At 73.8% G+C, this 57,671-nt stretch carries 39 protein-coding genes and 1 pseudogene (1 of these 40 only partly in view); 22 read left to right on the top strand and 18 right to left on the bottom strand.

Features of this window, described 5'->3' with window-relative positions; genetic code table 11:
• Positions 1 to 398: 398 nt before the first annotated feature.
• Positions 399 to 1,220, bottom strand: a pseudogene (locus ACIQR3_RS19940) (IS5 family transposase); the annotation flags it as partial.
• A 101-nt stretch (positions 1,221 to 1,321) separates the two neighbouring features.
• Here ACIQR3_RS19940 and ACIQR3_RS19935 point away from each other — a divergent pair.
• The gene (locus ACIQR3_RS19935) at positions 1,322 to 1,930 is read left to right on the top strand and encodes a flavin reductase family protein (protein ID WP_403540540.1); all 609 of its coding nucleotides are present in this window, start codon (positions 1,322 to 1,324) and stop codon (positions 1,928 to 1,930) included.
• 750 nt (positions 1,931 to 2,680) lie between these two features.
• Positions 2,681 to 3,808: an aminotransferase class V-fold PLP-dependent enzyme gene (locus ACIQR3_RS19930; protein WP_403540539.1), complete on the top strand. Its 1,128-nt coding sequence runs from the start codon at positions 2,681 to 2,683 to the stop codon at positions 3,806 to 3,808.
• Positions 3,809 to 3,854: 46 nt separating this feature from the next.
• On the opposite strand, the gene ACIQR3_RS19925 is transcribed toward ACIQR3_RS19930, so the two are convergent.
• Positions 3,855 to 4,568, bottom strand: coding sequence for a S1 family peptidase (locus tag ACIQR3_RS19925; RefSeq protein ID WP_403540536.1), 714 nt, complete (start codon positions 4,566 to 4,568; stop codon positions 3,855 to 3,857).
• A gap of 291 nt (positions 4,569 to 4,859) precedes the next feature.
• On the opposite strand from ACIQR3_RS19925, the gene uppS reads away from it, so the two are divergent.
• The 9 genes from uppS (at position 4,860) to abc-f (ending at position 27,505) form a co-directional block, all read left to right on the top strand.
• Positions 4,860 to 5,579: a polyprenyl diphosphate synthase gene (uppS, locus tag ACIQR3_RS19920; protein WP_403540574.1), complete on the top strand. Its 720-nt coding sequence runs from the start codon at positions 4,860 to 4,862 to the stop codon at positions 5,577 to 5,579.
• The gene (locus ACIQR3_RS19915) at positions 5,576 to 7,024 is read left to right on the top strand and encodes an oxygenase MpaB family protein (protein WP_403540533.1); all 1,449 of its coding nucleotides are present in this window, start codon (positions 5,576 to 5,578) and stop codon (positions 7,022 to 7,024) included. Before uppS ends, ACIQR3_RS19915 begins: the two co-directional genes overlap by 4 nt.
• A gap of 122 nt (positions 7,025 to 7,146) precedes the next feature.
• Entirely contained in the window at positions 7,147 to 8,292 is a 1,146-nt protein-coding gene (locus ACIQR3_RS19910) for an SDR family oxidoreductase (RefSeq protein WP_403540531.1), read from the top strand.
• 47 nt (positions 8,293 to 8,339) lie between these two features.
• On the top strand, positions 8,340 to 9,929 hold the full coding sequence (locus ACIQR3_RS19905; protein ID WP_403540571.1) for a PfaD family polyunsaturated fatty acid/polyketide biosynthesis protein: 1,590 nt from the start codon (positions 8,340 to 8,342) through the stop codon (positions 9,927 to 9,929).
• 54 nt (positions 9,930 to 9,983) lie between these two features.
• Entirely contained in the window at positions 9,984 to 15,791 is a 5,808-nt protein-coding gene (locus ACIQR3_RS19900) for an SDR family NAD(P)-dependent oxidoreductase (protein WP_403540530.1), read from the top strand.
• Positions 15,792 to 15,798: 7 nt separating this feature from the next.
• The gene (locus ACIQR3_RS19895) at positions 15,799 to 23,721 is read left to right on the top strand and encodes a beta-ketoacyl synthase N-terminal-like domain-containing protein (protein WP_403540527.1); all 7,923 of its coding nucleotides are present in this window, start codon (positions 15,799 to 15,801) and stop codon (positions 23,719 to 23,721) included.
• 395 nt (positions 23,722 to 24,116) lie between these two features.
• Positions 24,117 to 24,383 (top strand): Atu4866 domain-containing protein, encoded by a 267-nt coding sequence (locus tag ACIQR3_RS19890; RefSeq protein WP_403540524.1) that lies wholly within the window; start codon positions 24,117 to 24,119, stop codon positions 24,381 to 24,383.
• A gap of 258 nt (positions 24,384 to 24,641) precedes the next feature.
• The gene (locus ACIQR3_RS19885) at positions 24,642 to 25,499 is read left to right on the top strand and encodes a MerR family transcriptional regulator (RefSeq protein ID WP_403540522.1); all 858 of its coding nucleotides are present in this window, start codon (positions 24,642 to 24,644) and stop codon (positions 25,497 to 25,499) included.
• Positions 25,500 to 25,852: 353 nt separating this feature from the next.
• Complete coding sequence (gene abc-f / locus ACIQR3_RS19880; protein WP_403540521.1) at positions 25,853 to 27,505, top strand: ribosomal protection-like ABC-F family protein; 1,653 nt, start codon at positions 25,853 to 25,855, stop codon at positions 27,503 to 27,505.
• 167 nt (positions 27,506 to 27,672) lie between these two features.
• Here the strand turns inward: abc-f and ACIQR3_RS19875 are convergent, their stop codons facing one another.
• Positions 27,673 to 28,413 (bottom strand): nitroreductase, encoded by a 741-nt coding sequence (locus ACIQR3_RS19875; protein WP_403540518.1) that lies wholly within the window; start codon positions 28,411 to 28,413, stop codon positions 27,673 to 27,675.
• 101 nt (positions 28,414 to 28,514) lie between these two features.
• Between ACIQR3_RS19875 and ACIQR3_RS19870 the strand changes: the two genes are divergently transcribed.
• Positions 28,515 to 29,126: a helix-turn-helix domain-containing protein gene (locus ACIQR3_RS19870; protein ID WP_403540516.1), complete on the top strand. Its 612-nt coding sequence runs from the start codon at positions 28,515 to 28,517 to the stop codon at positions 29,124 to 29,126.
• Between the two features lie 403 nt (positions 29,127 to 29,529).
• Here the strand turns inward: ACIQR3_RS19870 and ACIQR3_RS19865 are convergent, their stop codons facing one another.
• Positions 29,530 to 30,393, bottom strand: coding sequence for a LysR family transcriptional regulator (locus ACIQR3_RS19865; RefSeq protein ID WP_403540513.1), 864 nt, complete (start codon positions 30,391 to 30,393; stop codon positions 29,530 to 29,532).
• 182 nt (positions 30,394 to 30,575) lie between these two features.
• Here ACIQR3_RS19865 and ACIQR3_RS19860 point away from each other — a divergent pair, with 182 nt between their 5' ends.
• Complete coding sequence (locus tag ACIQR3_RS19860) at positions 30,576 to 31,448, top strand: aldo/keto reductase family oxidoreductase (protein WP_403540511.1); 873 nt, start codon at positions 30,576 to 30,578, stop codon at positions 31,446 to 31,448.
• A 141-nt stretch (positions 31,449 to 31,589) separates the two neighbouring features.
• Here ACIQR3_RS19860 and ACIQR3_RS19855 read toward each other — a convergent pair whose 3' ends face one another.
• From ACIQR3_RS19855 to ACIQR3_RS19840, 4 genes are all read right to left on the bottom strand, one after another.
• Positions 31,590 to 32,213: a lytic transglycosylase domain-containing protein gene (locus tag ACIQR3_RS19855; protein ID WP_403540509.1), complete on the bottom strand. Its 624-nt coding sequence runs from the start codon at positions 32,211 to 32,213 to the stop codon at positions 31,590 to 31,592.
• Positions 32,214 to 32,234: 21 nt separating this feature from the next.
• Entirely contained in the window at positions 32,235 to 32,819 is a 585-nt protein-coding gene (locus ACIQR3_RS19850) for a TerD family protein (protein WP_403540507.1), read from the bottom strand.
• Complete coding sequence (locus ACIQR3_RS19845; RefSeq protein ID WP_403540506.1) at positions 32,800 to 33,432, bottom strand: hypothetical protein; 633 nt, start codon at positions 33,430 to 33,432, stop codon at positions 32,800 to 32,802. The genes ACIQR3_RS19850 and ACIQR3_RS19845 overlap by 20 nt, the downstream gene beginning before the upstream one ends.
• Before the next feature lie 444 nt (positions 33,433 to 33,876).
• A complete protein-coding gene (locus ACIQR3_RS19840) occupies positions 33,877 to 35,313 on the bottom strand; it encodes a DHA2 family efflux MFS transporter permease subunit (RefSeq protein ID WP_403540568.1) in 1,437 nt (478 codons plus the stop codon).
• 172 nt (positions 35,314 to 35,485) lie between these two features.
• On the opposite strand from ACIQR3_RS19840, the gene ACIQR3_RS19835 reads away from it, so the two are divergent.
• Positions 35,486 to 35,920, top strand: a complete 435-nt coding sequence (locus tag ACIQR3_RS19835) for a MarR family winged helix-turn-helix transcriptional regulator (protein WP_403540504.1) — start codon at positions 35,486 to 35,488, stop codon at positions 35,918 to 35,920.
• Positions 35,921 to 36,023: 103 nt separating this feature from the next.
• Here ACIQR3_RS19835 and ACIQR3_RS19830 read toward each other — a convergent pair whose 3' ends face one another.
• Entirely contained in the window at positions 36,024 to 37,475 is a 1,452-nt protein-coding gene (locus ACIQR3_RS19830) for an APC family permease (RefSeq protein ID WP_403540502.1), read from the bottom strand.
• Between the two features lie 65 nt (positions 37,476 to 37,540).
• On the bottom strand, positions 37,541 to 38,131 hold the full coding sequence (locus ACIQR3_RS19825; protein ID WP_403540500.1) for an isochorismatase family protein: 591 nt from the start codon (positions 38,129 to 38,131) through the stop codon (positions 37,541 to 37,543).
• A 177-nt stretch (positions 38,132 to 38,308) separates the two neighbouring features.
• On the opposite strand from ACIQR3_RS19825, the gene ACIQR3_RS19820 reads away from it, so the two are divergent.
• On the top strand, positions 38,309 to 39,292 hold the full coding sequence (locus ACIQR3_RS19820) for a GlxA family transcriptional regulator (RefSeq protein ID WP_403540498.1): 984 nt from the start codon (positions 38,309 to 38,311) through the stop codon (positions 39,290 to 39,292).
• Between the two features lie 114 nt (positions 39,293 to 39,406).
• Here the strand turns inward: ACIQR3_RS19820 and ACIQR3_RS19815 are convergent, their stop codons facing one another.
• Together ACIQR3_RS19815 and ACIQR3_RS19810 are read right to left on the bottom strand one after the other, a co-directional pair.
• Positions 39,407 to 39,973: a hypothetical protein gene (locus ACIQR3_RS19815; protein WP_403540496.1), complete on the bottom strand. Its 567-nt coding sequence runs from the start codon at positions 39,971 to 39,973 to the stop codon at positions 39,407 to 39,409.
• Positions 39,974 to 40,600: 627 nt separating this feature from the next.
• A complete protein-coding gene (locus ACIQR3_RS19810; RefSeq protein ID WP_403540494.1) occupies positions 40,601 to 41,812 on the bottom strand; it encodes a lactate 2-monooxygenase in 1,212 nt (403 codons plus the stop codon).
• 179 nt (positions 41,813 to 41,991) lie between these two features.
• Here ACIQR3_RS19810 and ACIQR3_RS19805 point away from each other — a divergent pair, with 179 nt between their 5' ends.
• The 3 genes from ACIQR3_RS19805 (at position 41,992) to ACIQR3_RS19795 (ending at position 45,463) form a co-directional block, all read left to right on the top strand.
• Complete coding sequence (locus ACIQR3_RS19805; protein ID WP_403540491.1) at positions 41,992 to 43,659, top strand: carboxylesterase/lipase family protein; 1,668 nt, start codon at positions 41,992 to 41,994, stop codon at positions 43,657 to 43,659.
• A 293-nt stretch (positions 43,660 to 43,952) separates the two neighbouring features.
• On the top strand, positions 43,953 to 44,723 hold the full coding sequence (locus ACIQR3_RS19800; RefSeq protein WP_403540490.1) for an oxidoreductase: 771 nt from the start codon (positions 43,953 to 43,955) through the stop codon (positions 44,721 to 44,723).
• Positions 44,720 to 45,463: an SDR family oxidoreductase gene (locus tag ACIQR3_RS19795; protein WP_403540489.1), complete on the top strand. Its 744-nt coding sequence runs from the start codon at positions 44,720 to 44,722 to the stop codon at positions 45,461 to 45,463. The genes ACIQR3_RS19800 and ACIQR3_RS19795 overlap by 4 nt, the downstream gene beginning before the upstream one ends.
• On the opposite strand, the gene ACIQR3_RS19790 is transcribed toward ACIQR3_RS19795, so the two are convergent.
• Entirely contained in the window at positions 45,412 to 46,368 is a 957-nt protein-coding gene (locus ACIQR3_RS19790) for a LysR family transcriptional regulator (protein WP_403540487.1), read from the bottom strand. The genes ACIQR3_RS19795 and ACIQR3_RS19790 overlap by 52 nt on opposite strands.
• Before the next feature lie 111 nt (positions 46,369 to 46,479).
• Positions 46,480 to 47,316 (bottom strand): prephenate dehydratase, encoded by an 837-nt coding sequence (locus ACIQR3_RS19785; RefSeq protein ID WP_403540485.1) that lies wholly within the window; start codon positions 47,314 to 47,316, stop codon positions 46,480 to 46,482.
• A 381-nt stretch (positions 47,317 to 47,697) separates the two neighbouring features.
• Here ACIQR3_RS19785 and ACIQR3_RS19780 point away from each other — a divergent pair, with 381 nt between their 5' ends.
• Entirely contained in the window at positions 47,698 to 48,417 is a 720-nt protein-coding gene (locus tag ACIQR3_RS19780) for an alpha/beta hydrolase (RefSeq protein WP_403540482.1), read from the top strand.
• Positions 48,418 to 48,572: 155 nt separating this feature from the next.
• Here ACIQR3_RS19780 and ACIQR3_RS19775 read toward each other — a convergent pair whose 3' ends face one another.
• Positions 48,573 to 49,541, bottom strand: coding sequence for an alpha/beta hydrolase (locus ACIQR3_RS19775; RefSeq protein WP_403540481.1), 969 nt, complete (start codon positions 49,539 to 49,541; stop codon positions 48,573 to 48,575).
• A 175-nt stretch (positions 49,542 to 49,716) separates the two neighbouring features.
• On the opposite strand from ACIQR3_RS19775, the gene ACIQR3_RS19770 reads away from it, so the two are divergent.
• Together ACIQR3_RS19770 and ACIQR3_RS19765 are read left to right on the top strand one after the other, a co-directional pair.
• Complete coding sequence (locus tag ACIQR3_RS19770; RefSeq protein WP_403540478.1) at positions 49,717 to 50,196, top strand: MarR family winged helix-turn-helix transcriptional regulator; 480 nt, start codon at positions 49,717 to 49,719, stop codon at positions 50,194 to 50,196.
• A gap of 379 nt (positions 50,197 to 50,575) precedes the next feature.
• Entirely contained in the window at positions 50,576 to 52,249 is a 1,674-nt protein-coding gene (locus ACIQR3_RS19765) for a PHP domain-containing protein (protein WP_403540476.1), read from the top strand.
• A gap of 495 nt (positions 52,250 to 52,744) precedes the next feature.
• On the opposite strand, the gene ACIQR3_RS19760 is transcribed toward ACIQR3_RS19765, so the two are convergent.
• A complete protein-coding gene (locus tag ACIQR3_RS19760; protein WP_403540473.1) occupies positions 52,745 to 53,794 on the bottom strand; it encodes an SPFH domain-containing protein in 1,050 nt (349 codons plus the stop codon).
• 4 nt (positions 53,795 to 53,798) lie between these two features.
• On the bottom strand, positions 53,799 to 54,230 hold the full coding sequence (locus ACIQR3_RS19755; RefSeq protein ID WP_403540471.1) for an NfeD family protein: 432 nt from the start codon (positions 54,228 to 54,230) through the stop codon (positions 53,799 to 53,801).
• Positions 54,231 to 54,715: 485 nt separating this feature from the next.
• Here ACIQR3_RS19755 and ACIQR3_RS19750 point away from each other — a divergent pair, with 485 nt between their 5' ends.
• Positions 54,716 to 56,779: a GAF domain-containing SpoIIE family protein phosphatase gene (locus ACIQR3_RS19750; RefSeq protein ID WP_403540468.1), complete on the top strand. Its 2,064-nt coding sequence runs from the start codon at positions 54,716 to 54,718 to the stop codon at positions 56,777 to 56,779.
• 142 nt (positions 56,780 to 56,921) lie between these two features.
• On the opposite strand, the gene ACIQR3_RS19745 is transcribed toward ACIQR3_RS19750, so the two are convergent.
• Positions 56,922 to 57,671, bottom strand: partial view of an MFS transporter gene (locus tag ACIQR3_RS19745; protein ID WP_403540466.1) — the 3' portion only. The gene runs 720 nt beyond the window's last position; only the last 750 of its 1,470 coding nucleotides appear in the window; its start codon lies off the right edge, out of view; it ends in the stop codon at positions 56,922 to 56,924.

Genomic DNA, 57,671 nt, shown 5'->3' with positions numbered 1-57,671 from the left:
TGGAGGTCATCTCATTTGGCATCGAGGGTGCCCGAAATGAGCAGGGCAAGTTGATGCAAGCGCTGGTAGTACCGATGGCCTGATGGGTCGCTGATCTGCGGGACCACTCGCTCCAAGCCCTCGACACAGGTGTGGAGGATGCGCCCGCGTCGTGGATCGAGGGTGCCGCCGTTGTTGATCCACGTGTAGGCGCATCCTGCGGTGTCCGCATCGAGCAACACCATGTCGATGTCATCGAACTCGACGCCTCGTAGGTTGGAGGGGAACTCGGCATCGCGGTGTTCCTGCCAGAGAAGAGCTGCAATGTGGATCTGCTCGTGTCTGATCACCTGGCCATGCTCCCGCACACGGCATGGTCTGCGGCGTGTGTTCAGGAGCTCGTGCGGCGGTAGCGGATGAAGGTGCAGGGCGAGGCTCGTGAAGGCGAGGAAGTGCTCGGCCTTGCGCTCGTGGCGGCGGTGGAGTCGGCGGCAGCCGGCGAGCCAGGCCATGGTCCGTTCGACAGTCCAACGGTGTCGCCCGAGTCGCTGTGAGGTCTCGGCGCCCTTGCGGGCACTGCGGTGCCGGATGCCGCGTCGAGACAGCCATCGCCACAGGTGGCAGTAGTCGTAGCCCTTGTGTGCGTGGAGCTTGGCCGGTCGCCGGCGGCGCGGGCGCCGGCGGCGCGGGCGCCGGCGGGACCGGGTGGGCGGTATGCCCTGCACGAGCGGGATCAGGGCCTGGCTGTCGGGCACGTTGACGCCGGAGATCCCGACGGACAGAGGCAGACCAGTCCGCTCGGTGATCAGGTGGATCTTCGAGCCGTACTTGCCCCGGTCCACAGGATTCGGACCCGTCAGGTCCCCCTTTTCCAGGGCCCGCATGTTCACCGAGTCGCTCGCGCGCCGCGACCAGTCCGGATCGCCTCGGGATCCCAGTTCGTCGAGGACCAGGCGGTGGAGCTTGGCCCAGACCCTCGCCTTCGTCCACTCGGTGAACCTGCGGTGGGCTGTCGTACCGGACGGTCCGAATGATGCCGCGGGCAGCTGCTGCCATGTGCAGCCCGACGTGGCCACGAACACGATCGCCACCAGGACCTCCCGGTCACCATGACGACGCCGACCACCACCCTGAGGCCGCGACGGCGCCGACAGCACCACCCGCTGGAACAGCTCCCACAGCTCGTCCGGCACCAGCCGCGCAGCAATCTCCACCACAACCAGCAGCCCGCCCAACCGCATGAGATGACCTTTGGTTGAGGACCCTCAGTGCGATCGGCTTCCCGACCACAAAGGCTCCTGGCGTTACGCCCTTCGTCCGATGTCTGCACCATACTGGCGCCATGCGCACCGAACTCGACCCCGACCAGCTCGACCGGACCGCGGTCTACCGTCTGCTCACCTCCACTGTCGTGCCGCGGCCGATCGCCTGGGTGTCGACCGTGTCCGCCGACGGCGTCGACAACCTCGCTCCGCACTCGTTCTTCACGATCTCGTCGGTCACGCCGCCCATCGTGCAGTTCACCTCGGTCGGGCGGAAGGACTCGCTGCGCAACGTCGAGACAACCGGGCAGTTCGTGATCAATTTCGCCCCGGAGCCGCTGCTCGAAGAGATCAACAAGACGGCTACGGACTTCCCGCAGCAGGTGAGCGAGTTCGACGCCGTAGGAGTCAGGCGTGAGGCGAGTGCCCGGGTGACGGCTCCCCGCGTGGCCGACTCCCCGGTGGCCCTGGAATGTGAGCTGCACAGCACCCTTCCGCTCGGCGACTGCACCGTCGTCTTCGGACGGGTGGTGCGTTTCGCCATCGATGACACCGTCCTGGACCGGGACCACCCCGAAGTGACCCGGCTGCGTCCTCTGACGCGTCTGGGCAAGGACGAGTGGGGCACCCTCGGGGACGTCCGCGAACTGCGTCGCATTCGGTACGCCGACTGGTCCGCATCGGGCTGAGTGCTTCGGACCGCACGGCTGCTCGGCGCTGGTGCATCGCCGCAGCCGGCGGCGTGTGGCGCGCATGATGCCGCCTGGGCCGATCCTCGCGGTCCGAACGTCAGCTGCGGGCGCGGGGGTCTGCTCCATGCGGACGGAGCCGGCGCAGCCGCCGAGCAGCGTCGGCGTCTGCGCCGCCCGTGCCTGCGGGGAGCGGCCGGTGATCGGGCCGGTGACCGTACGGATCGTCGAGGCCGGCGTGCCGGGCGCCGCGTCCGGCACGGTGGCGGAAGCCGGTGCGGCGGTGGTGCTCCACGGCTCCGCGTCCGCGGTGAACACCGCCCGCCACACCGTGTTCGCCCAGGTCACGGCCGGGGTCCCCGGCAGCACCTGGCCCTACCATCTGCCGGAGAACCGGCTGCCCGGACGGCGGCGTTGCAGGAGATCTCGGCGATCAGCGCCCCTCGCGGAGTACGTGGCCCTCGATGATGGCCAGCTTGGTGATGGTGCCGGCGGTGTCCGCCTCGACGGGGATCTCCATCTCCATGCGCCGGGCCGTGCGCTGTCGCGTACCAGGGTCTTCAGCACCGCGGGCACCGTCGCCGGATCGGCCACCACGGACGGGTCGAGCCAGGCCGCCAGAGCCGCCGGGACCTGCGCTCACCGCTGTGCGAGTGACGGACCGTCCGAGCGGCCGGTGAGCCCACCCGGAGCGCTCGGCAGACCTGGCGATAGGCTCGCACCCGTTTCGCACAGCCCGAAGGACACCTTGTGCTCACGCCGTACGCCGCGCATTTCGACGCCCCAGCCGGATACCTGGACTTCGCCCGTTTCGGCCCGCCGTCGCGTGACGCCGTGGCCGCCACCGCGCGGGCCGTGGAAGCCTCCGCGCGAGCGACCCATACGACTGTGGACGAACTCATGCGGGCGGAGGAAACGGCTCGGGACGCGGCAGCGCGGCTGGCGGGCGCGGACGCGGCGCACACCGTCCTGCTGCCGAACGCCTCGACCGGTCTGTTCCACGCGGCGCTCGGGCTGCAGCACGGGACCGTGCTGGCACCGCGCGGCGACTTCCCGTCGAACCAGTACCCGTGGCGGCGGGCGGCGGAGCTGGGCCGGGCGGTGCCCCGCTGGCTGGAGCCGGCCCCCGGCGGCGGTGTCACGCCCGGCCTGGTGCGGGCGGCGCTGACGGACGACGTCGTCGCGCTGTCGGTGAGCGCGGTGGACTTCCGCACCGGGTTCAGGGCCGACCTGGCCGCGCTGCGGGAGGTCATCGGCCCGGACCGGCTCCTGGTGGTGGACGCCATCCAGGCTTTCGGGGCGGCCGAGCTGCCCTGGCAGGCGGCCGATGTGGTGATCGCGGGCGGGCAGAAGTGGCTGCGGGCCGGCTGGTCGACCGGGTTCGCGACCCTGTCCGACCGGGCGCTGGAGTCGCTGCAGCCGGTGCTCACCGGGTGGACGGGGGTGGCGGACGCCGGTGTCTTCGACGGCGTCGAGCACCCGCCCGCCCCGGACGCGCGCCGCTGGTCCATCACCAACCTCAGTCCGGTCACGGCCGCCTCCTTCGCCGCCGCGCTGGACCTGGTGGAGCGGTACGGAGTCGAGGCGATCGAGAACGCGATCGGTGTGCGGGTCGCCGAACTCGCGGACACCGTGGAAGAGTTCGGCGGCAGAGTGCTGTCTCCGGCCGATCCCGCGCGGCGTGCGGGCATCCTTTCGTTCACCGTGCCGGGGCACGACCCGGCGGCGGTGGCGCGGGCGCTGCGCGGAGAAGGTGTGACACCGACCGTGCGGGCGGATTCGCTGCGCCTGTCACCGCACGCCTCGACGCCGGCGGAAGCGGTGGAGCGGGTGGCGGCAGCACTGGCATCGGTTCAGGGCGCCCGACGAGCGGGCTGACGCGGAAGGCAGCCGGCGAGGAGGCCGGTCGCCGGGTGCGGGGCGCTCAGTAGACGCTCAGGCCGTACGCGGAGAGCCACTCGACCACCGGCTGGTAGTAAGTGAAGCCCCCCACGGCGCAGTCGCCGCTGCTGCCGACGACGATGCCGAGGGCCGTGCCACCGGAGAACGCCGGGCCGCCGGCGTCCCCGGCCTCCGAGCAGACGTTCGACCGGAACAGACCGGACACGGCACCACCGCCGTAGTCGACGGTCATGTTGACCGCCTGGACGGTCCCGCAGCGGTATCCCGTGGTCCGTCCGACGTGGCAGACCGGCTGCCCGACGGCAGGACCGGCCGAGGCGGTGATGTCACGGATGCCGGCCCCGCCCAGCGAGACCTCGCCCGGGTAGGAACCACTCGTGTCGGTGTACCGGATGGTCCCGTGGTCGTTGCCGGGATAGCTCACCCCCGCGGTGACACCGACGGGCACGGTCAGGGCGGCGTCGGCGTACCAGGTGCCGTCGCCGTCCTGCGCGCAGCGGCCGGACACCAGGGCGTACAGCGTGGCGCCGGAACGGGCGTTGAAGCCCACCGTGCAGCGGGCGGTCGTGCTGTAGAGCGGGTCGCCGCCGCGCACCACGGCACCCGCCTGCGCCTCCCCCGGCTGCCCCGCTCGGGCGTCCGGGGCGAGGGCGGCGGACCAGCCGAGCAGCAGCGCGAGGACGAGTACGGCCCGCAGGGCACCCTTGAGCGGACCGACCGAACATGCGGGGTTCACGGCGACCTCCTACGGGCTGGGACCGCCATTGTGCGGCTCGGGGCCCACCGACGGTGAGCCCGGAACCCGCCAGTCACGGAGCCAGTCCCGCGTGGCGCCGGCCACCTTCGCACGTACGAGCCAAGGGTGACAGATGGTCATTTCGTCGGTCCGGTTCGCTTCCGCGCTGTCAGACTCCTGCCGGAGAACGCTCCGGTGGGGCGGTGAAGCGGGGTGGGTGTGACTGAGCAGCGGGCGGCCGATCATGCCGCTTCGGACAGGTCCGGCAGGGGGCGGCAGGACGGCGGGCCGGTGCGTGCGGTGCCGCGGCATGTGGCCTGTGTAATGGACGGCAACGGCCGTTGGGCCCAACGGCGTTCACTCCCCCGCACGGCCGGGCACCGAGCCGCCGAGACCACCGTCATCGATGTCATCGAGGCAGCCCGCGCCTCGGGAGTGAAGTGGCTCAGCCTGTACGCCTTCAGCACCGAGAACTGGAACCGTCCCGAGCCCGAGGTCGAGTTCCTGATGCGTCTGGTGCGCCGGGTCGTGCGCAAGCACGCGCCGTCACTGCTGGCCCGTGGCATCCGCTGCCGCTTCCTCGGCGTCGCCGATCCGCGCATTCCCCGCGAACTGGCCCAGGACTTCGACGACCTGACGACGCTGACCGCCGGCAACCGGGGGATGACGCTCACCGTCGCCTTCGACCACGGAGGGCGCCGGGACATCGTCGAGGCCGCGAGGTCGCTCATCCGCAGCCGTACCACCGCCGACGAGGTCACCGAGCAGCTCTTCGCGCAGCACCTGCCGTTCCCCGACACCCCCGATGTGGACCTGGTCATCCGCACCTCCGGCGAGCAGCGCATCTCCAACTTCATGCTCTGGCACGTCGCCTACGCCGAGTGGATCTTCCCCGAGGTGCTCTGGCCGGACTTCCGCGGCCCCGACTTCCTCGCCTGCCTGCACAGCTACCGGCGCCGCGACCGCCGCTTCGGCGGGGTGCCCCCCACGACCGACGGAGATCCATCATGACGTCCGCCACCACCGAGACGGCCGACGAGGCGCCCCTGTTCGGGCCGGCCTCGCAGTTCAGTGCCTTCTTCGACGACCCGCGCTGGGCGCTGGCCCTGATCCGCGCCACGGTGCTGGAAGCCGCTCACCCGCAGGTCGGCGCCGCCCTCCTCGACAACTCCACCTTCGTCGCCCACCCCTGGCGCCGGCTGCGCAACACGTTCTTCAGCCTGCGGCGCATGTTCGGCGCCGACCCGTCGGTACGGGAACGGGAAGCGGCGCGGCTCAACCGGCTGCACGCCCGGATCAGCGGGTCCGACGCCCGGGGCCGCGGCTACGACGCGAGGGACCGCGCGACCCGGGCCTGGGTGGTCGCCACGCTCTTCGAGAGCACCGTCACCATGTGCCGGCTGAGCGGCCAGCCGCTCGGCCAGGACACGATGGAACAGCTGTACGCCGAGTACCGCGCGTACCTCGCCGCGCTCGACGGTGACGCGGCCGAGCTGCCGGCGGAACTGAAGGACTTCTGGCGGTACTTCGACGGCGTCGTCGAGAACGAACTGGAGAACACCGAGGCGGCCCGCGTCATCCTCTACCGCCTCTTCGACCAGCTGCCCGCCCCGGCGCTGCTCACGGGTGTGCCGACCCTGTGGGCGGCCGGCCGGGCAGTGGCCGGCCCGGTCCTCGGCGCGATCACCGTCGCCTCGCTCCCGGAGGCGTACCGGCGCCGGGCCGGTCTGCCGGAGATGCCCGGCGCCCCGACCCTCATGCAGGGCGCCTACTTCGCCGCCGGACTGGTCCGCTTCCTGCCGCAGGGCTGGATCAACGCCGAGACCATCATCGAGACCCTCTCCCTCTCACCCGACAGCGACGACCCCCGCTCCCCGGCCGCGGCCGCCGTGCGTTCGCGGATGAAGCGTGCGTCGGCCCTGCTGCGCCTCCTCACACCGCTGTCGGCCGCGGCATCCTCGTCGGAGCGGGGAGACGGCCGGCGTTCGGCCGGCGAGTTCTTCCGGGAGGTACTGGACCAGACCGGTGACGGCCACCTCGACTGGCCCGACCTGGCCGCCATGGCACGCGAGCTGGCCACCCGCCTCGACCTGGACGAACCCGAGGAGACCCGGCTCTACGAGGCCTTCGCCGCCTGGTGGCGCGAACTCCAGGCCGCACTGGACACGGACGGTGACGGCCGGGTCAGCGCCGACGAGTACGCCGCCGCCGTCCCCTCGCTCGCCGGCCCCGCGCTGATCCGCGTCGCCGAGGTCCTCTTCGACGCCACCGACAAGGACGGCAACGGAAGCATCGACGCGGACGAGTACCGGACGCTGTTCCGCACCGCCTTCCACCGCGACCTCACCACGGCCGACGGCACCTGCGGCCGGGGCGCCTTCGTGGGCGGCTTCCTCTCCTTCATGGCAGGACGCCGTTCGGGCACGCCGTACGACCCCCTCCTCGCCGACGCCTGACGCGGAGCGGCCCGTCGCCGGGCGTCGCACACAGGAAAACCGGACAGCACAGGAGAACCGACAGCACAGGAGAAAGTGATCACCTCGTCGGAATCGGTCGGTTACGGCATCAAGGAGGCACGGTGCGGGTCGCGTTGACCGGGGCCACGGGTTTCCTCGGGCTCCGGCTCCTGGACCAACTGCTGCGCCGCCACCGGTCGGTCACGGTGCTCGCGCGCGGCGAGCCGGACCACGTGCTGGACCGGCTCACCAGGGGCCTCGGCCGGTTCGCCGCCGGCCACACCGCCGCCGGCCTCGCCGCCCGGGTGCGCGTGGTGCCTGTCCGGCTCGCCGAGGACAACCTCGGGCTGACCGGCGGCGCACACCGGGAACTGGGGGACTCACTGGACGTCGTCTGGCACTGCGCCGGCAACACCACGCTCGACGGCGACCCGGCCGTACTGCGCCGGGTGAACGTCGAGGGCACCCGGCAGGTGCTCGGCCTGGCCGCGGCGGGACGCCGGCTGCCCGCCGTGTTCCACATCTCCACCGCGTTCGTGGCCGGGGCGCGCCGCACCGGGACGGTGTTCGAGGACGAACTGACCGACGCCTACGGGTTCGAGGGCAGCTACGAGCGGTCCAAGTACGAGGCGGAGCGGCTGGTGCACGCCTGGGCCCGCGAGACCGGCCGGCCGGCGGTGATCTTCCGGCCCAGCGTCCTGACCACCGGCCTGCCGCCCCACCCGGACCTTCCGGAACACCCGCTGCTGAACATCGAGCGGGCACTGACCGGGATCGGGCGGGAGCACTTCGGGGCGGGCCGAAGGCCGGAACTGCTGCTGCCCGGCCAGCGCCGGTTCCGGCTCGTCGGCCGGCCGGACGGGCAGCTCAACCTGCTGCCGGTGGAGCGGGCCGCCGCCGTGATGACCCGGCTCGCCGAACTGCCGCAGGGCGAGGGAGTGCAGACGTATCACATCGTGCACGGGCGGGACACCCCCGTCGACGTCCTGCGGAGCCTGGCGGAGCGGCTCGCCGGGGTGCCGGTGACGATCGTGCCGGAGCTGACCGACCCCACACCGTACGAGTCGCTCACCGACTGCGTCGGCGGCGTGTTCCGCTATCTGCGCCAGCGCCGCCGCTATGACGACTCCCGGGTACGGGCCGCGCTCGGACCACCGGGCATACCCCAGGACATCGGCGTCGACTACCTGATGGCGGGGCTCCTGCCACGGGCCCTCGACCTCCCCGACCCCCGACCCGACCCCCGACCGGAAGGAACCGACCGGTGACCACGTTCCAGTCCGGGGCGCCCGGCGCCGCCGCGGACGCGCCCCCGGTGTGCTGGCGGCCCGGTGCGGAAGCGGCCGCGTTCGACCCGCCCGGCATCGCCGCGCTGACGGCCCGGGTCCGGGAGCCGGTGCACGTCGTACGCGGTGGGCCCGGCGACCGGGCGGCAGGTTACGGACTGGCCGTCGGCGGGTCCCTCGGCGCCGGCCCGGGTCATCCGCTGGTCGGACTGGTCCCGCTGCTCTACCCGGAGTGGCTCGGCGACCGCGGCTTCGCCGAGGCGCACGGCACCCGGTTCCCGTACGTGGCCGGGGAGATGGCGAACGGGATCGCGACCACCCGGATGGTGGTGGCGCTGGCCAGGGCCCGGCTGCTGGGGTTCTTCGGCGCGGCCGGACTGGGCGCCGACCGGGTGGAGCGGGCGGTGGTGGAGCTGACCTCGGCCCTGGGCACCGCGCCCAACTGGGGCGTCAACCTGATCCACTCCCCCGGTGAGCCCAGGCTGGAGTGGCAGGTCGCCGACCTGCTGCTGCGCCACCGGGTGCGCCGGATCTCCGCCTCCGCGTTCATGGAGCTGACGCCCGCCGTGGTCCGCTGCGCGGCCGCCGGACTGCGGCTGGACGGTGCCGGACGGGTGGTCCGCGACATCCATGTGTTCGCCAAGGTGTCCCGGCGCGAGGTCGCGGAGCGGTTCCTGTCACCGGCTCCGCAGGCGCTGGTGGACGCCCTGGTGCGGGACGGCGGGCTCACCGCCGAGCAGGGCCGGCTGGCCCGCCGGGTCCCGGTGGCCGAGGACGTGACCGTCGAGGCGGACAGCGGCGGCCACACCGACAACCGGCCCCTGTCGGTGGTCCTGCCCGAACTGCTCGCGCTGCGCGACACGCTGGCGGCCAGGTACGGGTACACCCGGCCGGTCCGGGTCGGTGCCGCCGGCGGGCTCGGCACCCCCGGCGCGGTGGCCGGCGCGTTCGCCCTCGGCGCGGCCTACGTGGTGACCGGGTCGGTCAACCAGCTGGCCGTGGAGTCCGGCGTCTCCGCGGACGCGCGACGACTGCTGGCCGCCGCCGGTGTCACCGACGTGGCGATGGCCCCGGCCGCCGACATGTTCGAACAGGGCGTCCGCGTACAGGTGCTGACCAGGAACACGCTGTTCGCGGCGCGCGCCGGGCGGCTGTACGACACCTACCGGCGCTACCGCTCCCTGGACGAGGTCCCCGACGACATCCGCCGACGGCTGGAACGCGAGGTGTTCGGCGCCGGCCTGGACGAGGTGTGGGCGGACACCGAACGGTTCTGGCGGCTGCGTGACCCCGGACAGCTGGACCGGGCCGCACGCGACCCCAGGCACCGGATGGCCCTGGTGTTCCGGTGGTACGTGGGCAACTCCAGCCGGTGGGCGATCGAGGGCCGCCCGGAGCGGCGCACCGACTACCAGCTGTGGGCCGGCCCCGCGCTCGGCGCGTTCAACGACTGGGCCCGGGGCAGCCTGCTGGCCGACCCGGCCCGGTGCACCGTCACCCAGATCGCGCTGAACCTGCTGGAGGGCGCGGCCGTGGTGACGCGCGCGCACCAGCTGCGCACCTTCGGCGTCCCCGTACCCGACGCCGCCCTGTCCTTCCGTCCCCGCGAACTGGCCTGACCGCCTGTGGAGTGTGCCGCGAAGATGAGTGCAGAACGTGTGAGTGCGGAACGTGTGAGTGCGGAACCTGTCGGTGCGGAACGTGTCCAGGTCCCGGTCGCGGTGGTCGGCCTCGCCGCCTACACCCCGGGCGCACGCGACGTCGCCGGGTTCTGGCGCAACGTCCTGGCCGGCCGGGACCTGATGACGGACGTCCCGCCGGAGCGCTGGTCGGCGGCCGACCACTACGACCCGGACATGTCCGCCCCGGACAAGACGTACGTCCGCAGGGGCGCGTTCCTGCCCGACCTCGCGTTCGACCCGATGGCGTACGGCGTCCCGCCGAGCGACCTGCCGGCCACCGACACCGCGCAGCTGCTGGCCATGATGGCCGCCGGTGACCTGCTGGCCGACTGCGGCCTGGCGGAGATGACCGCCGCCCAGCGCGAACGCGTCGGTGTGGTGCTGGGCAGCAGCGGCCTGGCACTGGGCTTCGAGGTCTCCGCCCGGCTCACCCGGCCGGTGTGGCGCCGCGAACTCCTCGCCGCCGGTCTCGCTCCGGACCGGGCGGAGGAGATCTGCGACCGGATCAGCGCGAACTTCCCCACCTGGACCGAGGCCACCTTCCCCGGGCTGCTGGGCAACGTGGTGGCGGGGCGGGTCTCCCACCGGTACGACCTGCACGGCATCAACCACGTCACCGACGCCGCCTGCGCGTCCTCGCTGGCCGCGCTCTCCACCGGACTCGGCGAACTCGCCCTCGGCTCCTGCGACCTGGTGGTCTGCGGCGGGGTGGACGTGCTGAACGACATCACCATGTACGTCTGCTTCTCCAGGACACCGGCGCTCTCGCCGACCGAGGACTGCCGGCCGTTCGCCGCCGACGCCGACGGCACCATGCTCGGCGAGGCCGTGGTCATGTTCGCCCTGAAGCGGCTGGCCGACGCCGAACGCGACGGGGACCGGATCTACGCGGTGGTCCGCGGCCTGGGCGCGTCCGCCGACGGCCGGAGCACCGCCGTGTACGCGCCGCTGGCGGCCGGCCAGGAGCGGGCGCTGCGCCGCGCCTACGCCGCGGCCGGGTACGGCCCGGACAGTGTGGAGCTGGTCGAGGCGCACGGCACCGGCACCAGGGCCGGGGACGCCGCCGAGTTCGCGGCGCTGCGCGAGGTGTTCCAGGACGGCGACCGCACGCGGCGGCAGTGGTGCGCGCTGGGGTCGGCCAAGTCGCAGTTCGGGCACACCAAGTCCGCCGCGGGCGCCACCGGGATGCTGAAGGCGGTGCTGGCGCTGCACCACCGGGTGCTGCCGCCGACCATCAAGGTGACCCGCCCCAACCCCGAACTCGACATCGCCGGCTCGCCGTTCTACCTGAACACCGCCACCCGGCCCTGGATCAGCCCCGGTGACCGGCCGCGCCGCGCCGGCGTGTCCAGTTTCGGGTTCGGCGGCACCAACTTCCACGTCACGCTGGAGGAGTACGTCCCCGGCGGCGGCGGACGGCCGGCCCGGCGGCTCGCGGCGGCCGCCGGCGAACTGGTGCTGTTCAGCGCCGCCACCCCGGGTGAGCTGGCCGAGCTGATTCGCCGGCCCCGGCCCGAGGTGCCGCTGGCGGCGACCGCGCGGGAGAGCCAGGCGGCGTTCCGGGCCGGGCACGGGGCGCGGCTGGCCGTGGTCGCCGACGACGCCACCGACCTGACCGGGCGGCTGGACGCGCTGGCCGGCCGGATCGAGGCGGGTGAGCCGTTCTCCGCGCCACGGGCCCACTTCGCCACCGGCGACGCCGACCCCGGCCGCGTCGGCTTCCTCTTCCCCGGCCAGGGCGCGCAGTACGTGGGCATGGGCGCGGAACTCGCCGTCCACCACGCGGCGGCCCGGGACGCCTGGGACGCCGTCGCGGCGGTCCTGCCGGTGCACCGGGAGGTGTTCCCGCCCCCGGTGTTCGACGAGGCGGACCGGGCCGCCCTGGAGGCCGCGCTGACCGCCACCGAGGTCGCGCAGCCCGCGCTCGCCGCGCACGGCCTGGCCCTGCTGGCCGTGCTGTCCCGGCTGAGGCTGACGCCGGACTGCGTCGCGGGCCACAGCTTCGGCGAACTCACCGCGCTGCACGCGGCCGGCTGCTTCGACGCGGCCACGCTGGTCCGGCTGGCCCGGCGGCGGGGGAAGCTGATGCGGGACGCGGCCACCGTCCCCGGCGGCATGGTCGCCGTCAACGCCCCGCTGGAACGGGTCGAGCCGGTGGTGGCCGAGGTGGACGGCGTGTGGGTCGCCAACCACAACGCGCCCCGGCAGGTCGTGCTGGCCGGCGCGGACGAAGCCCTGCGCGCCGTGACGGACCGGTTCGCCGGGGACGGGGTGGTCACGCGCCGGCTGAACGCCGCCGCCGCGTTCCACAGCCCGGCGGTCGCCGCCGCCACCGCGCCGCTCACCCGCTTCCTGTCCGGCGTCACGGTGCGCCCGCCGAAGCTCACCGTGTACGCGGGCGCCGACGCGGCCCCCTACCCGGCCGACCCTGCCGCCGTCCGCGGCCGGGTCGCCGCCCAGCTGACCGCGCCGGTGCGGTTCCGGGACGTGGTGGAGGCCATGTACGCGGCCGGGGTGCGCACCTTCGTCGAGGTCGGCCCCGGCACCACCCTGACCGGGCTGACCGGGGCGGTCCTCGGCGACCGCGCACACGACGCCATCAGCCTGGACCGGCCCGGGCAGCACGCGCTGGCCGCGTTCTACGACGGGCTGGGGCGGGCCGCGGTGCGCGGGGTGCCCATGGATCTGTCCGGGCTGTGGGAGGGACACGGTCCGGTCCCCGGGTCCGGTCCCGGTCACACCGACGCTCACGCTCACGAGGAGAAGCCGCGGATGACGATCATGATCAATGGCGGCAACGTGCGGGGCGGGGGCGGGGCGCCCTCCGGTCCTGGGGTTGCCTCGGCTGCCCCGACTCCCCCGACTCCCCCGACTGATGACATGCTTCCGGCCCCCGTGGTTCCCGCCGTCTCCGCCGCTTCCCCCTCCTCGGACTGGCTGTCGCTCCTGGCGGAGGCGCAGCGGCAGAGCGCGGAGGCACACGCCACCTATCAGCGGGTGACCGCGGAGAACCACCAGCTCTACCTGCGGACCGCGCACGCCTCGATGGAGGCCCTGCTCGGCGCGGCCGGTGTCCGTACCGCCACCGACGCCGGGGCCGGCCCCTCGGCACCCGTGATCACCGGCCCACCACCGCCCCCGGCCCCGCTCGACGCCGAATCGGCGGGTACCGCCCAGCTCCCGGCCGTGATGGCAGCGCCTCCGGTGGTGGACGCCACGCCGGTGCCGGCCGTGCTGCCGACGGACGCCGAGTCGATCGGCGCGCTGCTGCTGGAGGTGGTCGCCGAACGCACCGGATACCCGGCGGACATCATCAACGTGGACATGGAGCTGGAGAGCGATCTGGGCATCGACTCGATCAAGAAGGTCGAGATCCTGTCGCGGATCCGTGAGCGCGTCGGTGAACTGCCCGCCGCCGACCTGTCCGAGCTGGCCTCGCTCCGTACGCTGCGGGAGATCGCGGACAAGGTGGCCGAGATGGCGGACCGGGCGGGGAGCACCGCCGGCGCGCCGGACTCCGGTACGGGCTCCCTGGTGGCCGCCGCCCCCGAGCCCCCCGCCGCCCCGGAGCCGCCCGGCCCGGTCCGGCGGGCCGTGCGGGCCGTGCCCTCGGCGCCGGCCGGGCTGGCCCTGGCGGGTCTGCGCGACCGGGAGCTGCTGGTCCTCGACGACTCCACCCAGGTGGCCCCGCTGCTGGTCCGGGAGCTGGCCGCGTACGACGTACCGGCGCGGGTCGTGACGGACGTGCCGTCCGACGCCCGTTCCGTGGTGCTGCTGGACCAGGGTGACGACCCGCTGGCGGCCTTCGCGGTGGCCCGGAAACTGGCCGGCCGGCTGCGCGCGGACGGCGGTGTCCTGGTCACCGTGCAGGACACCGGGGGCGACTTCGGGCTGAGCGGCTGCGGTGACCACCCGGTCCGGGGCGCGCTGGCCGCCCTGGCCAGGACCGCCGCCCGGGAGTGGCCCTCGGCCGCCGTGAAGGCGATCGACTGCGCGCGGGCCGGACGTACCGACCAGGAGGTGGCGGCCACGGTCGCCGCCGAACTCACCGGGGGCGGGCCCGCGGTGACGGTCGGACTGCCGGCCGACGGGAGCCGGACGGTCCCGCTGCCCTGCCCCGTCGAGCCCGGCCCGCCGCTGCCCCGGGTCACCGCCGACTCGGTGATCGCGGTCACCGGGGGCGGACGCGGTGTCACCGCCGAGGCGGTCCGCGCCCTCGCCGCCGCCCACCGGCCGAAACTGGTACTGCTCGGGCGTACCGCTCTGACCGAGGAACCCCCGCAACTGGCCGGGGCCGCCGACGAGGCGGAGCTGGTGCGGGCGCTCGCCGCGGACCCGGGGAGCGGCGGACCCGCCGAACTCGCCGCCGAGGCGCGGCGGGTGCTGGCGGTGCGGGAGATCAGGCGGACGCTGCACGCGCTGCGCCAGGCCGGTTCCCCGGCGCGTTACGTGAGCGTGGACACCCGGGACGAGCGCGCACTGCGGGCCGCCCTGGCCCAGGTGCGCGAGGAGTGGGGCCCGGTCACCGGGGTGGTGCACGGCGCCGGGGTGATCGCGGACCGGCTGATCGGCGCGAAGAGCGACGAGCAGTTCGGCCGGGTGTGGTCGACCAAGGTGGCGGGACTGCGCGCGCTGCTGGCCGCCACCGACGGTGATCCGCTGGAGCTGCTGGTGGCCTTCAGTTCGGTGTCCGGGGTGTTCGGCAGTCCCGGGCAGGCCGACTACGCGATGGCCAACACCGCCGTCGACCACCTGCTGTCCGCGTACGCGGCCGCGCACCCCGGCTGTCTGACCCGCTCGCTGGCATGGGGGCCGTGGGCCGGTGGCATGGTCACCGGGACGCTCGCGGAACGGTTCCGTGCCGCCGGGGTCGGACTGCTCGAACCGGCTGCCGGGGCGCGGGCCTTCGTGGCCGAACTCGCCGACCCCGAAGGTCCCGTACGGGTGCTGCTCGCCGCCGGGGGCGCGGCCTTCGAGGACGGTCCGGGCGGTCCGGGGCCGGCCGCCGAGGTGACGCCGGCGCGTCCCGCGTACGCGGTCCTCGACGACCACCGCGTCGACGGCACGGCGGTGGTGCCGGTCGCCGTCCTGGTGCACTGGTTCACCGCGCTGGTCCGGTCCTGGCGGCCGGACGCCGGCCCGGTGGTCCTGCACGACCTGCGGGTGCACCGGCGGATCGAACTGCCGCGGCAGGAGCCGAGGCTGCTGCTGCACGGCCGGACCAGCCCGGCGGGGCCCGCACGGCCGGACGGCCTCGCCGTCGAACTGAGCGCCGCCGGAACACCGTACGCCGGTGCCGTGGCCGTCACCGGCCGCTCCCCGGCCCCGGCCGTGGACCCGGACCCGGGCCACTGGGCGGCCGTGGACCGGCTCGGACTCGAACCGGTGCCGGAACCGTACGACGGGCGGATCCTGTTCCACGGCCCGGCGTTGCAGGTCCTCGACCAGGTCGGGCTCTGCGCCGACGGCGGCCGGGCCGCGCTGCGCGTCCCGGACACCGGGCCCTGGGGGACCGTGCCCTGGACGGTGGACGTCGCCGCGCTGGACGGCGCGCTCCAGCTCGCCGTCGGCTGGGCGGCGCGCGGTGCCACGGGGGCCGCGCTGCCGACGTCCGTACGCGAGTGCCGGGTCCATCGGGCCGGCGGGGACTGGGGAGCCTCGCGGGTGGTCGTGACGGCGCGGCGGGCCGACGCGGTGTCCGCCGAGTGCGACGCGGCCGTACTGGCCGAGGACGGCACGCCGCTCGCCGAACTGCTCGGGGTGGAGCTGATCCGCCGGCCCGACCCGACCGAGGGGTGAGCGACTGATGTGCCCGCCGCCGTCCTCGCCTTCCCCGTCCGCGCGTCGGCCGCCCGCGGCGGACGCCGAACCGGTCGCGATCGTCGGGCGGGGCTGCGTACTGCCCGGTGCGCTCGACCCGGAGACGTTCTGGGCCGGTGTCGTGGCCGGCCGGTCCGCGCTGTCGGCGCTGCCCGACGGACGCTGGGACCTGCCCCCGTCCAGGGTGCTGGGCGCGCCCGGCACCCCGGACCGGATCTGGACCGACACCGGAGGTTACGTCCACGGCTTCGACGCGGCGTTCGACCCCACCGGGTTCGAGCTGGCCCCGGCCGACATCACCCCGCTGGACCGGGCGCTGCGCTGGGTGCTGCACGCCGGCCGGCAGGCGCTGCGCGAGGCCGGCGCGGGCCGCCCCGACCCGGGCCGCACCGGCCTCGTCCTGGGCAACCTGGCCTACCCGACCACGGCGATGGCCCGGTTCGCCGAGCACGTCTGGCTGTCCGGGCAGGGCCTGCCGGGGCTCCCGGACTCGCCGCGGCCCGACCCCCGCAACCGGTTCGGCGGCGGGCTCCCCGCCCATCTGGCCGCCCGTGCGCTCGGTTGCGGCGCCGGCGGCTACGCCCTGGACGCCGCTTGCGCCTCCTCGCTGTACGCCCTGAAGGCGGGCTGCGACCGGCTGCGGGACGGCAGCGCCGACCTGATGCTCGCCGGAGCGGTGGCCGCCGCCGACAACCTCTTCGTCCACCAGGGGTTCTGCGCGCTGACCGCGATGAGCCGGTCCGGCCGCAGCCGCCCCTTCCACCGGGACGCGGACGGGCTGGTGCCCGCGGAGGGCGCGGCCCTGTTCGCCCTGGCCCGGCTGCGGGACGCGGTCGCCCGGGGCATGCCGGTCCTGGGGGTGATCCGGGGCATCGGTCTGAGCAACGACGGGGCCGGCGGCGGCCTGCTGGCCCCGGACCGGGCCGGCCAGGAACGCGCCGTGCGCGCCGCCTACGCCATGGCCGGCGTCGTACCCGGGTCGGTGTCGCTGGTCGAGTGCCACGCGCCGGGCACACCTGGCGGGGACCTGGCCGAGGCGCTGGTGCTGCGCGCGGTGTTCGCCGACGCGGCCGACGTGCCCATCGGGTCGGTCAAGTCCAACCTGGGACACCCGCTGACGGCGGCGGGCGGCGCCGGGCTGCTCAAGGTGCTCGGCGCGCTCGGCGCCGGGGTCCGGCCGCCCACCCTGCACGCCGACGCGCCCCTGGACGTGCTCGCCGGAACGCCGCTGCGGCTGCTGCGGGAGGCCGAGGAGTGGCCGGGGCCGCGGCGGGCCGCGGTCAGCGCGTTCGGGTTCGGCGGGGCCAACGCGCACCTGGTGGTGGACGCCTGGGAGCCCGGCCGGGTCGCGTCCGTCCCGGCGCCCGGTCCGGTCCCGCCCCGGCCGGACGGGCGGGTGGCGATCGTGGCCGTCGGTGCCAGGGCGGGGAGCGGCACCGGCTACCGGGACCTGTGCCACGCTGTCCTGGCCGGTGTACCCGACACCGGTCCCCGGTCCTCGGTCGAGGTCGCGGCGAGCGGGCTGCGCTTCCCCCCGGCCGACCTCGCCGAGACGCTGCCGCAGCAGGTCCTCGCGCTGGAGGCGGCCCGGGAGGCCGCCGCCGCGACCCGGCTGCCGTCCGACCGGACCATGGTCCTGCTGGGCATGGGCCCGGATCCGGAGGCCGCACGGTGCCTTTCCCGCTGGCGCGCGCCCGGCTGGACCACCCGCTCCGGCGGACCGGCTCCGACGCCCGAGTGGCCCGACGCGGTCCGCGCACCGGTGGTTCCCGCGACCGTGTCCGGCACGATGCCCAACCTTGTCGCCCACCGGATCAACGTGCAGCTGGGCCTGCGCGGCCCCGGTCACGTCGTCTGCGCCGAGGAGGCGTCCGGCCTGGTCGCCCTCGAACTGGGCGCCCGGGCGCTGCGTACCGGGGAGGCCGACGCGGTGCTGGCCGGCGCGGTCGACCTCTCCCACGAGCCGGTGCACCGGGCGGCGCTGCGCGCCCTGGGCGATCAGCGGCCCGGCGGGGACGTGGCCGTGGTCCTGGTGCTCAAACGCCTCGCCGACGCCGAACGCGACGGCGACCGGGTGCTCGCGCTGCTGGCGGAGGACGACGACCCGGAGACACCGGTGGACCTGCTGGTCGGGGACGGCCCCGACACAACCGCCCCGGGCTCCCCCGCCTCCGTCCCCGCCCCCGTCCCCGTCCCCCGGTATGACCACGGTGACCTGTTCGGCGTGGCGCACGCCGCGCACGGGGCGCTCGCGGTGGCGGTGGCCGCGATCGCGGTCCGGCATCAGGCGGTGCCCCGGCCGGGCGCGGCCGCTCTCCCGGCCGACGCGCCGCTCACCGCCCGCGCCCGGGTGACGGTGCTGGGCGCCCCGCCCGTGTCGGTGCGGCTGCGTCCGGCGGGCCCGCCCGCGCACTGGTCCCCGGTGGCGCCCCGCTCGTACGTCTTCTCCGGTGCCGACCGTGCCGACGTACTGGCCGCGCTGGCCGCCGGCCGCCAGTCCGGGGCCGGGCCGGCGCGGCTCGTGGTCGTGGTGGACCGGGTCGCCGAGTCGCTGCCCGAACGGTTGGCGCAGGCCCGCCGCTGGCTGACCGACGGCGGGCCGCGCCCGGACCGGATCGCCTACCGTGACGCTCCCGTGGGCGGGGAGACGGCCTTCGTCTTCCCCAGCGGCCAGGCCGGGTATCCGGGGTGCGGGGCGGAACTGCGGCTCGCCCTGCGCGGCCCCGGCACCGGGGCGGACGCCTCACCCGCCGGCCCGCCCGCGCGGCCCCCGCGGCCGGCCGGCGCCGACGGCCTCGTACCGGTCATGGCGCGCATCCGGGCCACCACGGAACTGGCCGCCCTGCACAGCGAGGTCACCCGGGGGCTGCTCGGCCTGCGGCCGGACGCGGCGATCGGCTTCTCCTCCGGCGAGTCCACCGCGCTGCTCGTGCTGGGTGTGTGGTCCGACGCGGCCGGGATGTACGAGGAGGTCTCCGCGAGCGAGGTGTTCCGCGCCGAGCTGGCCGGGGAGTTCCGCGCCGCGCACCGCTTCTGGCGCCGGCACGGGGTCGAGGAGGGGACCTGGGCCGAGTACCTGGTGCACGCGGTCCCCGCCGAGGTGCGGGCCGCCCTGGCCGGCGAGCCACTGGCCCACCTGCTCGCGGTGGACACCCCGGACACCTGCGTGATCGGCGGACTGGAGGCGGCCTGCCGGCGGGTGCTGGCCCGGATCGGCCCCGGGGTCGCGCTGTCCGACGGGTACCGGATGGTGGCGCACGCCCCCGAGGCGGCCGAGGCCGCGGCCGGGTTCCGGGCGCTGCACCGCCGGCCGGTCGGCCCGCCCCCGGGGCTCCGCTTCTACAGCGCGGCCACGGGCAGGCCGTATCCGGTCGACGACCCGGACGGCGTCGCCGACGCCCTGCTCACCCAGCTGACCGGCACCGTGGACTACCCGAAGGTGATCGAGCGGGCGTGGGCGGACGGCGTCCGGGTGTTCGTCGAGCACGGCCCGGGGGCGCTGCGCACCCGCTCGGTCCGGCAGATCCTGGCCGGCCGTGACCACGTCGCGGTGGCCCTCGACGCGCCGGGCGGGAGCCTGGCGCGGCTGTGCGACGCGGTGGCCGAACTGACCGCCGCCGGCGTCTGTCCGGATCCCGCGCCGCTGTTCGACCGGCTCACGGCGGCCGCGCACCTGCCGCCGGCCCCCGGCACGTCGGTCGCGGTGCCCGCGCACCCGCCCGCGATCCGGCTGCCCGAACCCGGGGCGGCGGAGCGGCAGGTGATGCGGCCCGCGCCGGCGCTGCCCCCGCCGGCACTGTCCGCCGGGCCGCTGGACGGCGGTCCGGCACCCGCGCGCCCGAGTACGGCGGACATCCGCACCGGGACCCGGGACGCGGCCCTGCCGGGGACGCCGCTGCCCGCCGGGCCGGCGGACGGCGACAGCCCGGCACCCGCACACCCGGGTACGGCGGCCCCTTCAGTGCCCCCGCCGGCACTGCCCGCCGGGCCGCTGGACGGCGGTCCAGCACCCGCACACCCGCGTACGGCAGACATCCCCGCCGGACCCCGGGGCACGGCCCTGCCGGGGACGGCGGTCGCGTCCGTCGCCCCGTGGGCGGCGCTGGTCGCCGCCCAGCACGCCCGGCTCGCCGCCGCCCAGCAGGAGTACCTGGAGCGGCAGTCCCGGTCCCACGCGGAGTTCCTGCGCACCCGGCGGCTGGTGACCGGCGCGGTCCCCGCCCCGGGAACCGCCCCCGCGACACCGCGGCCGCCCCTCACCCCGGCGTCGGCTCCCGGTCAACGACCTCACCGGCTCGCCCTGCCGTTCGACCGCGCCACGCTGGAGTATCTGGCGCACGGGCGGATCTCCGACGTGTTCGGTCCCGCGTTCCGCGCCCAGGACGGCAGGCACCGGCAGACCCGGTTGCCGCGTCCCCCGATGCTCCTGGTGGACCGGGTGACCCGGCTCGACGCGGAGCCCGGGTCGATGTCCACCGGCACGGTCCACACCGAGACCGACGTGACCCCGCACGCCTGGTACCTGGACCCGGCCGGCCGGATGCCCGCCGGTCTGTTCATCGAGGCCGGTCAGGCCGACCTGCTGCTGATCAGCCGGCTCGGCGTGGACCTGCTCGACCACGGCGACCACGGCGACCGGGTCTACCGCCTGCTGGGCTGCGAGGTCACCTACCACGGGCCGCCGCCGGCCGCCGGGGAGACCTTGCGGTACGAGATCCATGTCGAGGGCCACGCCGAACACGAGGGCGTACGGCTGTTCTTCTTCCGCAACGACTGCTACGTCGGCGACGAACTGCGGCTGTCGGTGCGCGGGGGGCAGGCCGGCTTCTTCACCGACGGGGAACTCGCCGGCTCCGACGGCGTGCGCTGGTCCCCGGGAGCGGCGCCGGAGGGAACGGTCGACCCGCCGGCTCTCGCCCCGGCCGCCGCCTCCTTCGGCCCCGAGGCCGTACGTGCGTTCGCGGCGGGCCGGCCCGCGGCGTGCTTCGGCCCCGGCTGGGACGCCACCCGCGCCCACGTCCGTACACCGGCGACCGGCGAGGGGCGGCTGCGGCTGCTGGACGAGGTGACGGAACTCGACCCCGCCGGGGGCCCGTGGGGCCGTGGCTACCTGCGCGCGGAGCGTGCGGTCCGGCCCGACGACTGGTTCTTCGACGGCCACTTCCATCACGATCCCTGCATGCCGGGCACCTTGATGTTCGAGGGCTGTCTGCAGGCGATGGCGTTCTATCTGACCGCGCTGGGCTTCACCGTCGACCGGGACGGCTGGCGGTTCGAACCGGTGCCCGGCGCGCCCTACCGGATGCGCTGCCGGGGGCAGGTCACCCCGCGCAGCCGGCGGATCCGCTACGAGGTGTTCGTCAGCGCCCTCCGCGCGGGTCCGCGGCCCACCCTCCGCGCCGACGTGCTGTGCACGGTGGACGGGCTGCCCGCGTTCCACGTCGCCGGGGCGGGGCTGCGGCTGGTCCCGGACTGGCCCCTGGAGCACTGGCGTCAGCTGGGCCCGCCGGCCGTCCAGAGCAGCGGTGATCCCGTTCCGCTGCCCGCGCTGGGCGGTCTGCGTGGCGCGGGCCCCGACCCGCGGGCGGTCACCGTCGCCGGGGCGGCCCTGGACCACTCGCGGATGCTGGCCGCCGCCTGGGGCCGGCCCAGTACCGCGTTCGGCGTCCGCGGGGTCCCGTACGACGACGGCAGGCGCTGCGCCCGGCTGCCCGGGCCGCCGTACCTGTTCGTCACCCGCGTCGTCGAAGCCGGCCTCGAACCGGACCGGCCCGAGCCGGGATCCTGGCTGCTCGCCGAGTACGACGTACCGGAGCAGGTCTGGTACTTCGAGCAGAACGGCGCCCCGGTGATGCCGTTCGCGGTGCTGAACGAGGTGGTCCTGCAGCCGTGCGGGATGGCCGCGAGCCTGCTGGTGCCGAAGCCGGCGGACGCCCCCGAGCTGCTCTTCCGCAACCTCCAGGGGACCGGCACCGTGCTGCGGGAGGTGCCGGCCGGGACCCGGGCGCTGCGGACCAGGGTCGGACTGCGGTCCCTGTCGGAGTTCGACGGCGTCACCCTCGTCTCCTTCGACGTCGGCTGCGAGGCGGTCGACGGGGACGGCGGCCGGGCACCGGTCATGGAACTGTCCACGGTGTTCGGCTACTTCCCGGCGGCGGCGTTCGACCGCCAGCCGGGGCTGCCGCCCTCCGACGCCGAACGCGCCCGGCTGGCCGCCCCCTGCGGCCGGGTGGTGGACCTGCGGGACGGGTCCGGGCGGTACGGCCGCGGCTCGCTGCGACTGCCCGGGCCGATGCTGCTCATGCTGGACCGGATCACCGGGTACTGGCCCGGGGCGGGCGCGGCCGGCCTCGGCAGGCTGCGGGCCGAACGGGCGGTCGACGCCGGGGACTGGTACTTCCGCGCGCACTTCTTCACCGACCCGGTGCAGCCCGGCTCACTGGGCCTCGAAGGCGTGGTCCAACTGCTCCAGTGGTACCTGGTCGAACGCGACGCCGGGGCCGGAATGACCGACCCCCGGTTCGAGTCGGTGGCCGTCGGCCAGGAGGTGCGCTGGCTGTACCGGGGGCAGGTGGTGCCCGCCGACGGACTGGTGACCTTCGAGGCCGAGATCACCGCGTACGGGACCGACGCGCGCGGCCGGTACGTACGGGCCGAGGCGTGGCTCTGGGTCGACGGCCGGCGGGTCTACCACCTGCCGGGGATCGGGGTCCGGGTGGTCGACGGCGACCCGGCGGTCCGCGAACTCACCCTGGACCCGGCCGTCGACACGTGGCTGGACGACCACCGTCCCAACCACGCGGTGCCCGCGGTGCCGATGATGACCACGGTGGACCAGCTCGCCACCGCCGCGTCCCGGCTCACCGGACGGCCCGTCACCGCACTGCGCGAGGTCCGGCTGCACCGCTGGCTGGCGCTGCCCGGACCGGTCCGGATCCGTACCGACGCCCGTACCGCGCCCGACGGAGGTACGGAGGTCCGGCTGTCCGCGCGGCAGGAGGACGGCGCGCGCTCCCGGTACGACACGATCGCCGAAGCGACCGCGTCGACCGGGGACCCGGGACCGCCCCCGCAGCCGCTGCCGCCGGTGGCCGACGGGGCGCCGCAGCCGGACCCGTACCAGTCCGGCGAGCTGTTCCACGGACCGGCGCTGCGCTGCCTCACGTCGCTGTCGATCGGGCCCACCGGTGCCAGCGCGGTGCTCGACGCCGGGCTGGTCGCCGCGCCGTTCGGCGCGCTCGGGCAGGGGCTGCTCGACGGTTCCCTGCATGCCGTCCCGTCCCAGTCGCTGTGGCGCTGGATTCCCGGCCTGCCCCGGGACATGGTCGGCTATCCGCACCGGCTGCCCTGGCTGGACCTGTACGCTCCGCTGCCGGCCCAGGGCGAGGTGCGCGTCGAGGCCCGGTTCGCCGGGTTCGACCAGGGGCAGCGGCTGTTGCCCGTGATCGACGCGCAGGTGCAGGTGGCGGGCCGGGTCGTGGCGCGACTGCGGCTGGTGGAGATCCTGGTGCGGCTGCCGGGGATCGACCGGGTGTCCCTGCCGGACCGGCGGGCCTTCGCGACCGGGCTCCACTACGTCGCGACGGCCGGCCTGTCCACCACGCACGACGGGGTCACCACGCTCGCGCTGGACACGGTCCGCCGGTTCGACTTCCTCCCGGGCTCCACCACCCGGATCTACCGGCTGCCGCCCGGACTGCCGCTGCCCGAGCGGACCGCCCGGATCGCGGTCAAGGAACATGTGTCCCGGCTGGCCGAGGTCCACCCCCGGCAGATCGAGGTGGCGGCCGGACCCGACCCGGACCGTACGGCCACCGCTCCCGGCGGCGTCTGGCACGTACGGGTCGAGCGGCGGGCGGAGACGGTGGTGGTCCGTCACTCCGTCCGCGGCGGAAGGAGCCCGTCATGAGAGCAGCGCGATGCAGCCGGCTCGGTGGCCCGGAGGTCCTCGAGGTCGTCGATCTCTCCGATCCCCGGCCCGGCCTCGGGCAGATCCGGACCAACGTCCGCGCCGCGTCGGCCATCCGGGGTGAGGGGTCGCGCTCGCGGCCCTGTCCCGGTCGGGTGCGGTGGCCGGCGTTCACTCCGGCCAGGACGGCATCTCTTCACGGCCCGGCCCGGTGCGGCGTGCGCGCAGGAAGTCTCCCGGGTGGTTGTCGTCCATGTGTTCCTGGCTGGGCGGCGGCCCGGTGCGCTGCCTGGGTGTGCCGCACCCAGGAAGGACACGCCCTGGTCGACGGCCGCTCACCTGGTGAGACTTGACGGAGCACGAAGGACCACACCATGCGAGGAGAGGAGCCTGCCATGGCCGGGACTGTTGAGGGCGACCACGTCGACGTGGTCGGGATGTGGGTGACCGCGGACGGTCACATCCGTCAGGAGCTGCTGCCGGACGGCCGCTACGACGAAGCCCGCGGCGAGCGGCGCAGCGCGTACACCGGCCGGTACACGGTGACCGGCAGCCACCTGGACTATGTCGACGACACCGGGTTCACCGCCACGGGCGACATCCGGGACGGAGTGCTCTACCACGAGCACCTCGTGCTCTACCGGGAGCAGAAGCCGTCGTAGCGAAGGCCGGGCCAGGCCACCCTGGGTGCCGGGGTGGACCCGGCGCCGGTGGACCGAGCAGTCCCTGCGCGGCAGCCGGCCGACCAGCCAGCAGCGACAAACTGTCCGGCGGCCGGTGGCACCACGCGCCTGTGACCAGGGACGCTGCCGGCCTGATGGCACGGAGGGCGGGGTGCGCCCACGGCAGCGGGGTTTGCATGTGCCGTAGCGGCATGTGGTCCAGTAGGCGGCGAGCACGACATCGAGAGGTTTCCGCGCATGCCCCTTCCTGCGATTCCCCGCCGGGTCAAGATCGGCGATGCCGCCGCGTTCGCCGGTACCACACCCCGCGCCGTCCGCCACTACCACGCCATCGGGCTCCTCGCCGAACCGGAACGCGGCAGCGACGACCGCCGCCGCTACGGATACGACGACATGATCCGCTTGCTGTGGATCCGCAAGATGGCTGATGCGGGTATCTCCCTGGACGACATCCGGGCCGGCTTCGAGGGCGCCACCGGCATCGAGCAGTCCCTGGCCCGGCTGGAGGAGTCCCTCGCCTCCAAGGCGGCCGCCATCGAAGCCCAGCGGGCCGCCGTGCGCCGCCTCCGCGAGGTGGGCAGCCCCCTGGGCCTGCTCTCACCGGTGGTCAGTGGCCGCCTGCGTGATCTGCCGCCCGGGTCCCTGCGCCCGGCCGATCTCGATGCCCTTCTGGTCACGGAGCGTATCTTCGGCTCTCTGGGCGCCGCCGTCCAGGCCAACCGGTTCATCGTCCTGGCCAGCCACCCCGAGCTGCGGGCCGAGGAAGACCGTCTGGCCGAGGCCGAGGCGGCCCTGGACGACACCATGTCCCCCGACGACCCCCGCGTCGAAGACCTGGCTGCCCAGCGGTGTGCTCATGAGACCGCCTTGGGAGCCGCCATCGACAGATCCGGCCTGGACGACACCCTCGACGGCCTTCTGGACCAGGAGGACGAGCACGCCGGCGAGGAGGAAGGCGAGGCGAGGATGAGCCCGAGGGAGGCCATCGGCAAGATGCCGTACGACTTCTCCCCGGCCCGCGTCCGGTACGAGGAACGTGTCATCGAACTGCTTCACTCGGCCGATCAGGACGGCGACACCCCACGGACCTGCTGACTGGAATCGGTGCTCGGGGCGAGCCCGACAGGAGCAGCCCGGACCGCAGACTTCCGCCGACGCGGCCCGGCCGGGCACACAGCGCCGATGAGTGGCGGCCCGCATCTTTCTCCCCCGGTGAGCAGGGCGCCGCGCTCCAGGCCGAGGCGCCTGTTCGCGTTCGGGCGGAAGGTGCCGTACGGGTCGGTGGCGCACCAGCACAGCACGGACTTCTCGGCCCGCACCTATTGAGACGAGACGCTTCGTCTTGTTATGGTGGGGGCATGGCTTTCCTCTTCTTCGTCTGAGTCCGGGCACGGCCCATGCCGCCGTTTCTGCTGCCCGTAGACCTCACGCATGCCAGGGGAAGTCCCATGCGCGACCGCGCTCGCACCGCCCTGCCCACCACCGTCTCCGATGTGGCGCAGCTGTCGGTCAGGTCCGTCACCAAGTCGTACGGCACCCGGACCGTCCTCGACCAGGTCTCCTTCACTGTCCGGCCGGGCGAGAAAGCCGCCGTCGTCGGTGACAACGGCTCCGGCAAATCCACCCTGCTGCGGCTGCTCGCCACGGTCGAGAGGCCGGACGCCGGGGAAGTCACCGTCCGTTTCCCCGGCGGAACCGGCCACCTCGCCCAGACCCCCGGCCTCGACGCGGACCGCACCGTGCAGGACGCCGTCGACCTCGCTCTGACCGAACTGCGCGCCATGGAGCGGGGACTCCGTGCGGCAGAGGAGTCCCTCGCCGAGGCGACGGACGAGGAACTCGCCGCCTACGGCGAGCTGCTGACCGCGTACGAGGAACGCGGCGGATACGTGGCGGACGCCCGTGTGGAAGCCGCCATGCACGGGCTCGGACTGGCCCGGATCACCCGGGAACGCCCGCTCGGCTCACTGTCCGGCGGCGAGCAGGCGCGCCTCGCGCTCGCCTGTGTCCTGGCCGCCGCCCCCGAACTGCTGCTCCTGGACGAACCGACCAACCACCTCGACGCCGCCGCCGTGCACTGGCTGGAGGAACACCTGCGCGCACATCCCGGCACCGTCATCGCGGTCACCCACGATCGCGGCTTCCTCGAGCGCATCGCCACCACGATCCTCGAGGTCGACCGGGACGAGCGCACCGTGCGCCGGTACGGCGACGGGTGGGCCGGCTACCGCGCCGCGAAGGCCGCCGCCCGGCGCGCGGCGGAGCAGCGGTACGCGGACTGGGCCGAACAGGTGGCCCGCACCGAGGAACTGCTGGAGGCCGCCGGCAGACGGCTGGCCGCCACCGGCCGTGACCCGAAGCAGGGCTTCGGCAAGCACCGCCGTTCCAGCGAGGCGAAGCTCGGCGGACAGGTGCGCTCGGTGCGGGAGCGCCTGGACCGGCTGCGGCGCAACCCGGTGGCAAAGCCTCCGGCACCGCTGCGGTTCACGACAGCGCCGGCGTCGCCGGCCGACGGCCCTGCCCCGGGCACACTCGCCGAGCTCGACAACGTACGGGTCGGAGAACGGCTGCGGCTGGACGGACTCCTGACGATCGAGCCCGGAGGGCGTCTCCTTGTCACGGGCGAGAACGGCGCGGGCAAGTCGACGCTGCTTCGCGTCCTGGCGGGCGACCTGCAGCCGGACGCGGGCACGGCGCGCCGCCCTGCCCGGACCGGCTACCTCGCCCAGGAGCTGCCCGTACACGCCACGCGGCTGCCGCTGCTCGCCGCGTTCGCCGCCGGACGGCCCGGGCTGCCGGACGAGTACGCCGAACAGCTCCTGTCCCTGGGCCTGTTCCGCGAACAGGACCTGGACGTCCCGGTCGCCTCCCTGTCCGTGGGGCAGAAACGGCGGCTGCAGATCGCGGCCCTGGTGACCCGGCCCGCGGACCTCCTCGTCCTCGACGAGCCGACCAATCACATCGCACCCGACCTGGTCGAGGACCTCCAAGCCGCGCTCACGGCGTACCCGGGAGCAGTCGTCGCGGTCTCGCACGACCGCGGCTTCCGTGCACGCTTCGAAGCCGAACACCTGGAACTGCGCAACGGCCACAGAAACTGACCCGCCCCCATACCCGACAGGCCCTCGGCGAACTGCCCCGGCGATGCCTGACGGGGGCATCGCGGAGCGTCAGGGCCGGAGCCGGTCCCTCGAGACCGGTCATCTGGAAGACCGCTTCGTCGAGGAGACTGGTCGCCGTGTCCGGGTCGTCCGCCCGCCGGCGGACCCTAACCGTGGAACGTGGTGGTCGCGTCCAGAGTCGCCCGGCCGGTCGCGACCCGGTTCACCGGCGCGTTCTCGTCGGCGTAGCCGAAGGAGATGCCCACGAGCAGTTTGCCGTCGTCCACGCCGAGGTGGTCGCGGACGGTGTCGGCGTAGAAGCTGAGCAGGCCCTGCGGGCAACTGGACACGCCGTAGGCGGTCATGGCCAGCAGCAGCGTCTGCAGATAGGCACCGGCGTCGGCGGCCAGTCGCGGTCCGCCGTCGCCGGTGACGAACAGGAACGCGGCATGGGGCGCCCCGTAGAAGCCCAGGCTTTCCGCGTCGTAGGCCGCGCGGGCGGTGTGGTCCTCGGGGCCGATGCCCAGCGCTCCGTACAGGTCGGCGCCGAAGGCGGTCCGCCGTTCCCGGTGGACGGGGGCGTACATGTCCTCGGAGTACGGGTAGTCGGCCGTGACGCGTCGCTCGGCGTGGGCCGTTCGCAGGGCGTCGGCCAGACGGTCCCGCCGTGCGCCGCCGACCACCTCGACCCGCCACGGCTGCGCGTTGGAGTTGGACGGCGCGGCACCGGCCAGGGAGAAGATCCGGCGCAGAGTGTCCTGGGGTACCGGGTCGGGGCGGAACGCGCGGGTCGCGCGGCGCCCGCGGATCAACTGCTCGGCGTACTCCCACGTTCGCGTCCCGCCCGTCCGCGTCCCGCCGACGGGTGTCTCGCTCGTGCGCGTCCGGGTGAAGACCGGCCTGCTCATGGAACTCTCCTCAGGATCACTTAAGTAAACGGGAACGTTTACCTGAGGTCGCACTATAGCCAGCCGCCTCACTGAAGTAAACGAGGTCGTATACTTACGTCATGACCACGGTGACAACGGCGTCTCGACGGCAGGGGCGCGGAGGACGGGAGCGCATCCTGGCCGCCGCGGCCGGACTGTTCGCGGTCCAGGGGATCAACGCGACCGGCATGGAGCAGATCGCGGAGCGGGCACCGGTGTCCAAGCGCACCCTCTACGCGCACTTCCGCACCAAGGACGAGCTGGTCCTCGCTCACCTCAAGGACCTCGCCTCGGCGGGGCGCACCCTGGAGGGAGCGCTGACGCGCGAGGACGTCCCCGCCAGGGAGCGCGTCCTCACACTGTTCGACCCGCCGCCGGCGGGCACGGATTTCGTGCGCGGATGCCCGTTCATCGACGCCGCTGTGGAGTTCCCCGATCCGCAGAACGCGGTTCACTCCTACGCCCGCGAACAAAAACTGCTGATGGTGCGGCTGGTGGCCGAGCTGGTAGCGGAACTGGGCTGCCGCGAGCCCGCCGCCCTGGCCGAGCAGCTCGTGACCCTCGCGGACGGCGCCGCCAGCCGCGCCATGGTGCTGGGCGACTCGGACTACGGCCGGCATGCGCGGACAGCGGCGGAGATCCTCCTGGACAACGCGCTGCCGGCCACGCAGCACGCCCGCGCCACTCCGTAGCGGGAGCCGAGGCCGGCGCACAGGCGCACGACCTCGTCACTTCTGTCGATGCCGCACGGATCGCACCACGGGCCGCTCACCAGAGTGCGTCCCACGATCTGAGCCGGACCAGCCGCCGGTGAAGGCGGGCGCCCCGGCAGCTCCACAGCGAGGGCGTCAAGGGGCCTCTTCCGTGCCGACCCGATGCCACGGCACACGGCACGCGGCACCCCTGCGGCGACCGGACGTCTGGGGGTCTGCCCAGCCCGCAGTGGCCCGGCGACCGCCGCCGTCTCCTCGCCGGCGGCGGACCGGAGACATCAAGGCTGATGTTCGCGGAGATCGGTATGCGGCCAAGTAACCGACGGCCGCCGACGCGGTCGGGGTCGGGTCCGGATCGCGTGGTGGGCCGGGGCGTGGGCCGTCACAGCCGGGTGGCCGTGCGGATCAGTCCGGCGAGGGCGAGGGAGCGGCTGTGCGCGGGCCAGGCGAGGTGGGTGACGACCGGGGGCGCGTCGGACAGGGGGACGGCGGCGTGCTCGGCCCACAGCCAGGCGCGGGCCGACTCCGGGTAGACGGCCATGGTGCGTCCGAGGGCGATCAGCTGGGCCAGCTGCGTCTGGTCGTGGATCTCGGGCCCCGGACCGGGCGGGTACGTGCCGTCGCGGGACCAGCGGGCGAGCGGAAGTCCGGGGACGTCGCTGATGTCGGCCAGGGACAGGCTCCGGTGGGCGGCGAGGGGGTGCCTGGCGGGCAGGACGGCGATCTGGCCCTCGGTCATCAGTTCCTCGCTGTCGAACCCGGTGAGGGAGTTGAACGGCGCGTGCATGAGCGCCGCGTCCGCACGGCCGTCGCGCAGCATCTCCCCCTGCTCGCACGTGCCGCTCGGCAGCACCTCGATCTCGGCGGCGTCGGGCTCGGCCGCGTAGACGTCGAGGAGCTTGTGCAGCAGTTCGTGGGAGTCGCCGGCCTTCACCGCCAGCACCAGGCGGTTGCGGGGGCCGCCCGGGCTGTCCGCACCACCGGCGCGGCGGGCGCGGCGTGCGGCGGCGGTGACCGCGTCCAGGGCCGCGCGGCCCTCGTGCAGCAGCATCTCTCCGGCACTGGTCAGGGCGACGCCGCGGCGGTCGCGCTCCAGCAGGCGGACGCCCAGGCGCCGTTCGAGCTGCTGGATCGCCCGGGACAACGGCGGCTGGGCCATGCCGAGGCGTTCGGCGGCGCGGCCGAAGTGCAGTTGCTCGGCAACGGCCAGGAAGTACCTCAGCTCGCGGGTCTCCAGGGTGTCCATGACCAGAGCGTAACGCGGTGATACCTGCCCGGTATGACAGAGCACCGCACCGGTATTGGCCGCGCCGTTCACCCCCGGGCGAACATCGACGGCAGGAGCGAGCGAGGGCCCGCCCGACGAGCGGGCCTGTCAAGTGGCAAGCACCTTCCCGTGATCCGATTCAGCAGGAAAGACACGACAGCATGAACACATCTCCCGCGTCACTGCCCGGCGGCACCTGGTCCCTGGGCGATCTGACCGTCACCCGCTTCGGCTACGGCGCCATGCAGCTCGCCGGCCCCGGCGTGATGGGCCCGCCTGCCGACCACGACGGTGCGCTCGCCGTGCTGCGCGAGGCCGCCGAGCTGGGGATCACCCACATCGACACCGCCGACGCGTACGGACCGCACGTCACCAACCAGTTGATCCGCGAAGCGCTGCACCCCTATCCCGAGTCGCTGCGCCTCGTGACCAAGGTCGGCGCGGTCCGTGACGAGCAGGGGGGCTGGCCGCCCGCGCGGCGGCCCGAGGACCTGCGCCGCGCCGTGCACGCGAACCTGGAACACCTCGGCCTCGACGCGCTCGACGTGGTCAATCTCCGGCTCGGCGACGCCCAGGGCCCCCGGCCGGGCTCCCTCGCCGAGCCGTTCGAGACCCTCGTCGAACTCCAGCGGCAGGGCCTGATCCGGCACCTCGGAGTGAGCAACGCGACCGCGGAACAGGTCGCCGAGGCGCTGACGATCGCACCGATCGTGTGCGTGCAGAACATGTACAACCTCGCCCACCGCCAGGACGACGCGCTGATCGACGACCTCGCCGGCAAGGGCATCGCCTACGTGCCCTTCTTCCCGCTCGGCGGTTTCACCCCGCTGCAGTCCACGGCACTCTCCGCCGTGGCCGCCCGGCTGGAGGCGACGCCGATGTCGGTCGCGTTGGCCTGGCTGCTGCGGCGGTCGCCGAACATCCTGCTCATTCCCGGTACTTCTTCGGTGGCGCACCTGCGCGAGAACGTCGTCGGCGCGGGACTCCCGCTCTCCGACGAGGACCTCGCGGAGCTGGACCGGATCGGCCACTGAGCGCGGTCGGCACTGCCTGACAGCAGTGCGGGTTCCGTCGAGGAGGAGGACGGAGGACGGAGGACGGAAGACGGAAGACGGAAGACTGAGGACCACGGTGCGGCGGTCGTGGTCCTGCCGGTGGGGCGGGGTTTCACATGCTCAGCCCGCGCCGACCGCCTTCCCCGCCCTGCCCCAGTTCTCGTGCAGCCTCTCCAGGTACGACCGCGCCTGGTCGCCGGGGGCCGCACCGCGGGCGAAGGCGAGCATGCCGGCCGGGCCGGTGTTGTAGCCGAGGGCCAGCAGTTCCTCTTCGGTGTATGCGGCGGTCCGGTCGGCGGGCAGCCGGGCGGCGAGGTCGTGGACGTACCAGGCCTCGGCCTCGACGGCGAGGTCCCGGTCGTCGGCCAGGTCCTCCCAGCGGCGGCCGGCGAAGTCCCGGCCCTCACGCACCTCCTCGAAAGCGGCCCGGTGCATGTTGGCGATGCCGAAGGCCGCGTCCGGCTTGTACCGCTGCCAGGCCCTCTCCAGGCCGGGGTCGTGCGGCTTGTACGCCTCGTTGTAGAGGATCGCCATCAGCAGCCGCGCGTTGACGCCGGTCTCCCGCGCGCGGGCCCGGACCTGGGGCGCGTACTGAGCGGGGTCGTACGACGAAGAGGGGGCCGGGGCCGGCGGGTAGGCGGCGGACGGGGTGCCGGACGGGTCTGCCGAGGACGGTGGCCCGTCCGACGGGAGTGTGCCGGTGGCCCGTACGACGGTGCACAGCACCAGGGCACAGGCCGCCACGAGGAGCCACCGTCGCACTTGTCAGAGGTGGGTGGCGATGGCCGGGAGCAGGTCCTGGAAGGTGCGGCCGGTGGCGGGTTCTCCGATGGCCTTCAGCTGCCAGCCGCCCCTCTCGCGGTGGAGCGCGGCCATGATCTGGGCCGTGTGCGGGCCCCCGCCGCTGAGGGTGTAGCGGGCCAGTTCCTCGCCGGTGGTCTCGTCGACCAGACGGCAGAAGGCGTTCTGCACCTCGGCGAACGTCTGCCCGGTGAAGGAGTTGACCGTGAAGACGATGTGGTCGACGTGTCCGGGCACGCGTCCGAGGTCGACGAGGACGGTCTCGTCGTCGCCGCCGGCGCCGCTGCCTCCGGTGAGGTTGTCACCGAGGTGCCGTACGGAGCCGTCGTCACTGCTCAGGTGCTGGAAGAAGACGACGTCGGCCAGTTGTCCGCGGGAGAAGAGGAGCGCGGAGGCGTCCAGGTCGATGGCGCGGGGGCCGGTCAGCTTGGCCAGGAAGCCCTTGCGGGGTGCGGACTGCCAGCCGAGTCCCATGCGGACGGCGGTCAGCGCGGTGCCGTCCGCCTTGCTCAGGCTGACCTGCTGTCCCTTACTCAGATTGACCGACACCGGTCGTCTCCTTGTCTGTGGTGGAGGTGGTGGACGTGTGAGGCGTTCCCGGCCGGGGTGCCGCTGAGCGCTGGGCCAGGGACGAGCGGCGTTCGAGATAGGGCAGCAGGCCCCGGTCCAGCAGGGCCCGCCGCCACCGCTCGCGGGCGGCGGTCACCGCTGCCTCGCCGTCACCCGGGTCCGGCGCGGGCCGGTTCAGGGCGGTGCGCAGTACGGTCCACAAGCCTACGGCGCCGGAGACCACGGCGACGAGGGCGCACAGCCAACCGGTCGTCACCATCGTCGAGGCCCAGTGGGCGGCCGTGCCGGCGAGCCGCAGGAGGTAACCGGTCAGCAGGAGGAGGGCCGCCGCCGTGGCCGACACCAGGGGCGTGAGCACGGCGAACGCATCCCACAGGGGACGGCGGGGCGCGGGGCGCGCGCCCTTGGCCGTGAGGTAGGCGCGGTACTCGTCGCCGGCGGCAGCCGCGATCTCCTCGACATCCCGCAACGCCTGCCACAGCAGAGGCCGGCTGCTCCCTCCTTCGGGACCGGACCCGGCGTCCAGGGTCTGGCGCACAAGCCGCTCGACGTCGGCGCGGTCCTCCGGTCGGAGGCGCGGCTCGCTGGTCATCCGGCCGCGCTCCGCCCGTCTCGGTACCGACTCGCCGAGGGCCGTCTTCGGCCCGGGCGGCAGGGAACCCCCATGTCTCATCCCTCCATGCCGTCATGGCCGCACGGGTGAGTGCCGCCAGCATGAACGGAAATCTACAGCACTGTAGAAACAATCTCAGCACGCCTGCCCGGTGACGTCCCGGAAGCGGCCGACAGCGAGTCGCGGCAGAGGCGTCCGGAGGGCAGACCCGCCACGGGTGCGGGCGCCGCTCGGACCACGTACGTCACACGTACGCCATACGTCGTGCCGGCCAACTGGTCCTCGACGGCCGCCGAGGATCCGGGCCCTGCGTGAGAGGCCGGCATCGTCGGTCGGTTCGTTGCCCGGCAGAGCGGGTGGAGGGCCCGCGGCAAGGGTGTCACGGTCCCGCGTCACCGCGTCGTGCGTCACCGCGTCATCGCATTACGCGTCGCCGCGTTGCGTCAGGGGTCGTACGTCAGGGGGAGTCGGCAGGCTCCGGGCGTCCCCGGACCGGAGTGGCCGGGCGGCGGCCGTGGTCGTGCCGCGGGCCGCGGCGCGGGCGGGGCCGTCGGGGAGGGTGAAGGCGAAGACCGCGGTGATCGCGGCCAGCGCGGCCAGCACCAGGTACGCCTGCTGGTAGGCGGTGACCGGCGGGTCCGCCACGGCGGCGGGCGGGGTGCCCAGGACGAGGGCGGTGGTGACCACGGCCGGGGCGAGGGCGCCGCCGGTCTGCCGGACGACGGTGTTCAGCGTGGTGGCGTGCGACAGGTCCCGCGGGTCGACGGTGGCGAGGGAGGCCACCGTCGTCGGGATGAAGAAGCAGCCCATGCACAGCCCGAGCAGGAACATGTAGAGGCGGAACGTCCACAGGCTCGTGTCCGCGTCGCAGGTGGCGAACAGCAGCAGCACGACACTGACGCCGGCCGTGCCGCAGCCGACGATGAGACGCGGGCCGATACGGGCGTACAGCACACCGACGACCTGGACGGTCAGCAGCACGCCGAACGCCTCGGGAAAGGTGGCCGTGCCGGACTCCGACGCGCTGCGGCCCTGGGCCTGTTGCAGGAAGAGCGGCCCCAGGTACATGGCGCCGAGGATGGGCACCAGGCCGACCAGGTTGAGCAGGTTCGTGTCGCGGAAGAGGCGGTCGGCGAACAGCCGTATCTTCAACAGAGGGACGCGGACGCGGAGTTCGTGGACGACCGCGGCGGCCAGCAGGACCGCGCCCGCGGCCAGGGAGACGATGACGGCGGCCGACGACCAGCCACGGTTGGGGCCTTCGCAGACGCCGAACATCGCGGCGCCCAGACCCGCCGCGCTCAGCAGCAGACCCGGCAGGTCGAAGCGGCCCGGCCGGCCGCCGTGGTGCCCGGCCAGGAACAGCGCGCCGAACAGTACGGCCGGCAGGCCGACCGGCACGTTGACGTAGAACACCCACCGCCAGGACAGGTGGTCCACCAGCAGCCCGCCCAGGATCGGCGCGACCGCCGGGGCGATCTGCTGCGGGACGATCGTGTACCGGGAGACGCGTACCTGCTCGGAGGCGGTGAAGGTGCTGAACAGCAGCGCCGCCGAGGCGGGCAGCAGCAGTCCGGCGGACAGGCCCTGGACGGCGCGGTAGGCGACGAGTTGACCGAGGCCGGCGGCCAGCCCGCACAGGGTCGACGACACGAGGAACCCGACGAGCGCGGCCAGCAGCACACGTTTGCCGCCGAACCGCTCGACCAGCCACGCGGAGGCGGGTATGGCCATCGCCAGGCAGACCGGGTAGACCACGACGACCCCGTCCAGGGCCGCCGTCGTCAGCTCGAACTGCCGGGCGATGGAGGGCAGTGCCACGGTGGTGATCGCGCCGTCGACGATCGCGATGAAGGTCACGCAGACACAGACGACCGGGACGACGAGGCGCTGGCTGAGGCGGAAGGGCAGGGCAGACAGCACGGAGGAGTGACGTCGGCGCATATGCTGAGCATACACACTATGTGTGTGGTCAGTACCCTGGACTTCTCGGTCACGAACGCGTGTCGGAGCGGAAGACGGGACGGCGGACATGGCGGCGGTGCAGGGCAGCAGCGACATCCTGATCGACGAGTTGTACGAGACGACCTACCGGTTGCGGGACTTCGTGGAGACCCGACTGCGGGAGAAGGGGGCGTCGGTGGCGCGGCTGCGCGCGCTGCGCATGCTGGACCGGGCACAGGAGCCCCTGCGGATGCGGGATCTGAGCGAGATGGCGGGCATCGCGCCGCGCACCGCGACCAGCATCGTCGACAGCCTGGAACGTGACGGGCTGGTGGAGCGGGTCCGCCACCCCAGCGACCGGCGGGCCTTCCTGCTCCGGCTCACCGAGGAGGGGCTGCGCTGTCACCGCGAGGCGGAGGAGGTCGACCGCCTGGCGCTCGCGGAGGCGACGGCCGCCCTCGACGCCGGTGAGCGCGAGCAGTTGCGCGGGCTGCTCGCGCGGATCAGGGAGCACACGGTCTGACGGCGGCGGACGACGGGGGGACGGAGGACGGGAACGGGGACGGGGACGGGAACGGGGACGGGCAACAAGCGACGGCGACGGCGACGGCCGGAACCTGGACCGGTCAGGACGGGGACGACGGCTTGTCGGCCGGCTCCGTCGTCCCGGCGGGCGGCGGCCCGTCGGCCGGTTGCGTCGTCCCGATGGACGACGGTTCGTCGGCCGGCCGCGTCGTCCCTGGGGTCCGTGCGGGGTGGCGGGCGCGGCGTACGGCGACGAGGGCGGCCAGTACGGCTCCGGTCGCCAGGACCGGCAGGCCGCGCAGCCAGACGGCGGCCTCGACCTGGGTGGCGAGTACCACGCAGGACACGGCGCCGAGCACCGGGAGCACGGTCGGGGCCCGGAAGTGGCCGGGTTCCCCGGGGTCGCGGCGCAGCACGAGCACGGCGACGTCGACCATGAGGAAGACGACGAGGAGCAGCAGGACCAGCGTGGTCGCCAGGGTGGCGACACTGCCGGTGAGGGCCAGCGCCATCGACAGCGCGGTGGTGACGGCGATCGCCGCCCATGGCGTACGGCGGCCGGGCAGTACTGCGGTGAGGGCGCGGGGCAGCAGTCCGTCGCGGGCCATGCCGTAGGCGAGGCGGGAGGACATGATGCCGGTGAGCAGGGCGCCGTTGGCCACCGCGACCAGCGCGACGGCGCTGAACAGGAGGGGCGGTACCCCGCCGGCCTCCTCGACGACCTCCAGCAGCGGTCCGCTCGACCCGGCCAGCCGGGCGGTGGGCACGGCGGCCGACGCCGCGAGGCCCACCAGCACGTACACGGCCCCCGCGGTCGCCAGCGCGCCGAACAGGGCGCGCGGGTAGGAGCGCCGCGGGTCCCGGGTCTCCTCGGCGACGTTCACGGAGGTCTCGAACCCGACGAACGAGTAGTACGCCAGCACGGCCCCGCTGAGCAGGGCCGATGCCACCCCCTTCTCCGGGGTGCCGAGCCGGGCCAGCCGGCCCGGGTCGCCGTCGCCGCGCAGCAGCAGCCAGCCGCCGAGGGCGACGATGACGAGCAGGCCGCCGACCTCGATCACGGTGGCGACGACGTTGGCGCGGGTCGACTCCCGCACGCCGCGCGCGTTGACCAGGGCGAGCAGGGCGAGGAACAGCACGGCGACGAGGCCCACGGGGAGGGTCACGAAGGCGGACAGGTAGTCGCCGCCGAAGCCGCGCGCCAGCGCGGCCACGGAGACGATGCCGGCGGCGAGCATGCAGAAGCCCGCGACGAATCCGGCGAAGGGCCCGAAGGCACGGGTGACGTAGTGGGAGGCGCCGCCCGCGCGGGGGTACTTGGTGGCCAGTTCCGCGTAGGAGGCCGCGGTGAGCAGGGCCAGCAGCAGCGCGAGGGTCAGCGGGGCCCACACCGCTCCCCCGCTGTCGGCGGCCACCTGGCCCACCAGGACGTAGACGCCCGCGCCGAGGACGTCGCCCAGGATGAAGAAGTAGAGCAGGGGGGTGGTCAGGGTCCGCTTGAGCGCCGGGCCCTCGGTGTCCGCCGCCGGCAGCGGTTTCGCGACTCTTGCCATGCACCGACAGGTCCCCCGCGCACCGCGCGTCACGCCTCCGCGTTCGGGGCGCGGACCCCGGTCGGTCAGCTCAGGGACTTCCCGGAGGCGACGACGACGCCGTACAGGTCCCCGATGGTGGCGAGGGCGCCGTGGTGGATCTGCGCGGCGGTCAGGTCGGTGTCCGCCGAGCGGAGGGGGCGGGTCGCGCAGGCGTCGGCGACCACGGTGGGACGGTTGCCCCGCAGGAACGCGCCCATGGTGGTGGCCAGCACGCACATGTGCGTCATGAACCCGATGACGATGACGTCCCGGTGGCCGGCGGCGTCGACATGCGCGGACAGGTCGGTGCCGGCGAAGGAGTCGGGGGTGGTCTTGACGACGACGGGCTCGCCCTCGGCGGGGGCCACGCTCGGGTGGATCTCGCCGATCTCGGCCCTGATGTCGTAGGGGGTGCCTTCGCCGCCGTCGTTGACGACGTGGATCACCGTGGTGCCGGCCGCGCGGGCCCTGGCCAGCAGGGCGGCGGCGGAGTCGAGCGCGTCCTGCCAGCCGTCGAGCTCCATCACTCCGCCGACGTAGGTGTTCTGGTAGTCGACGAGGATCAGGGTGGAGTCCGCCAGGGACGCGGGGGTGTCGTCGAGGTTGTTGAGTTCGCGCAGGGTGGTGGTGGACACAGGGATATCCCCTCGGGAGCAGGTGGAGGTGGCCGGATGGCCGGTACTGCGGCGAGCGCCCGTGCCGCGTGCGGGGGCGGGGCCGTGACAGAAACGCTAGGGCCGCCGGTGCGGTGTCGGCAATGTCGTCTAACCTGCAGATCCGGACATCGCCGTGGCCGACCGGTCGGAGGACCCGTGAGCACTCTCGAACGCCTCGTCGTCATCGTCGTCTTCGAAGGCGTGGACCTGCTCGACGTCACGGGACCGCCCGAGGTGTTCTCCCTGGTGCCGAGGGAGGCCGGCGACTCGGCGGGCTACCGGGTCGTGCTGGCCGCCGCGGCCATGGCCCCCGTCACCACCGCCGCCGGCGTACGGGTCCTGCCCGACGCGACCTTCGAGGAGGTGGCGGCCGAGCGGATCGACACCCTGCTCGTGCCCGGCGCGGTGGACGCCGACCGCGCGCACGGGGTGCGTGCGCTCACCGACCCCGAGGTGGTGGGCTGGGTCCGCAAGCTCGCCGACGGCACCCGCAGGGTCGCCTCGGTGTGCGTCGGGGCGCACGTCCTCGCCGCCGCCGGTCTGCTCGACGGCAAGCGCGCCACCACGCACTGGTCGACGGCGCGGCAGCTCGCCGCCGAGCACCCGCGCGTCGAGGTCGACGCCGATCCGATCTTCGTGCGGGACGGCGCGGTGTGGACCGGTGCGGGCATCAGCGCCTGCCTCGACCTGTCCCTCGCCCTCGTCGCCGACGACCTCGGTGAGGCGGTGGCTCTGCGCGTGGCCCGGCACCTCGTGATGTATCTGAAACGGCCGGGCGGGCAGAGCCAGTTCAGCGTCCCCCTCGAACCCGTCTCCCGGTCACGGCGGGTGGAGGACCTCCGGCACCACGTCCTGCGCTCCGCCGCCGGTCCCCTCACCGTCGCCGACGTGGCCGCGTACGCATGCGTCGGCGAACGGCAGCTCACCCGGATCTTCAAGGCCGAACTGGGCATGACGCCGGGCGCGTACATCGAGTCCGTCCGCGTCGAAATGGCCCGTCACAGGCTGGAGACCACGGACGACACGCTCGAACACGTCGCCGGCACCTGTGGTTTCGGGACCGTCGACACACTCGTCCGCGCCTTCCGCAGGCGTCTGGGCACCACGCCCACGGAGTACCGGCGCCGGTTCCGGACCTGACCGCCCGGGCAACCGCACCACAGGTCGGGGCCGATCACCCTGCCCGAACCGGCCACGGGGTCCAGGACGGCTGACGGCGGCGGACCACGTCGCCGTACTCCGCCGTGCGCGGCGCTACTTCCCCGGCATGGTGGCGGCCAGCTCTCCCACCAAGGAGACGTCGTGGCAGTCGCCGTCCCGGCCGCCCCGGCACCACCACACCGGTGGGCCCGCCGCGTCGGCCTCGTCCTGGTACCGGTCGTCCGCGGTCGTCCCCGCGGGACGCACGTGCGTGCCGGTGTTGTGTCCCCCGCAGGTCGGCCAGGCCTGCCGGAGCAGTTCCATGACGGTCTCCTGCGCCGCCTCAGCGACCACGGCCAGGACCGTCGCCGCGTCGTCCGGTTCCGGTGCGTCGCCTTCCTCCAGGTCGTACGCGTTCACGGGATTGCCGTGCCAGCGGCCGTCCGGCAACGCCACGTGGACGTACCCGCTGTCGGTCCCGTTCGGGAGCGGAGGCTCCCCGGACGGGGCGACCACCAGTATCAGCGGGTCCTGGCCCGGCAAGGTCGCCGCCACGTCGCGGTTGACCACGGCGAGGGCGGCCTCCAGCTCGGGCCACTGCCCCGGCTCGGCCGGCCTGGGCTCCGGGAAGGGCAGCGGGTCTGGATCAGGTCCGAGGCTCAGGTGCGAAAAGTAGCTCACCGAGGCATCATCCCAGCCACCCGTTTCGGAAACGGGGGATCCTGCCTCCCTCGCGGCCACGGAACTCGCCCACGACGGGCGCGCGGTGACGGCGGTGGCCGCGGTGCGGACGGCGGCAGGCGGCAGGCGGCAGGCGGCAGGCGGCAGGCGGCAGGCGGCAGGCGGCAGGCGGCAGGCGGCAGGCGGCAGGCGGCAGGCGGCGGACGGTGGCCGCCGCGGCCGGCCGGGTCGCGCGGCTGTGGCGTCTCGACGGGGTTTGTCCGTCCTCCGTCCACCGGGACCTCCCGCTCGGTGGGGAAGCCAGTCGGCCGGCCCGGGCGCTGAGCCTGGTCGGCGCTCCGGCCGCCGGCATCGTGCGGCTGAGCGCGGCGGACGGCCGGTCGACGCGGGCCCCACCGACGGCCGACGCGTAACCCTGACGAACGACGAACCAGGAAACCGGCGCCCGTCACCCCGGAAGGGCCGTACGCGCAGCGTCTGTCGACCGCCCGGTCCGAGGAATCCGTGCGCATCGTGGCCGGCTCAGCGATCTTCGAGTCTCCGGACCGGACCGGACCGGACCTGACCGCCGCCGGAGGCACATCGAGACGACCGTCCGCTTCCCGCGCCTCACGCGCCCGGGTGTTCTCACCGCGACCACGGTGCCGGCCCCGCCCCTGGTGCTCGCAGGAGGCAGTGGGGACCGAGTTCGCCGGGGCTGGTGAAGCCGGACAGGGCGAGGGTCAGTTCGAACTCCGCGAGGAGGGTCCGGACGACGTGCTCCACACCTGGCCGGCCGTCGAGGGCCAGCCCGTACACGTACGGCCGGCCGAGGAGTACCGCGCGGGCGCCGAGCGCCAGGGCCTTGAGGACGTCGTCCCCGGTCCGGACGCCGCTGTCGAACAGTACGTCGAGACGGTCCCCGGCGGCCTCCACGATGGCGGGCAGCACGTCGAGGGAGCCGACGGCGCCGTTGACCTGACGCCCGCCGTGGTTGGACACCACGAGGCCGTCCATGCCGGTGTCCACGGCCCGCCGCGCGTCGTCGGGGTGCTGGATGCCCTTCAGCACGAGGGGGCCGTTCCAGTGCTCGCGCAGGAACGCCAGGTCCTCCCATGTCTTGCCCGGGTCCCCCGACATGCGGAAGAAGTGCGTGACGGCGGCTTGCGGATCCTCTTCGACGGGTCTGGCGAGCCCTGCGAGAAACGCCGGGTCGGTGAAGTAGTTCGCCGTCCCCACCCCGTGGAGGAAGGGCATGTACGCCTGGTCCAGGTCGGCCGGCCGCCAGCCCAGCAGCCAGGTGTCCAGCGTGACCAGCAGCGCCGTGCAGCCGCACGCCCGGGCGCGCGCCAGGAAGCTCTTCGTGACCTCCCGGTCCTTCGCCCAGTACAGCTGGAACCAGCGTTCGCCGTCCCCCATCGCCTCCGCGACCTCCTCCATCGGCGTGCTCGACGACGAGGAGAGAACGAACGGGACACCCTGCGCCGCGGCGGCCCGGGCGGCGGCCCGCTCCGCCTCGGGATGGACCACCGCGAGGGCACCGACAGGCGCCAGCGCGACCGGCACGGGCAGCCGGCGGCCCAGCACATCGACCGACAGATCCCGTACGCGGACGTCACGCAGCATCCTGGGCACGATGCGCCACTGGTCGAACGCCTCGCGGTTGGCGCGCGCCGTACGTCCGTCGCCCGCGGCTCCCACCACCGTCCCCACCGGTCCGGCGCCGAGCCGCCTGGCGGTCAGCTCCTCCAGACGGTTCAGGTCCGTCGGCAGTCGGGGCGGCGCCCCGGCCAGGCCGTCCCGGAAGATCTCGTGCTGGTACGCCGTCCAGTCGATTCCCTGTCCCGCTCCGCCGCTCATACGGGATCCCTTCCGCACCCCCTCTCCCCCGCGCCGGGGCCGTGCCGGGTTTCACCCGACTGCCCGTACCGGCCGCTTCCACCGTGTCGAGGGCTTATATGTGTTTCTGGACATGTGACGGCACATACGTCTCGTGTTCTCCGTGCTCACGGCGACCCGAAGCGAGACAGGCGGCGGCCATGGCAGCGAAACGCACGGCGGTGATCGCGGTCCTCGCGAGCGCGGTCTTCCTTTTGGTGGGCACCCCGGCCCCGGAACCCCCGCGCGCCGCGGTGTCCGCCGACGCCGCCGTCACGGTGCGCACCGACAGCGGCCTCGTCCGGGGCCTGCGGTCGGGCACCCACGCTCTGTTCCGCGGCATCCCTTACGCGGGACCGCCCAAGGGTGCTCACCGCTGGGCCGCACCGCGCCCGGTACGGCCCTGGAAGGGCGTACGGAACGCCGTGGAGCCCGGCCCGCTCTGCCCTCAGGTCGCCGCCCCCTACGCGGGCGTGTCGAGCGTGGAGGAGGACTGTCTGGTCCTCGACGTCACCACGCGGGCCCCGGCCGCCGCGGAGCGGCCCGCCCCCGTCCTGGTGTGGATCCACGGTGACGGCTCGGTGGGCGGGGGAAGCCTCTTCGACGCGCGGCGGCTCGCCGACCGCGGCCTGGTCGTCGTGACGGTCAACTACCGCCTGGGCGTGTTCGGCGGCTTCGGCTATCCGGGGCTCGAGGGGTCGGGGACGTTCGCCCTCCAGGACCAGCAGGCGGCGCTGCGCTGGGTCCAACGCAACGCCGCCGCGTTCGGCGGCGATCCCGGCAACGTCACCGTGGCCGGGGTGTCGTTCGGCGCGGGCGCCATCAGCGGGCACCTCACCTCACCGGGGGCCCGGGGGCTGTTCCACCGCGCCGTGCTGGCCAGCGGCGAGGGCATGATGGACATGCCCGCCGGCGCGATGGGCGAGGGGGTACCGGCGTACCCGTACTACGCCTGGCGCACGGAGCGGGAAGTACGCGACGCCGGCCTGGAGATGACCTCCTCCCTGGGCTGCGCCGGGCGCGACCCCGAGCGGGCGCTGCGGTGCCTGCGCGCGCTGCCGGTGGAGAAACTGCTGGCGGTCCCGCACATCATGAACGTCTTCCAGACGTTCGCCTACGGCACCGAGGTGCTGCCGGAGCTGCCGGAGAAGGTGCTGAGGGAAGGCCGTTTCGCTCGTGTCCCGGTGATGTCGGGGGCCACCAGGGACGAACACCGGCTGTTCGTCGGGATGGCCCACGACGCGGTCGGCTCCCCGTTCACCGCCGCCCAGTACGAGCGGGCGCTCGCCGCGGCGTTCGGCGACCGGGCGGACACGGTGAGCGCGTACTACCCGGTCGGGGACTTTCCCTCGCCGGCCCTGGCCTGGGCCACCGTGGTGACCGACCGGATGTGGGCCCGGGGCACCTACGCCCAGGCGCTCGCGTTCGGGCGTCACACACCCACGTACGCCTACGAGTTCGCCGACCGGGACGCCCCCATGTACCTCCCCTTTCCCGGGGACTTCGACTTCGGTGCCTATCACTCGGGCGACACCCCGTACGTGTTCGAGGACGCCGGCACGCAACAGCACTTCACCCCGGCCCAGGTGCGCCTGTCCGGCACCATGACCGACCAGTGGGCGCAGTTCGCCCGCACCGGCGATCCGAACCGGCCGGGACTTCCGCAGTGGCCCCGGTTCGATCCGGCCCGGGCCGTGCCGTACACCCAGTCCCTGGCGCCGGACCGTGTCGGGCCGGTCGACTACGCCCGGGAGCACCGGCTCGACTTCTGGCACCGGCTCGCACAACGGGACACCGTCCCGCAGGCGGATCCCACCGAGGGCAAGTAGCCGGACGCCGAGGCCCACCTCGCGAGTCGCTCACCTGTTCGCCCGGTGTGCGCCGTCGAACCGCGCGGCCCGGACCGGCTCCAGCGGTCGGTGTCGAGCCACTCGTCGCTCATAGGCAATTCCTATACCCCCCTGCCCGGTTTTCGTCTTTGCCTCCCGAACCGTCCCGGATCTACGGTGAAACAGCTCGACGCGGCGAGACACCAATCGCGGTTTTCCACGATCAGTACCGGCGCGCGTATTCCTTTTTTTCAGCCGAGCGGGACCGATACGTAATTGAGGGGATGAATGGCATGCCCACAGCCATGAGGAATGCAGACATACGAGAGCTCGCGGGAAAGCGAGCCGTGGTCACGGGTGGTTCGCGGGGAATCGGCGCCGCCATAGTGCGCCGGCTCCTCGACGCGGGCGCCGAGGTGCTCACGACCGCCAGGTCGGAGGCGGGCACGGTGCCGGAGGGCGCCGCCTTCGTCGCGGCCGACGTGCGGACACGGGCTGGAGCCGAGGCAGTCGCCGAGGCCGCGCGGGAGGTGCTCGGCGGAGTGGACATCCTGGTCGACAACGCGGGCGGAGCGCGCCCGTTCCCGAACGCCCGGGACATTCCCGACGAGGAGTGGCAGGACCAGCTGGACCTGAACTTCCTGGCGTCGGTGCGGCTGGACTCGTTGCTGACCCCGGGCATGCGCGAACGGCGGTCGGGCGCGGTCGTGCACGTCTCCTCGGCGGCCGTTCCCACCTCGGCCCCGCCATTCCTGCACTACACGGCGGCGAAGGCGGCGCTGCAGAACTACAGCCGGGGACTGGCCCTGGAACTGGCCCCGTTCGGAGTCCGGGTCAACGCGGTGTCTCCCGGCAGGACCGCCACCCCGGGCGGCGAGGCGACGCGGGAGGCGTGGGGCAAGCTGGTGGAGGAGGGACCGGGGCAGGACAGCACCGCGCCGCCGCTGGGGCGTGACGGCCGGCCCGAGGACATCGCCGACGCAGTGCTGTTCCTCGTGTCGGACCGGTCGAGCTGGCTCACCGGGCGGAACCTCACGGTGGACGGCGGCGAGTTCCCGGTATGAGCGAGTACAGCGGCAAGAACGCGGTGATCACGGGCGGCAGCAGCGGCATCGGTTTCGCGACGGCGGAGCTGCTGGTGGACGCCGGAGCGCGCGTGGTGATCACCGGCCGGTCCCGGGCCACACTCGACGCCGCGGCGGAACGCCTCGGCGAGAACGCGCTGGCCGTCCGGAGCGATGTGGCCTCACTGCCCGACCTCGACGCTGTGGCTGCCCGCGTCCGGGACGGACTCGGCACGGTGGACGCCCTGTTCGTCAACGCCGGCATCACCAGCGCCACGCCTTTCGCGTCGACGACCGAGGAGACGTTCGACGAATCGTTCGCGATCAACGTCAAGGGGGCCTTCTTCACCGTGCAGAAACTCGCCCCGCTGCTGAGCACGGGCGCCGGCGTCGTCCTCACCACCTCGGCCGCGAACGTCATGGGCATGCTGGAGACCAGCGTCTACGCGGCCGGAAAGGCAGCCCTGCGCTCGATGGCCCGCAGCCTCTCCCGCGAGCTTCTTCCGCGCCGGATCCGCGTCAACGCGATCAGCCCCGGTCCCGTCGACACGGGAATCCTGGAGAACACGATGACCAAGGAGGCCGCCGATCAGTTCAAGGCGGAACGGGTGGCGGAGAATCCCATGGGCCGTTTCGGGACGCCGGAAGAAGTCGCCAGGGCGATGGCGTTCCTGGCCTTCGACGCCACTTACACCACGGGCACCGAGTTGGCGGTGGACGGAGGAATCACCCAGTTGTGACCCTTGCCTGACCCGCTGCCGGGAAATCCGGTGTAGGACCAGGACTCCTGGCGCAGGAATTCGAGCAGGGCCATTTCCGCCGGGCCCGCGCCGGGCCGGACCGCGGCGACGGTGGGCATGGACACGGCGGGCAGGACGGGGCGCGTGAGGTGCTCGAACCCGGGAGGCACCGCGGACGCCGGAAGGAGGGTCACGCCCAGCCCGTGCGCGGCCCAGCGTACCGCCGTCGCCGTCTGGGAGACGCGGGCGACCGTGGTCGGGGCCAGCCCGTTGTCCCGCAGCACGTCCCGCAGTACGCCGTCGAGCGCGCTGGCCTGGTCGAATCTGACCCACGGCTCCCGAGCCACGTCGCGCAGCCCGACCCGGTCGGCGGCGAGCTGCGCGTGCTCGGGACTCAGTACGACGACGAACTCCTCGTCGCCGAGGTGGTGGCCCTCGTACAGGCCTTCCTCGCACAGCCCGCCGATCAGGCCGAGGTCCACCGCGCCCCGGCGGGCCAGCCGCTCCAGTTCGGCGGGGTTCGCCTCCTCGAACACGGTGATTTCCAGGCGCGGGAAACGGCGGCGCAACGCGCTCAGCGCGCCCGGTAGCTGCCGCGTGCCCAGCCCCATCTGTGCCGCGACCACCAGCTCGCCCTCCAGGTCGCCGGCGCCGGCCCGTGCCGTCGCCTTCGCCCGTCGCGCCGCTCTCACCGCGACCTCCGCGTCCCGCAGGAAGGCGCGGCCGGCCGCGGTGGGCACCAGCCCGACCGGCGTGCGGGAGAACAGCGACACGCCGAGTTCCCGCTCCAGTCCGCGGATCTGCTGCGACACCGAGGGCTGAGCGACGCGCAGGGCCTCCGCCGCCGCCGTCACCGAGCCCGCCTCGGCCACGGCCAGGGCGTACTCGAACTGACGAAGGGTCATCGTCTCTGTCTCCTTCTCACGTGGAGCAGAGCAACGTGCTCGCGGCCCGTGGCTATTCCCGCCCTCCGGCGACCGCGGGGAAGCGGCGGCGTCAGGCGGCCGCCCGGGCGGTCAGCCCGTCGTCCGGTGCGGATGCGCGGGGTACACCCCCAGGACGCGTACCTCGGAGGAGAAGAACCGCAGCTCGTCCAGGGCCAGGGCGAGGCGCTGCTCGTCGGGGTGGCCCTCGATCTCCACGTAGAAGCGGCTGGCGCCGAGACCCGCACCGATCTGGTAGCTCTCGATCTTGGTGAGGTTGACCCCGCTGCTGGCGAATCCGCCGAGCGCCTTGTACAGCGCGCTCGGGATGTTGCGCACACTGAAGAACACGCTCGTCATGGTCGGCTGCCCCGGGTCGGTGGCGAAGGCCGGGTCCCGGGAGAGGACGACGAAGCGCGTGGTGTTGTCCGGGTCGTCCTCGACCTCGGCGCGCAGCACGTCGAGGCCGTACAGCCCGGCCGCGGCGGGCGGGGCGAGGGCCGCGTGCCGCGGGTCGCCCAGTTCGGCCACCTCGCGCGCCGCGCCGGCGGTGTCGTCGCTCACCAGGGTGCGCCAGCCGCCCTCCCGCAGCAGCTTGCGGCACTGGCCCAGGGCGTGCACGTGGCTGCGGACGCACTCCACCTGGTCCAGGGTGGCGCCGGGCACGCCCATCAGGTCGAAGCGGATGGCGAGGAAGTACTCGGCGACGATGTACAGCCCCGACTCCGGCAGCAGATGGTGCACGTCGGCGACGCGTCCGGCCGCGGAGTTGTCCACCGGGATCACGGCGACGTCGGCGTCACCGAGGGTCACGGCGTCCAGGGCCTGTTCGAAGCCCGTGCAGGGCAGTTCGGCGCACGCGGGGTAGAGGGCGTGGGCCGCGGTCGCCGAGTTGGATCCGGGTTCACCCTGGTATGCGACGGTCGTCACCGTGTTCAGCCTTCCTGCGGGGAGGTTCTGTCGTCGGGCGGCAGAAGCTCCGCTGCGTACCGCGCCTGCTGAAGTATCGCCTGTCCGCCGCCGCGGGCGTCGTCGCGGCTCCGCCCCCTCCGTACTGCGGCGGCTCGCGGAAGCCCGCCTTCAGGCGGGTGGCTCGCCGGCCTCCGGCGTGCCACGTCCCGCAACGGAGCCTCCGCGAAAACCAGTTGGCGGACCCCCTGCGGCCACTGATACCTTTCCGACGGCCGTGCGAGAGGACGAGGAGGTGGTACCCGTGAGCGCAGTATCGACATGGGTGCTCCCCTCCGGGGTCACGGTCGGGCGACAGGTCGTCCGGGAGCGCCGCCCCGAGCACTCCCGAAAGGCACGACCGTGCACTTCACTTCCGAACAGCACCTCGACGACGGCGTCCTCGAACGCGAATTCACCCTCGGCGCCATCCCCGGCACCCTGTGGACGCCTGGACCGGCACCGGCCCCGCTGATCCTGATGGCCCACAACAACGGCCTGCCCAAGCGGGACGGCCGGCTGGTGGCCCGGGCCCGGCACTCCGCGGCCCACGGCTACGCGGTGGCCACCATCGATGCCGCCGGATGCGGCGACCGGCCCCGTTCCGCCGCCGACGAGCAGGCCCGCGCCGACCTCCGCCGGGCGATGCGGGCCGGCGAGCCGGTCGACGGGATCTTCGAGTCCTTCATCGGCCCGCTGGTCGACAAAGCGGCCCCGGAATGGCGGACCACCCTGGACGCCCTGCTCTCACTGCCCGGGATCGGCGGACCGGTCGGGTACTCCGGGTGGACCGCCCTCGGCATTCGGCTGGTGGTGACCGAGCCCCGCATCGCGGCCGCCGGCTTCTTCGCCGGGGGCTACGTGCCCCGCGCCCAGCGCGAGGAGGCCCGGCAGGTCGGCGTTCCGCTGCTGTTCCTGCTGCAGTGGGACGACGAAGGCAACCCCCGGCAGCGGGCCCTCGACCTGTTCGACTCCTTCGGTACCAGGGAGAAGACGCTGCACGCCAATCTGGGCGGGCACACCGGCACCCCGTGGTTCGAGGTGGAGGACGGGGACCGGTTCTTCGGCCGGCACCTGAGGTGAGACCGGGACGCCGGGCCGGCGGCGGACGACAGGCGCTGCCGGCCGGGCGGTGGGCCGGGCACCGGTGATGCCGCTCTCCGACCCGGTGCGCGTACGCACGCGCCGCCCCGGCCGGCGGTACCGCCGGCCGGGGCGGCTGGCCGGGGCGGCTGGGCTCAGCCGGTGGCGAGTGTGGTGCGCAGGACGGTGACGGCCTGGGTGATGGCGGCCTCGGCGGCGTGGGTCTCGCGCAGGGCGTCGAGCATCACGAAGTCGTGGATGATGCCCTGGTAGCGGACGGCCGTGACAGCCACGCCGGCCTCGCGCAGCTTGGCCGCGTAGGCCTCGCCCTCGTCGCGCAGGACGTCGGCCTCGGCGGTGATGACCAGGGCCGGGGGCAGGCCGGTGAGCTGCTCGGTGGTGGCGCGCAGCGGGGAGGCGGTGATCTGGGCGCGTTCGGTCTCGTCGGTCGTGTACTGGTCCCAGAACCACTGCATGCCGTCGCGGCGCAGGAAGTAGCCGGTGGCGAACTGGTGGTAGGAGCCGGTGTCGCAGCTCGCGTCGGTCACCGGGTAGAACAGCACCTGCTGCACGAGCGGGACGTCCCCGCGTTCCTTGGCCATCAGGGTGAGGGCGGCGCTCATGTTGCCGCCGACCGAGTCGCCGGCCACCGCGAGGCGGGCGGCGTCCAGGTCGTGGGCGGCGCCCTCGGTGACGATCCAGCGGGCGACGGCGTAGTTCTGCTCGATGGCGACCGGGTAGCGGGCCTCGGGCGAGAGGTCGTACTCGGGGAAGACGACGGCCGCCCCGGCGCCGACGGCGAGTTCGCGGACCAGGCGGTCGTGGGTGTGGGCGTTGCCGAAGACCCAGCCGGCGCCGTGGATGTAGAGGATCACCGGGAGGGTGCCCCCGGCGCCGGCGGGGCGGACGATCCGGGCCCGGACGGAACCGGTCGGGCCGCCCTCGACGGTGATCCACTCCTCGTCCACCGCCGGCTTGGCGATGTCACCGGACTGCACCTCGTCCACCGCCTTGCGGCCCTCGGCCGGCGGAAGGTCGAACAGGTAGGGCGGGTTCGAGGTCGCCTCGGCGAAGGCCTGGGCGGCGGGCTCCAGGACGGGGCGGGCGGGGGTTGCGTCGCTCATGACGGACTCCTCGGTTCAGGTGTGCCGCCGGAAGACCTCGCCGGCGGAATCGCCGGGAAGCGGCGGCACACCAGGAAAGTAGCGCGCTATTTAGTCGTGCGCAACTCATTGGCGCTCGATGGAAACCCGATAAGATGCTCGTGCCGTGAACCGTGCCCGACCCGGGAGCCGCACCGTGCGCACGACCCCGCCCGAACCGCCCTCGTCCCCGCAGGGGTCCCTCCTCCTGGACGACCAGCTGTGCTTCGCCCTGTACGCCGCCTCCCGCGCGGTCACCGCGCGCTACCGCCCGCTGCTCGACGCACTCGGCCTGACCTACCCGCAGTACCTCGTCCTGCTGGTGCTGTGGGAGCGGGACTCGATCTCCGTGCGGGACCTGGGCGCGGCGCTCCAGCTGGAGTCCAGCACCCTCTCCCCGCTGCTGAAGCGCCTGGAGGCGGCCGGCCTGCTGCGCCGCGAGCGCCGCACCGACGACGAACGCTCCGTCGCCATCCGCCTCACCGACGCCGGGGCCGCCCTCCGGGACCGGGCCGCCGACGTCCCGCTCGCCATCGGTGACGCCATGGGGCTCACGCCCGAACAGGACGCCACGGCCAAGCAACTGCTGCGACTGCTCACGGCCAACGTGTCCGGCCGGGGCCGGGCCCAAGGGTAGCGAGGGCGGGCGGGGCAGGCCGTCCGTCCGGCGGGCGGTGCCGTACCGGGCCGGGCCCGGGGCGATGGGTGGTGTCCAGCGTTCCGGGACGGGCACGCCCCGCGGTGCCGGTGCCGGTGCCATGGTCCGGGTACGGCTCCGCCGAAGGACACTCGGGGGGTCGCTCGGCCATCTGGTGTACGCCGGTTCGTCATGACGGCTTCCCGTGGCCGTACCACGGTCGCGGCATCGTCCAGCGGGTGGGCGACGAGAGGCCGGCCGGGGGTGTGGGTGCCCGACGTACCGGGTGACGGAAGGCCGGCACCCGCGCGGGGTGCGGGGCCGCGTCCGGCCCGCCCCTTCGTCGCCGCACCGGCACATCCGAACAGCAGAGGACCTCATGACCGAGCAGCAGTTGCCCTCCTGGGCCGACCCGTCCGTCTCCCCCGCCGGACTCGACGCACAGGGCATCTCCCGGCGTCGGCTCCTGCGGCGGGCGGGCCTGTTCGGCACCGCGTTCGCCCTCGCGCCGGCCGCTCCCGCCCTGGCCGCCGGCGGCGGACGGAGCCGGCTCGGCGGCGAGGATCCGCGCCTGGCCTACCTGGTCGGTGACCACCACGTGCACTCCGTCTACAGCCATGACGCCAAGTACACGTTCTCCCAACTGGCCGCCGCGGGCGCCCGGTACGGCCTGGACTGGATGGTGTTCACCGAACACTCCAACGTCGGCCACGCCGAGTACGGGGCGGCGCTGGAACACCGGGAGATCCTCGCGGCACGGGCCGAGAACCCGCGTCAGCTGATCTTCCAGGGCCTGGAGTGGTACATCCCGGCCGCCGAGCACGCCACCGTCTTCGTCGCCCCGGGCCGCCACGAGGTCGACCTGCTCACCCGGTTCGAGCGGCTCTACGACGGCAAGCTGCTCGGCTACGACAAGGGCGGCGCCGCCGACACCGACACCGCCCGCAACGAGGCGCACGCCGTCGCGGCGCTGAAGTGGCTGGCCCGGCAGCGCCGTTCCGGCTACGTCGACGACGTGCTGGCCTTCGCCAACCACCCGCTGCGCCTCGGCATCGACTCCCCGCACGAGTTGCGCGCCTGGCGGGACGCCGCCGAGGGGATCATGGTCGGTATGGAGGGGTCCCCCGGCGCCCAGGGCGCGGCGATCCCCGGTCTGCGGGGAGCCGGCTCGGTGCGCGGCGAGTACGAGAACAAGCCGTCGGCGCAGTCCTGGTCCGGCTACCCGGCGAACGCCTACGTCACCTACGGCGGTTTCGACTGGGCGACCGCGACCGTCGGCGGGCTGTGGGACTCGATGCTGGCCGAGGGCCGGCTGTTCTCGGTCACCGCCAACTCCGACGCCCACCGCGTCGTCCACGACACCCTGCGCAACGGCGACTGGGCGCCCGGCCGGAACTTCGACAACACCGGTAAGCTGCCCGACCCGGTCGAGACGGGCACGGCGCAGGCGGGCAGCGACTTCTGGCCGGGCCAGTTCAGCCGTACCCACGTCGGTGTCACCCGTTACGGGTACCGGCCGGTGATGGCGGGGCTGCGCGCCGGGCGGGTCTGGGTGGACCACGGGCACCTGCTGGACGGCCTGGAGGTACGGGTGCGGCGGGCCGGGGACCACGGCCGCGGGGTGACCCTGGGCGGCCGGCTGCGGGTGCGCCGCGGTGAGCGGCTCGTCCTCGACATCACCGTGACCGGCGCCTCACGCCCCAACCCGCACGGTGTACTGCCGGAACTCGCCCACGTGGACGTCATCCGGGGTACGGTACGCGGCCCGGTCGCCGATCGGGACGACTGGCGGGCCCCTGACACCCGGGTGGTGCGCACCGAGGACGTCACCGGCCGCACGGGAACCTGCACCCTGCGCGTCCCGCTGACCGCCGGTGCGGAGTCGTTCTACGTCCGGCTGCGCGGCAGTGACGGCAACCGGCACGCGGCGGGCCTGCTCGGTGCCTCCGTCGACCCGCACGGGCCGGTGGCGCACACCCCCGGTGACGGCGATCCGTGGGCCGACACCTGGTTCTACTCCAACCCGGTGTTCGTGGACGTGGTGGGCTCCTGACGGCTCGCACGCCAGCACGTTCCTACGGCGTGAGGTGGTCCCGGGCATGCACTCCTTCTCCGAGACGGGGCACCCGGAGGAGGCGTGGGGGCCGCCGACGCGCGGGCGCGGGCGGTCCGGTCGAGGTGCGCGACGTCCGCGGCGTGGACGACGCCGGGCTCGCCGTCCCGCCCGCCGCGTCGCCCGGGTGACCGACGTGGCCGGCCTTCCGGAACCGTCGGGCGGGGGTCCGTCTCACAGCGCGTTCCGAGCACTCGCCCAGCGCGGGGAGAAGCCGCGCCTCTGACGTCCCTCGGCGTCCTCGGCCTCGGCCGGCAGTACCCGCATGGGTTGGATGGCCCACTAACTCCGGCTGCACCACCGCGAACTCCGGCGGCTCGGCCCCCGCCGAGGTCCCGACGCGGAGGCACCGGCGCCGGCGGTGCGGGCGGGGGCGGAGGCACTCCGCCGAGCGACGCGCCCAGCGGTACGGCGGCTCCGTCCGCCTCGGCCTCCTCATGACGTCCGCGGGCGACCGGAGGTGAAGCTCTCCGCCGGTGTGGCGCCGTCGGCCTCGGCCGCGTCGGCGAGCGCCTCGGCGGCGGCCTCCGCCGCCCGCGCCGTGTCGTTCGCGGCCTGAGCGGACGTGTCACCGTCGGAGGGCTTGCCTCGGGTGGCCGGAGACGGTGGCAGCACCTCGCTGAAGGCCCGGGACACGCCTTGCAGCGCTGCGGTGATCTCGCTGGGGATCACCCAGAAGTTGTTGCCCTGTCCCTGCGCGAGCTGCGGCAGGGCCTGGAGGTACTGGTAGGCGAGGAGTTTCGGGTCGGGATCGTTGCGGTGCACCGCCTGGAACACCTCGTCGACGGCCCGGGACTGGCCCTCGGCCTGGAGGATCGCGGCCGTCCGGTTGCCCTCCGCGCGCAGGACGGCGGCCTGCTTGTCCCCCTCCGCCGTGAGGATCTGTGACTGGCGCTGTCCCTCGGCGCCGAGAATCGCGGCCCGCTTGTCCCGCTCGGCGCGCATCTGCTTCTGCATCGCGTCCTTGATGGACTGCGGCGGATCGATGGCCTTGATCTCCACCCGGTTGACCCGCAGCCCCCACTTGCCCGTGGCTTCGTCCAGGACGCCCCGGAGCTGGCTGTTGATCGTGTCGCGGGACGTGAGGGTCTTTTCGAGGTCCATGGACCCGACGACATTGCGCAGGGTGGTGACCGTGAGCTGCTCGACGCCTTGCAGGAAATTGGCGATCTCGTAGAACGCCGCGCGCGGGTCGGTGACCTGGAAGTACAGGACGGTGTCGATCTCGACGACCAGGTTGTCCTCGGTGATGACCGGCTGCGGTCGGAACGAGACCACCTGTTCCCGCAGATCGATCAACGGGTGCACCCGGTCGATGTAGGGAATGACGACGCTGAGGCCGGGGTTCAGGGTCCGGTGATAACGGCCGAGCCGCTCGACGTTGCGGGCCCGCGCCTGCGGCACGATACGTACGGCCCGGACCAGAGTGAAGATCACGACGATGGCGACGATCAGGCCGACGACAAGAGCAGCTGAGATGTCCATCGCTTCAGTCCCGTGGGTAGACGAGCGCCGTGGCGCCCCTGATCTCGATGACGTCGACGGTCGTTCCGGCCGAGATCACCAGCGTCTCGTCGTAGGAGCGGGCCGTCCACTCCTCACCGTCGATGCGCACCCGGCCGTCGGCCCCCGTCACTTCCGTGAGGACACGGGCGGGCTTGCCGACCAGCGCGTCGGTGCCGAACCGCGCCGGTTGCGGCTGGAGAACATGGCGCAGCGCGAGGGGGCGGACGAACAGCAAGGTGGCCGCGGAGAGAACGCCGAACGCCAGGAACTGGAAAGGCAGTGGCAGCCCGATCGCCGCGAGTCCAGCGGTGACCAGCGCGGCCACGCCCAGCATGCCGAGCGCGGCGGTGAGAGTGAAGATCTCCACGACGACCAGGCCCGCCGCGATGATCAACCAGATCAGCCAGGGATCCATGGCGCGCCCCTCACCGGTCGGGGTATGCGTGCGACTCGACGACTGGCGACGTCGGCCCGCGAAGGCCGGAAAGGCCAGAAAGATCAGAGAACGCACCTTTTCCTTTACTTCATGCTCCCTCCTCACGCGGTGAAAGCGAAGCGACGGCTGCGGCCGGCCGTCGGACCGCAGCCTCCGCTCGGCCTCTTTCGCCCCCGTCGCGGGTGATGTGCCGTCGCGCCGATTCGGGCGTAGTGTCCGCATATGGGCGATGTTCGGTACGGCTGGTGCGGTGCGGCCCTGCCAGAGTCGGCCGGGCTCGGCGGCTGCCGCCGCTGCCGTTGTCCAGCGCGCCGGCCGGCACGGTGCCGTCGGCCTGTCGTATGCGCCGCGCGGGCAGGGGAAGACGCGCGGGGTTCCCGGCGGCCGGCACCCGGCGCGGACGGGTGGGGCGCACCTGTCCGGGTTCTCGCCTCACCCCGCGTGCGGGGGCGGGTGGGGACCTGATGGACACCGCGATGACAGCCGTGCTCCGGGAGAGCGGCGCGTTCGGCGGGCTGCTGTACGTGCTGCCGCCGGACGGGGAGGCGCTGTGGCTGGTGATGGTGGCGGGGGCTCCGCACGAGATCACGACCCCGTGGAGGCGGATCGCGCTGACCGATCCCATGCCGGTGGCGGACGCGGTGCGCGAACGGCGGCTGGTCTGGGTCGGCGGTCAGGAGGAGATGGCGCGCCGCTATCCCCGGCCCGCGCTCGTCCTGCCGTACAAGTTCGCGCTGGCCGCCACCCCGGTCGCCTCCGGCACCGCGATCCAGGGCGGGCTGGTGCTGCTCTTCTCCGGGAACCACCCGCCGCTGCTGAGCCGGGACGAGCGCGACGCCGTCGCTACCGGCAGCGACCGCCTGGGGGACCTCCTGCGACAGGCCGCGGACCGCGGTGACCCGATGCTGCCCGTCGACCGGCCGCGCCTGCTGCCGCCCCCGGCCGGGCGCACCCCCTCCCCCGCCGAGGCGTCGGCGGTCGCGGCCTTCCTCGACCGGCTGCCGGGAGGATCCTGCGCGCTGGACACGCACGGCCGTTTCACCTTCGTCACCCCGGCCGCCGCCGCTCTCCTCGGCGGCGACGCCGACGATCTGGTGGGTTCCCTGCCCTGGGAGGCGCTGCCGTGGATGGACGTCCCGCAGGTGGAGGACCGCTACCGGGCCGCGCTGGTCAGCCGGCAGCCCCAGGCGTTCACCGTCCTGCGCCCCCCGGACCTGTGGCTGGCCTTCGAGCTGTACCCGGATTCCTCCGGTGTCAGTGTCCGCGTCACCCGCAGCGGACCGTCCGAGGACACCGCCTCCGCACGGCCCGTGCCGACCGCGGGTCCCAGCCGTGCCGCCGTGCTGTACCACCTGATGCACCTGGCCTCCACCCTCACCGAGGCCGTCGGGGCGCGGGACGTGGCCGAGCAGGCCGCCGACCAGCTGCTGCCCGCGCTGGGTGCGCAGGCCATGGTGCTGATGACCGGCGAGGAGGGCCGCCTCAGGATCGTCGGTCACCGCGGTTTCCGTCCCGAGCTGATGGACCGCTACGACGCCCTTCCCCTGGGATCGGACATTCCCGGCGCCAAGGTCCTGGCCACCGGTGTACCGGAGTTCTTCACGAGCTTCGAGGAGGTCCGGAGCGCCTACCCGTCCACCGTGCACGAGGACGGGATGGCGTCATGGGCCTTCCTCCCGCTGATCGCCTCAGGCCGTCCCATCGGCTCGCTCCTCCTCGCCTACCGACGGCGCCATGTCTTCCCGCCCGGCGAACGCGCCGTGCTGATGTCACTGGCCGGTCTGGTCGGCCAGGCCCTGGACCGCGCCCGGCTCTACGACGCCAAACACCGTCTCGCCCACCGCCTGCAGTCCGCCCTGCTGCCGCACACGCTGCCCCGCGTCCCCGGCCTGAGAGTCGCCGCCCGCTATCTCCCGGCTGCCCTGGGGGTGGGCGTCGGCGGCGACTTCTACGACCTCATCCACCTCGACACCCGCACCGCCGGCGCCACCATCGGCGACGTGCAGGGGCACAACGTCGACGCCGCCGCCCTCATGGGGCAGGTCCGCACCGCCGTCCACGCCCACGCCACCGTGGGCGCCTCCCCCGACAGCGTGCTGGCGCGCACCAACCGCCTGCTCACGGACCTCGACCCCGGCCTGTTCACCAGTTGTGTCTACGTCCACCTGGATCTCGCCAGCCACCGGGCGTGCCTGGCCACCGCCGGACACCCGCCGCCCCTGCTGCGCCACACCGACGGACGCACCGAACTCCTGCGCGTGCCCCCCGGTCTCCTGCTCGGCGTCGAACCCGACTCCCTGTACCCGACCCGGGAGTTCGCCCTGCCACCGGGCTGTGTGCTCGCCCTGTACACCGACGGCCTCGTCGAGGCCCCCGGTGTCGATCCCGACGACGCGACGGCGGCCCTGGCCGGACTGCTGGAACAGGCCGATCCCACCGACCTCGACGTCATGGCCGACTCCCTCATCCGGCACGCCCCCACCCCGGGCGACGACATCGCCCTCCTCCTCATCAGCCCCGAACGCTGAACGACGGCCGGCACGGCGCCCCAGGTGGTGGTCCGAGGTGTTGTCCCGCCGGGCGGCCCGGAGCGGTCCACGCGGGGTGACCAGGCGCCGCGGCGTCCGGTCACCCCTTGCCGAGCCGGCCGGTCCCGTCGCCTCGCTCCGCTCAGGCGGGAACCGCGTCGTCGGCCTCCGGGTCGCGCAGCGGGGGAATGAACAAGGAGAGCGCCAGGGCCAGGAGCGTGACGAGGGCACCGAGCCAGAAGACCCACGCGTACCCGGCGTCCTGGTAGAACGCGGTGCCGTCGACCACGGTGCTGTGCGCGTTGAGCAGGGCGTACGCGCCCGCGGTGACGATGGCGCCGAACAGGCTGATGAGCATGTTGAGCATGCCGCTGCCGAGCCCCTGTTCCTCGGGCGAGACGACACCGACCACGAGCACCGGCGCTCCCGCGACGACGACGCCCGAGCCGATGTTGGCGACGCAGGACGTCAGGGCCAGTTCGAGCTCGCCGCCGTGGAAGAAGCCCACGAGTGTGTAGCCGAGTGCCATGACCACGAGCCCGGCGATCCACACCGTGCGCGGGTCCAGGTGCCGCAGGAAGCGGCTGACCAGGAGACCGGTGCCGAACATCACCAGGTTCCAGCTGATGCTGACCACGGCGTTGTGCTGGGCTGTCCAGCCCAGGCCGGCGGAGACACCGGGGATGTGCGGGAAGAGGGCGAGCAGGATGGCCAGGCCCGGCATGGTGAACGCGACCGTCTGGGCGAGGCCGCCCGCGGTGAGCGCCAGAGCCACGGGACGGCGGCGCAGCACGCGCAGGTCCAGGATCGGGTGGGCGTGGGCCCGCTCGACGAACAGGAAGACGACCAGGGCCGCGGTTCCGGCGGCGAGCCAGCCGAGCGTCCTGGCGTC

Source organism: Streptomyces sp. NPDC090994, from assembly GCF_044768905.1.
Taxonomy (GTDB): Bacteria; Actinomycetota; Actinomycetes; order Streptomycetales; family Streptomycetaceae; genus Streptomyces.
This window is presented reverse-complemented; position numbering and strand designations above follow the sequence as displayed.

What these genes read in the sequence shown, in the direction of transcription:
- ACIQR3_RS19810 (WP_403540494.1), bottom strand. Translation starts at nt 41,812, where the DNA reads ATGAGCGGCGGAGCGGGACAGGGAATCGACTGGACGGCGTACCAGCAC.
- ACIQR3_RS19860 (WP_403540511.1), top strand. Translation starts at nt 30,576, where the DNA reads ATGAACACATCTCCCGCGTCACTGCCCGGCGGCACCTGGTCCCTGGGC.
- ACIQR3_RS19870 (WP_403540516.1), top strand. Translation starts at nt 28,515, where the DNA reads ATGACCACGGTGACAACGGCGTCTCGACGGCAGGGGCGCGGAGGACGG.
- ACIQR3_RS19890 (WP_403540524.1), top strand. Translation starts at nt 24,117, where the DNA reads ATGGCCGGGACTGTTGAGGGCGACCACGTCGACGTGGTCGGGATGTGG.
- ACIQR3_RS19885 (WP_403540522.1), top strand. Translation starts at nt 24,642, where the DNA reads ATGCCCCTTCCTGCGATTCCCCGCCGGGTCAAGATCGGCGATGCCGCC.
- ACIQR3_RS19895 (WP_403540527.1), top strand. Translation starts at nt 15,799, where the DNA reads ATGTGCCCGCCGCCGTCCTCGCCTTCCCCGTCCGCGCGTCGGCCGCCC.
- ACIQR3_RS19915 (WP_403540533.1), top strand. Translation starts at nt 5,576, where the DNA reads ATGACGTCCGCCACCACCGAGACGGCCGACGAGGCGCCCCTGTTCGGG.
- ACIQR3_RS19800 (WP_403540490.1), top strand. Translation starts at nt 43,953, where the DNA reads ATGCCCACAGCCATGAGGAATGCAGACATACGAGAGCTCGCGGGAAAG.
- ACIQR3_RS19775 (WP_403540481.1), bottom strand. Translation starts at nt 49,541, where the DNA reads ATGAGCGACGCAACCCCCGCCCGCCCCGTCCTGGAGCCCGCCGCCCAG.
- abc-f (WP_403540521.1), top strand. Translation starts at nt 25,853, where the DNA reads ATGCGCGACCGCGCTCGCACCGCCCTGCCCACCACCGTCTCCGATGTG.
- ACIQR3_RS19790 (WP_403540487.1), bottom strand. Translation starts at nt 46,368, where the DNA reads ATGACCCTTCGTCAGTTCGAGTACGCCCTGGCCGTGGCCGAGGCGGGC.
- ACIQR3_RS19865 (WP_403540513.1), bottom strand. Translation starts at nt 30,393, where the DNA reads ATGGACACCCTGGAGACCCGCGAGCTGAGGTACTTCCTGGCCGTTGCC.
- ACIQR3_RS19845 (WP_403540506.1), bottom strand. Translation starts at nt 33,432, where the DNA reads ATGACCAGCGAGCCGCGCCTCCGACCGGAGGACCGCGCCGACGTCGAG.
- ACIQR3_RS19760 (WP_403540473.1), bottom strand. Translation starts at nt 53,794, where the DNA reads ATGGACATCTCAGCTGCTCTTGTCGTCGGCCTGATCGTCGCCATCGTC.
- ACIQR3_RS19765 (WP_403540476.1), top strand. Translation starts at nt 50,576, where the DNA reads ATGACCGAGCAGCAGTTGCCCTCCTGGGCCGACCCGTCCGTCTCCCCC.
- ACIQR3_RS19830 (WP_403540502.1), bottom strand. Translation starts at nt 37,475, where the DNA reads ATGGCAAGAGTCGCGAAACCGCTGCCGGCGGCGGACACCGAGGGCCCG.
- ACIQR3_RS19835 (WP_403540504.1), top strand. Translation starts at nt 35,486, where the DNA reads ATGGCGGCGGTGCAGGGCAGCAGCGACATCCTGATCGACGAGTTGTAC.
- ACIQR3_RS19755 (WP_403540471.1), bottom strand. Translation starts at nt 54,230, where the DNA reads ATGGATCCCTGGCTGATCTGGTTGATCATCGCGGCGGGCCTGGTCGTC.
- ACIQR3_RS19795 (WP_403540489.1), top strand. Translation starts at nt 44,720, where the DNA reads ATGAGCGAGTACAGCGGCAAGAACGCGGTGATCACGGGCGGCAGCAGC.
- ACIQR3_RS19805 (WP_403540491.1), top strand. Translation starts at nt 41,992, where the DNA reads ATGGCAGCGAAACGCACGGCGGTGATCGCGGTCCTCGCGAGCGCGGTC.
- ACIQR3_RS19935 (WP_403540540.1), top strand. Translation starts at nt 1,322, where the DNA reads ATGCGCACCGAACTCGACCCCGACCAGCTCGACCGGACCGCGGTCTAC.
- ACIQR3_RS19875 (WP_403540518.1), bottom strand. Translation starts at nt 28,413, where the DNA reads ATGAGCAGGCCGGTCTTCACCCGGACGCGCACGAGCGAGACACCCGTC.
- ACIQR3_RS19750 (WP_403540468.1), top strand. Translation starts at nt 54,716, where the DNA reads ATGGACACCGCGATGACAGCCGTGCTCCGGGAGAGCGGCGCGTTCGGC.